The 57,671-nt window shown below is 34.2% G+C and carries 50 protein-coding genes and 3 pseudogenes (2 of these 53 cut by a window edge); 16 read left to right on the top strand and 37 right to left on the bottom strand.

Annotated elements, in window-relative coordinates; genetic code table 11:
* The 10 genes and pseudogenes from CAI20_RS01300 to priA form a co-directional block, all read right to left on the bottom strand.
* Positions 1–451: the 5' portion of an ankyrin repeat domain-containing protein gene (locus tag CAI20_RS01300; RefSeq protein WP_149168705.1), read on the bottom strand. Its footprint begins 2,726 nt before the window's first position; the window shows 451 of its 3,177 coding nt (coding positions 1–451); the start codon lies at positions 449–451; its stop codon lies beyond the left edge, outside the window.
* Between the two features lie 38 nt (positions 452–489).
* Complete coding sequence (gene htpG / locus CAI20_RS01295) at positions 490–2,394, bottom strand: molecular chaperone HtpG (RefSeq protein ID WP_007302187.1); 1,905 nt, start codon at positions 2,392–2,394, stop codon at positions 490–492.
* A 158-nt stretch (positions 2,395–2,552) separates the two neighbouring features.
* Positions 2,553–3,773, bottom strand: a complete 1,221-nt coding sequence (locus CAI20_RS01290; protein WP_007302186.1) for a KAP family P-loop NTPase fold protein — start codon at positions 3,771–3,773, stop codon at positions 2,553–2,555.
* 55 nt (positions 3,774–3,828) lie between these two features.
* On the bottom strand, positions 3,829–4,911 hold the full coding sequence (locus tag CAI20_RS01285) for a hypothetical protein (protein WP_007302185.1): 1,083 nt from the start codon (positions 4,909–4,911) through the stop codon (positions 3,829–3,831).
* Between the two features lie 118 nt (positions 4,912–5,029).
* Positions 5,030–5,134: pseudogene (locus CAI20_RS01280) on the bottom strand (recombination mediator RecR); the annotation flags it as partial.
* 137 nt (positions 5,135–5,271) lie between these two features.
* The gene (ltrA, locus tag CAI20_RS01275; protein WP_149168704.1) at positions 5,272–6,819 is read right to left on the bottom strand and encodes a group II intron reverse transcriptase/maturase; all 1,548 of its coding nucleotides are present in this window, start codon (positions 6,817–6,819) and stop codon (positions 5,272–5,274) included.
* Between the two features lie 612 nt (positions 6,820–7,431).
* A pseudogene (locus tag CAI20_RS01265) lies at positions 7,432–7,923 on the bottom strand (recombination mediator RecR); the annotation flags it as partial.
* Positions 7,924–8,049: 126 nt separating this feature from the next.
* Positions 8,050–9,438: an ankyrin repeat domain-containing protein gene (locus CAI20_RS01260; protein WP_007302183.1), complete on the bottom strand. Its 1,389-nt coding sequence runs from the start codon at positions 9,436–9,438 to the stop codon at positions 8,050–8,052.
* Positions 9,439–9,996: 558 nt separating this feature from the next.
* A complete protein-coding gene (locus CAI20_RS01250; protein ID WP_149168702.1) occupies positions 9,997–10,779 on the bottom strand; it encodes an ankyrin repeat domain-containing protein in 783 nt (260 codons plus the stop codon).
* Positions 10,780–10,889: 110 nt separating this feature from the next.
* Positions 10,890–12,866, bottom strand: coding sequence for a replication restart helicase PriA (gene priA / locus CAI20_RS01245; protein ID WP_149168701.1), 1,977 nt, complete (start codon positions 12,864–12,866; stop codon positions 10,890–10,892).
* Positions 12,867–12,964: 98 nt separating this feature from the next.
* Between priA and CAI20_RS01240 the strand changes: the two genes are divergently transcribed.
* The 3 genes from CAI20_RS01240 (at position 12,965) to CAI20_RS01230 (ending at position 18,778) form a co-directional block, all read left to right on the top strand.
* Positions 12,965–13,933: a hypothetical protein gene (locus CAI20_RS01240; protein WP_149168700.1), complete on the top strand. Its 969-nt coding sequence runs from the start codon at positions 12,965–12,967 to the stop codon at positions 13,931–13,933.
* A gap of 9 nt (positions 13,934–13,942) precedes the next feature.
* Complete coding sequence (locus CAI20_RS01235; protein ID WP_149168699.1) at positions 13,943–17,281, top strand: ankyrin repeat domain-containing protein; 3,339 nt, start codon at positions 13,943–13,945, stop codon at positions 17,279–17,281.
* Positions 17,282–17,608: 327 nt separating this feature from the next.
* Entirely contained in the window at positions 17,609–18,778 is a 1,170-nt protein-coding gene (locus CAI20_RS01230) for a hypothetical protein (RefSeq protein WP_149169003.1), read from the top strand.
* Positions 18,779–18,802: 24 nt separating this feature from the next.
* Here the strand turns inward: CAI20_RS01230 and thyX are convergent, their stop codons facing one another.
* The 5 genes from thyX to acpP all read right to left on the bottom strand — a co-directional run bounded on the left by thyX (position 18,803) and on the right by acpP (position 23,016).
* A complete protein-coding gene (thyX, locus tag CAI20_RS01225) occupies positions 18,803–19,645 on the bottom strand; it encodes an FAD-dependent thymidylate synthase (protein ID WP_149168698.1) in 843 nt (280 codons plus the stop codon).
* 9 nt (positions 19,646–19,654) lie between these two features.
* Positions 19,655–20,932, bottom strand: a complete 1,278-nt coding sequence (gene murA, locus CAI20_RS01220; RefSeq protein WP_012481905.1) for a UDP-N-acetylglucosamine 1-carboxyvinyltransferase — start codon at positions 20,930–20,932, stop codon at positions 19,655–19,657.
* Positions 20,933–20,936: 4 nt separating this feature from the next.
* A complete protein-coding gene (locus tag CAI20_RS06530) occupies positions 20,937–21,074 on the bottom strand; it encodes a hypothetical protein (RefSeq protein ID WP_158307661.1) in 138 nt (45 codons plus the stop codon).
* Positions 21,075–21,486: 412 nt separating this feature from the next.
* Positions 21,487–22,749 carry a beta-ketoacyl-ACP synthase II gene (gene fabF / locus CAI20_RS01215; RefSeq protein ID WP_019236756.1) on the bottom strand — a complete coding sequence of 421 codons (1,263 nt, stop codon included), beginning with the start codon at positions 22,747–22,749 and terminating at the stop codon, positions 21,487–21,489.
* Positions 22,750–22,755: 6 nt separating this feature from the next.
* Positions 22,756–23,016, bottom strand: a complete 261-nt coding sequence (gene acpP, locus CAI20_RS01210) for an acyl carrier protein (protein WP_007302173.1) — start codon at positions 23,014–23,016, stop codon at positions 22,756–22,758.
* Between the two features lie 127 nt (positions 23,017–23,143).
* Between acpP and CAI20_RS01205 the strand changes: the two genes are divergently transcribed.
* From CAI20_RS01205 to CAI20_RS01195, 4 genes and pseudogenes are all read left to right on the top strand, one after another.
* Positions 23,144–23,926, top strand: coding sequence for a polyprenyl synthetase family protein (locus tag CAI20_RS01205; RefSeq protein ID WP_019236755.1), 783 nt, complete (start codon positions 23,144–23,146; stop codon positions 23,924–23,926).
* Entirely contained in the window at positions 23,919–24,800 is an 882-nt protein-coding gene (locus CAI20_RS01200; protein ID WP_019236754.1) for an FKBP-type peptidyl-prolyl cis-trans isomerase, read from the top strand. The genes CAI20_RS01205 and CAI20_RS01200 overlap by 8 nt, the downstream gene beginning before the upstream one ends.
* Before the next feature lie 253 nt (positions 24,801–25,053).
* Positions 25,054–25,181, top strand: a pseudogene (locus tag CAI20_RS06615) (IS982 family transposase); the annotation flags it as partial.
* A gap of 11 nt (positions 25,182–25,192) precedes the next feature.
* The gene (locus CAI20_RS01195) at positions 25,193–25,708 is read left to right on the top strand and encodes a hypothetical protein (protein ID WP_149168697.1); all 516 of its coding nucleotides are present in this window, start codon (positions 25,193–25,195) and stop codon (positions 25,706–25,708) included.
* Positions 25,709–26,138: 430 nt separating this feature from the next.
* Here the strand turns inward: CAI20_RS01195 and hslU are convergent, their stop codons facing one another.
* The gene (gene hslU / locus CAI20_RS01190; protein ID WP_007302171.1) at positions 26,139–27,590 is read right to left on the bottom strand and encodes an ATP-dependent protease ATPase subunit HslU; all 1,452 of its coding nucleotides are present in this window, start codon (positions 27,588–27,590) and stop codon (positions 26,139–26,141) included.
* A gap of 1 nt (position 27,591) precedes the next feature.
* The gene (gene hslV / locus CAI20_RS01185) at positions 27,592–28,146 is read right to left on the bottom strand and encodes an ATP-dependent protease subunit HslV (protein WP_010406442.1); all 555 of its coding nucleotides are present in this window, start codon (positions 28,144–28,146) and stop codon (positions 27,592–27,594) included.
* 82 nt (positions 28,147–28,228) lie between these two features.
* Here hslV and gshA point away from each other — a divergent pair, with 82 nt between their 5' ends.
* On the top strand, positions 28,229–29,386 hold the full coding sequence (gshA, locus tag CAI20_RS01180; protein ID WP_149168696.1) for a glutamate--cysteine ligase: 1,158 nt from the start codon (positions 28,229–28,231) through the stop codon (positions 29,384–29,386).
* On the opposite strand, the gene CAI20_RS01175 is transcribed toward gshA, so the two are convergent.
* From CAI20_RS01175 to CAI20_RS01165, 3 genes are all read right to left on the bottom strand, one after another.
* The gene (locus CAI20_RS01175; RefSeq protein ID WP_007302168.1) at positions 29,374–30,237 is read right to left on the bottom strand and encodes a hypothetical protein; all 864 of its coding nucleotides are present in this window, start codon (positions 30,235–30,237) and stop codon (positions 29,374–29,376) included. The two genes, gshA and CAI20_RS01175, sit on opposite strands and share 13 nt — an antisense overlap.
* Before the next feature lie 61 nt (positions 30,238–30,298).
* On the bottom strand, positions 30,299–31,252 hold the full coding sequence (gene hemH, locus CAI20_RS01170) for a ferrochelatase (protein WP_007302167.1): 954 nt from the start codon (positions 31,250–31,252) through the stop codon (positions 30,299–30,301).
* Positions 31,249–32,010, bottom strand: coding sequence for a hypothetical protein (locus tag CAI20_RS01165; protein WP_012481903.1), 762 nt, complete (start codon positions 32,008–32,010; stop codon positions 31,249–31,251). The genes hemH and CAI20_RS01165 overlap by 4 nt, the downstream gene beginning before the upstream one ends.
* A 105-nt stretch (positions 32,011–32,115) precedes the next feature.
* Here CAI20_RS01165 and ndk point away from each other — a divergent pair, with 105 nt between their 5' ends.
* The 6 genes from ndk to folD all read left to right on the top strand — a co-directional run bounded on the left by ndk (position 32,116) and on the right by folD (position 36,888).
* On the top strand, positions 32,116–32,535 hold the full coding sequence (gene ndk / locus CAI20_RS01160; RefSeq protein ID WP_149168695.1) for a nucleoside-diphosphate kinase: 420 nt from the start codon (positions 32,116–32,118) through the stop codon (positions 32,533–32,535).
* Between the two features lie 122 nt (positions 32,536–32,657).
* Positions 32,658–33,836: an aspartate aminotransferase family protein gene (locus CAI20_RS01155; protein WP_149168694.1), complete on the top strand. Its 1,179-nt coding sequence runs from the start codon at positions 32,658–32,660 to the stop codon at positions 33,834–33,836.
* Between the two features lie 68 nt (positions 33,837–33,904).
* Positions 33,905–35,182 carry an HlyC/CorC family transporter gene (locus CAI20_RS01150; protein WP_149168693.1) on the top strand — a complete coding sequence of 426 codons (1,278 nt, stop codon included), beginning with the start codon at positions 33,905–33,907 and terminating at the stop codon, positions 35,180–35,182.
* A gap of 9 nt (positions 35,183–35,191) precedes the next feature.
* Positions 35,192–35,449: a DUF2312 domain-containing protein gene (locus CAI20_RS01145; RefSeq protein WP_007302162.1), complete on the top strand. Its 258-nt coding sequence runs from the start codon at positions 35,192–35,194 to the stop codon at positions 35,447–35,449.
* Positions 35,442–36,017 carry a UbiX family flavin prenyltransferase gene (locus CAI20_RS01140; RefSeq protein ID WP_007302161.1) on the top strand — a complete coding sequence of 192 codons (576 nt, stop codon included), beginning with the start codon at positions 35,442–35,444 and terminating at the stop codon, positions 36,015–36,017. Before CAI20_RS01145 ends, CAI20_RS01140 begins: the two co-directional genes overlap by 8 nt.
* On the top strand, positions 36,001–36,888 hold the full coding sequence (gene folD, locus CAI20_RS01135; protein ID WP_007302160.1) for a bifunctional methylenetetrahydrofolate dehydrogenase/methenyltetrahydrofolate cyclohydrolase FolD: 888 nt from the start codon (positions 36,001–36,003) through the stop codon (positions 36,886–36,888). The genes CAI20_RS01140 and folD overlap by 17 nt, the downstream gene beginning before the upstream one ends.
* Before the next feature lie 99 nt (positions 36,889–36,987).
* Here folD and CAI20_RS01130 read toward each other — a convergent pair whose 3' ends face one another.
* The 15 genes from CAI20_RS01130 to CAI20_RS01060 form a co-directional block, all read right to left on the bottom strand.
* On the bottom strand, positions 36,988–37,725 hold the full coding sequence (locus CAI20_RS01130) for a hypothetical protein (RefSeq protein WP_012481902.1): 738 nt from the start codon (positions 37,723–37,725) through the stop codon (positions 36,988–36,990).
* Between the two features lie 110 nt (positions 37,726–37,835).
* Positions 37,836–38,414, bottom strand: coding sequence for an outer membrane beta-barrel protein (locus CAI20_RS01125; RefSeq protein WP_026097243.1), 579 nt, complete (start codon positions 38,412–38,414; stop codon positions 37,836–37,838).
* A gap of 120 nt (positions 38,415–38,534) precedes the next feature.
* Positions 38,535–40,994: a leucine--tRNA ligase gene (gene leuS / locus CAI20_RS01120; RefSeq protein WP_149168692.1), complete on the bottom strand. Its 2,460-nt coding sequence runs from the start codon at positions 40,992–40,994 to the stop codon at positions 38,535–38,537.
* A 4-nt stretch (positions 40,995–40,998) separates the two neighbouring features.
* Positions 40,999–41,589 carry a murein hydrolase activator EnvC family protein gene (locus CAI20_RS01115; RefSeq protein ID WP_007302156.1) on the bottom strand — a complete coding sequence of 197 codons (591 nt, stop codon included), beginning with the start codon at positions 41,587–41,589 and terminating at the stop codon, positions 40,999–41,001.
* 52 nt (positions 41,590–41,641) lie between these two features.
* Positions 41,642–41,968, bottom strand: a complete 327-nt coding sequence (locus CAI20_RS01110) for a MerR family transcriptional regulator (RefSeq protein ID WP_012481900.1) — start codon at positions 41,966–41,968, stop codon at positions 41,642–41,644.
* Complete coding sequence (locus tag CAI20_RS01105) at positions 41,965–42,264, bottom strand: integration host factor subunit alpha (protein ID WP_007302154.1); 300 nt, start codon at positions 42,262–42,264, stop codon at positions 41,965–41,967. Before CAI20_RS01105 ends, CAI20_RS01110 begins: the two co-directional genes overlap by 4 nt.
* 38 nt (positions 42,265–42,302) lie before the next feature.
* Complete coding sequence (locus CAI20_RS01100; protein WP_007302153.1) at positions 42,303–43,499, bottom strand: MFS transporter; 1,197 nt, start codon at positions 43,497–43,499, stop codon at positions 42,303–42,305.
* Between the two features lie 306 nt (positions 43,500–43,805).
* Complete coding sequence (gene uvrB / locus CAI20_RS01095; RefSeq protein WP_007302152.1) at positions 43,806–45,740, bottom strand: excinuclease ABC subunit UvrB; 1,935 nt, start codon at positions 45,738–45,740, stop codon at positions 43,806–43,808.
* An 85-nt stretch (positions 45,741–45,825) separates the two neighbouring features.
* On the bottom strand, positions 45,826–46,587 hold the full coding sequence (locus CAI20_RS01090) for a cytochrome c1 (RefSeq protein WP_052264708.1): 762 nt from the start codon (positions 46,585–46,587) through the stop codon (positions 45,826–45,828).
* A complete protein-coding gene (locus CAI20_RS01085) occupies positions 46,587–47,813 on the bottom strand; it encodes a cytochrome b (RefSeq protein ID WP_052264707.1) in 1,227 nt (408 codons plus the stop codon). The genes CAI20_RS01090 and CAI20_RS01085 overlap by 1 nt, the downstream gene beginning before the upstream one ends.
* Before the next feature lie 122 nt (positions 47,814–47,935).
* Positions 47,936–49,117: an ankyrin repeat domain-containing protein gene (locus CAI20_RS01080; protein WP_019236738.1), complete on the bottom strand. Its 1,182-nt coding sequence runs from the start codon at positions 49,115–49,117 to the stop codon at positions 47,936–47,938.
* 266 nt (positions 49,118–49,383) lie between these two features.
* On the bottom strand, positions 49,384–50,544 hold the full coding sequence (locus CAI20_RS01075) for an ankyrin repeat domain-containing protein (protein ID WP_149168691.1): 1,161 nt from the start codon (positions 50,542–50,544) through the stop codon (positions 49,384–49,386).
* A gap of 257 nt (positions 50,545–50,801) precedes the next feature.
* On the bottom strand, positions 50,802–51,857 hold the full coding sequence (locus CAI20_RS01070; RefSeq protein ID WP_149168690.1) for an ankyrin repeat domain-containing protein: 1,056 nt from the start codon (positions 51,855–51,857) through the stop codon (positions 50,802–50,804).
* A 247-nt stretch (positions 51,858–52,104) separates the two neighbouring features.
* A complete protein-coding gene (locus CAI20_RS01065) occupies positions 52,105–53,103 on the bottom strand; it encodes an ankyrin repeat domain-containing protein (protein WP_149168689.1) in 999 nt (332 codons plus the stop codon).
* Positions 53,104–53,193: 90 nt separating this feature from the next.
* Complete coding sequence (locus CAI20_RS01060) at positions 53,194–53,445, bottom strand: J domain-containing protein (RefSeq protein WP_230440382.1); 252 nt, start codon at positions 53,443–53,445, stop codon at positions 53,194–53,196.
* A gap of 169 nt (positions 53,446–53,614) precedes the next feature.
* On the opposite strand from CAI20_RS01060, the gene CAI20_RS01055 reads away from it, so the two are divergent.
* Together CAI20_RS01055 and hisS are read left to right on the top strand one after the other, a co-directional pair.
* Positions 53,615–54,187 carry a NifU family protein gene (locus CAI20_RS01055; protein ID WP_006015115.1) on the top strand — a complete coding sequence of 191 codons (573 nt, stop codon included), beginning with the start codon at positions 53,615–53,617 and terminating at the stop codon, positions 54,185–54,187.
* Complete coding sequence (gene hisS / locus CAI20_RS01050; RefSeq protein WP_149168688.1) at positions 54,184–55,407, top strand: histidine--tRNA ligase; 1,224 nt, start codon at positions 54,184–54,186, stop codon at positions 55,405–55,407. The genes CAI20_RS01055 and hisS overlap by 4 nt, the downstream gene beginning before the upstream one ends.
* Here the strand turns inward: hisS and surE are convergent.
* Positions 55,404–56,174: a 5'/3'-nucleotidase SurE gene (gene surE / locus CAI20_RS01045; RefSeq protein WP_149168687.1), complete on the bottom strand. Its 771-nt coding sequence runs from the start codon at positions 56,172–56,174 to the stop codon at positions 55,404–55,406. The two genes, hisS and surE, sit on opposite strands and share 4 nt — an antisense overlap.
* A 198-nt stretch (positions 56,175–56,372) precedes the next feature.
* Positions 56,373–57,671: the 3' portion of a hypothetical protein gene (locus CAI20_RS01040; protein WP_149168686.1), read on the bottom strand. The gene runs 141 nt beyond the window's last position; only the last 1,299 of its 1,440 coding nucleotides appear in the window; its start codon lies off the right edge, out of view — the gene reads right to left on this strand; the stop codon is at positions 56,373–56,375.

The following is a 57,671-nucleotide window of genomic DNA, read 5'->3' as shown; positions in this document are numbered from 1 at the left end:
TAGCATATTTAAACATTTCTGTGAAAACTTGCTTAGCAAACAGGCGGTAATTTGCATTTTCACTCGAAATTAAGTGATTGTGCTGGCAATATAACTCGTGAACATACGCTTTGCTTATTGTTTGCCCATTAATTACAAAATCCATTCTTTCCAAATCAAGTTGTGCTTGCTTGCCAGAATTTGCATTCCTATTATTCTCACCTGCCTTTACTTGACTTAGCAAAGATTGTGTTAGCTGAAATTCCAATTCAATTGCTCTGTTAGTATTTTGTCCTTCCTCAACCTCTGAACAATTGCCTGAATCTCCAGAATGACGATGCTCCTTAATTTCTTCTTGTTCTAAAACTTCAAATTCTTCTTCAGCACCTGAATCTCTGGAATGGCGACGCTCCCTTTCTTCTGCAGTATCTACTGCTGGCGGCATGAGCCCACCAAGTAAATTCCACCCCATGTTTTACCCCCTAATTATTAGCTAAACTAAGTATAGCATTAAATAGAAATTTTGCCAAGCAAGTTATTGAGCCTTTTAGCAAATAGACTTACGTCTTCCATCTCTTCACCTTCCACTATACAAGCTTGATAGAACAATAAGTAAATCATATCTCCAAGTGTTGGATTTTCACCATTTTTAGCGTGAGATTCCATTATGTTTCTTATCAAAGGATGCTTAATGTTAATTTCAAGTACTTTTGGCGTGCGGTAATTTAGCTGCTTCTGTTCACGTAAAAAACGCTCCATACGGAGATCCATAGTTCCTTCATCAACTGCTAGACACACAGGACTATCGGTTAATTTCTTAGAGATCTTTACACTTTTTACTAAGCTTCCAAGAACCTTGGTGAAGTATTCGAGTATAGAATCCGCGTTTTCTTCGCTTTTGTTTTCATCTGATTTATTTTCTTCATCTTTCTTGCCTTCTTCTGAAGAAAATTTTTCTAAATCAACATCAGCGCGGGTCACAGACTTAAATTTTTGATCTTTATATTCATGAATCACGCTAGTCCAGAAATCATCAACTGGATCAACAAATAGAAGCACTTCCAATCCTTTGCTGACGAATCCTTCAAGTTGTGGACTGTTTTTTACTGAATCGAGACTATTACCTGTGAGATAGTAGATATGTTCCTGTTCAGGCTTCATTCTGCTTATATAATCATCAATGCTAACTAGCTTACCATCACTGGTGCTATGAAATCTGCAAATGGAAAGCAATGCTTCTCTTTCATCAGTTGGCATAGCTTCGCAAAGACCTTCTTTTAACACCGCACCAAAATTGCCCCAGAATTTTGTATATTCCTCTAAATTCTCTTTTGCTTTTTTGCCGAGCTCTGATATTATGCGCTTAGTTAAAGATTTCCTAATCTGCTCAACAACGCGATTGTTCTGCAGTGTTTCTCTGCTGATATTGAGAGGCAAATCCGGTGAATCAACCACACCTTTCAAAAAACGCAAGTACTGCGGTATAATCTGCACATTATCTTCAGTGATAAACACTTTATTTACATACAATTTTACAGAGCAGCGTCTATCTGGATGAAATAAATCAAAAGGCTTGATAGAAGGAACATAAAGCAAGTTCGTATACTCTATTGCACCTTCATTTTTATTATGAAATATCATCCAAGGCTCACCGCCCACATGTGCAACACCACGGAAGAAGTCGTTGTGCTCTTCTGGAGTAACGTCATTTTTTGGCTTAGTCCAAATTGCAGCTTTGCTATTTAATTTTTCACTTTTTCCTTCTTCATTTACAAACTCAACGGGAAAATTTATGTGGTCAGAGTAAGTAGTAACGATGTTTTCAATACGGAATTTGTCTAAAAATTCGCTTTCTTCAGGACGCATGATGAGCGTAATTTTTGTGCCACGAGAGATTTGACCATCTAATTTGCTGATTGAATACTCTCCATCTCCTTTAGATTTCCACACCCAAGACTCTTCTTCTCCGGCTTTCCTTGATTCTACTATAACTTCTGAAGCAACCATGAAGCTTGAATAAAAACCAACACCAAACTTTCCAATCAGCTCTACAGCTTGGCTCGAATCTTTATTATTCTTAATTGCATCCAAGAATTTTTGCGTACCAGAACTTGCAATCGTGCCAAGATTATCTATTAAATCTTGCCTGTTCATGCCAATTCCATTGTCGGTTATATACAGCTCATTCTTATCTTTACTGGAGCTAATAGTAATCTTCAACTCATCACTTGAATCTAATAAATCAGCATTTAATTGTGATTCATAGCGCAATTTATCACATGCATCTGATGCATTTGATATTAACTCACGCAAGAAAATATCCTTATTAGTATAAAGTGAATGAATTACTATATTTAGTACTTTGCCTACTTCAGCGTCAAATTTTAAACTTTCAGTTTCTTGTATGTTGTGCATTTTGAGCTCCATTATTAGCCTACTACTCTAATAATTTAAGTATTGCACTGCGATCTTTCAAGGTCACACATGCTAAAATTTATGTGGGCCAACTTATGGTTCCAATGCTAAACTGGAATAAGTACAACCATTGTGTCATGCAAATTAAGAAGAAAGTGCTAGAATATAATATCTCTTATTTGCTTCAAAGATTTGTTAGTCTTTGATTCTTTTTTTTTAAAAGTAGTCTCAAGAGAGATTTTAAGCTTTTTCCATTCTTCTTGACCATTTGGCATTAAATCACTCTCAATCTTCTCCAGTACTTTCTGAGGTGATGAATATAATTCCTCGTACAAATCAGTGTTTACTGACTGTAGTATTACTAAAAATGTAAATAAATTCGGATCAAGTAATTCTTCTTTTGCATGGTTCAAAAAACATAGCTTTATTCTTCTTATACAGTATTGTATTGCCTGCAGTGATAATGAGAAGCTTTCTGCATAAAATATAAAGCTATCTATAATTAAGCTCTTTGATTTTTTCGGTAATTCAGAACTTTCAAACAGTTTTCTTATAAACTGCTCTGTTGGCTGTTTTGGCAAATGCAAAGAGAGATCAGTAAAAGATTTTAGGCTAAAATTTGGTCCAAGTATTGTGCTAATTGCTCTTTGCACATTACTCTTATCTTGGCTAACAGAGATAATGAAAACCAGTCCCTCAACATCAAGCATGTACTTTATGGATTCTAAAAAATCGACAATGAATTTAGGGCGACATATATCAAGATCATCCACCATTATATAAATGTTTTTGTCTTTCCTGATTTTATTAACCACATCTGCTAGTTGTATTTTAAAATCTCTAATGTTCTCTTTTCTCCTTTGGAGAAGATTTAACTCACCCAAGACAAAACCAATGTCTTTCTTATCAGCCTCTTTTGCAGCATCGAGAAATACTGAAAGCATAGCAAGTGGAGATTTACTGATCAGCTTTCCTAATGTATTGAGAGAAAATAGTTCTTGGTTTATGTTTTTGAACTGCTGTATAACACTCCTTTTTACTTTGTATGATGCGAATAGATCCTCAAACAGGAAATGCAAAAAAGAAGGCAATGGTTGATCTAGCGCACTAATATCCCATGCGCTGTAATAAGCTGCAATTTCATTTTGCTGCTCTAGATCCTTTACCCATTCTTTCAAAAAAAACGTCTTACCCCATTTATCATATCCTTCTAAGGATACAATAGAAAAAGACTTACCAATTGTCTTGATTATAGAACTAAATTTACTTGCAACTTGTTTATAGCCTAAGCAATCATTCTCCCAAGTTATTACCTTAGGTAATTGCTCGTCTTCTTTTTTTCTGAATCTTACTAATGATATAAGTTTTTTAAAGCACATAAGATCCTTATGCTATATTTTACTATAGTATCTTATAAGTTAAGGGTCCAGACAATCATTTGCTTAGTAATCCATGTTTTTCTAACACATTAATAGAAATGTTTTTCAAGCTACTTACAGGATCAAGCACACCACATGGATCATATGTGATAGTTTTTATTCCTGTTTTTTCTTCTATGCATCTTTCCATGTATTGCACGTAATTTTGTGTAAGATCGTCTATTACTTCCTGTGTTTCCTTTAAACTTTTACAATCTTTGAATTCAGTTACTAGTTGCTCAATTCCACTTTCATAGAGTCCAGAATAGTTTTGAATTATAAAACTCCTGTTTTTAATAGCTTTTTGTATTAAAGGAAACATCCCGTTTATATAAGCTAAGCTTCCTGCATCCAAACTGATATCTATTGTTAACTTTCCTTTTTCCTTCCATAAGTCTATTTTTTCCTCCATGATTTTCCTACTATCACAAGTTTTTATTAATTCTATTAGTGCAGAATTACCATACTTATCAGATACCCAGTCACTATGCACAAAGTTTTTATACACCAGCATTAATGGAAATATAAAGCTTAGGTTATCAATATATCGAACATATTCGTCTTGATTTAATTTTCTTATTATTTTGCTGAAATTAGGTTTAATAATAATATCCTTATATCGAGCATATTCGTATTCGTCTAGATTGAATTTTCTTGTTATTTCGCTGAAATTGAAATAAGGCTTAATAATAATATCCTCATATCGAGCATATTCGTCTTGATTTAATTCTCTTATTATTTTGCTGAAATCAGGATCCTTATATCGAGCATATTCGTCTTGATTTAATTCTCTTATTATTTTGCTGAAATCAGGTTTAATAATAATATCCTTTAATAAATCTGTATTGTGAAAATTAATATCGCTTTTTGTTAAGAGTAGATCATTTGATTTAAAATCAAACTCTTTTAATTTTTTCACTTCTAAATTAGGCACTTGTAGTCCTAAGTCAATCTTTATATCCTTTAATATGTATCCAATTCGTTTACTATCTGCGTATTCTTTGTTAAATAGCGCAATGAAATCAAGAGCGATTGATCTTGATTTTTTGATTAACCAACTATAAGTATCACGTACTCCATCTAGTACAAAAGTTAACATAACCCCTCATTTTTAAATACCATATTTAAATGTATAATATTTTCAATTAGCAAGCAAGTTTCTAGGCTGAAGTATGTTACAGTATTTTTAAAGTATGTTGCTCAGAAGAAATGGAATATTATTTAATATCCTGTCTTGAAGTAAGCGCTATCTTCAGAGTCCCTTCATCTAGGTAGTCAATTTCTCCACCTATCGGTATACCACAAGCAAGGCGCGATATTTTTACATTCGAATTCTTTAGGTCAGGTAAGGAAGCAGTATTACTACTACCCCCTCCCTTAGAAACGCAGCATGCAGGTTTCCCCACACTACGCTTGAGCCCCTTATCTAAGTTCTTCTTTTCTAGAACCGGCTTGTCCTTCATGATTCCTCAGGAAACATCATTCTTAATGGTGACACCAACAGTAGAGAACCTTCTCTTGAGAAAGAGCTTGCTAACATTCTTGTTCGTTTCACTCTCTCATCAAAATACTTTTTCCATTTTAAGTCAAGGGGATTTGCATCCGCTCTGATTTTAACATGTCGTCTGATAGGTATATCAATCAGCTTAAGCAGTCTTAAATACCGTATCTCTTTTGGTTTGTTCTTGCATATGGGTGCAGCAAAAACCCATTGGCGTTGACCCATTACTTTGAAGTAACGATTCTTTATCCAACGTAATCCTTTACGAGGATGTCTTTTCTTTGCCCATTTCCATAAACTATGCCAAATTTCATTGTCGATCTTTCTAAACGCTTTTTTAGCACACACATGGTGATAGTAATTTCCCCATCCTCTCAGTAGAGAGTTGAGTGACTTAATTACTATAGCCTGAGTGTTCGCTATATTTGCTTTTATCAATGTACGTGCTTTATTAAGAAGTCTTTTAATACTTTCTTTCGAAGGTTTAATAATTAACTTCTTATTATATCTACGTACATTACAACCAAGAAAGTCAAACCCTGTTGTGATAGATGTAATCTTTGTCTTCTCTTCTGACAGAATTAAACCTCGCTCATGAAGAAAAGATGATACTAAAGGCTTAACTTCCTTTTCCAGTACTTCATGTGTGAAACCTGAAATAATAAAGTCGTCTGCGTATCTGATTACATTCACTCCACTTCTGATTTTGTTTCTTTTTCTACTGCCGAGTTTACCAAATCGACTTTCCAATAACTTTTCAAGTCCGTTTAAGGCTAAATTGGCTAGTATTGGAGAAATTATACCACCTTGCGGGGTACCTGCAGTTGTGGGATACAGAGTTTTTGATTCTAGGAAGCCAGCTTTTAACCAACTATGCAGAATTTTTTTCTCCATAGGAATATGCTTCATAAGCCATTCATGATTAATGTTGTCAAAGCATCCTTTGATATCACCTTCAAGTATCCATTGTAGTTGATTACGACTTGCCAGTAACAAATGACAAGCTACTGTAGCATCTGCACAGGATCTTTTAGGTCTAAAGCCATAGGAGTGACGATCACTGATCGTTTCAGCTATCGGTTCCAGAGCAAACAGATATAATGCTTGCATGGCTCTATCTTTTATCGTGGGTATTCCAAGAGGTCTTCTTTTGCCATTAGATTTACTGATATAAATCCGTTTTAGCGGAGAAGGTTTATATCCTCTTTGCTTTAACTGCTTTATTCCTTGAAATTTAGCATTGCAAGTTGACCATAGTTGACGATCTACACCTGCTGTGGTTTTTCCTTGGTTTTCAGTTACTCTCTTAACAGCCAAAGCTTTTCCGCTAAAAGAGCGTGTGAGAAGATGTTGTAAAGCTTTTACCTTACCCCATCTTCCTTCTTGGACAGCCTTAACAATACGTCTTTGTAGCCTCACAATAACTTTCTGGCATTTCTTCCATGGCAATTGCTTCCATGCTTCAAAGCTTTCGGTAGATGCACTTACGGGTTTACTTGTAATCATCTGCTTTCCTACCTTAAGTGGTTAACAAAGTTTCTTGTCACGAGGGACCAAATGGAAGTCTGCTCGTTTTCACGCGAATTAATGTTACAAATTCTATCCATTTCGTTACAAAATGGCATTCGCTTTCTCCATTCTCCTTTACCTGCACTTCCATCAGCATTCCTTGCGGTTTGCTTGCCATGTAGGCGAAAATACAGGCTTACCCTGTTTCTCCAGTCATACAACAGTGGGTTAGGTGGCTTCTCTATACCGGTGGAGTTATTATTTGCGTACATCTAGAAATGAAAAATGTAACTTATCCACATTACCTTTTGGTCAGAGCTTATCAGCATCTTTAGCTCTTTCATCGTATCGGTACTTATAAAGCTTCACTTACGTTCACCATACCACTAGCCTAGCCCTCCAACCACATGATGCTTGCAGTTTATGCCCCTCTCACGATTGAGCATCTTCTTTTTCAAGAGGAGGTTCATTGTCCGCATCGCTTGGCACCAACCGGTTGCCCGATTCGCACTGATGCGTAGACTCAGACGGCAAAACATCTGGTTTAATAAGTTTTAGAATCCTTTCAGTTTCTTTCTGAATGAATTCCTCTCCTTTTAAACAATATGACCGAAGACTTTCAGGTCGCACCAATTCAATTATATATTGCGCAGTAACTTGGCCTTCTAATGTCGGATTGATTGCAATAATGACCTCTTCAATTTTAAATTCTGTAACTCTTTTGGGAATGTTATCAAGATTCAGTTCTTTTGGACCTATGCCATTTATTGCTGATAGCCTTCCACCCAAAACATGATACATACCTGAATATATATTCCCTTTTTCAAATGCCCATAGATCACCCAATTCTTCTACTACACACATTAACTTGGTGTCACGCTTTGGGTTAGTACAAATAGAACACGGCGATTTAGTATCTAGGTTTCCACAAATTTTGCACTCTATTATAAGATCCGCTAGCTCTCTAATCAAAGATGCAAGCGGTAGCATGACTTTCTCTTTATTTTGGAGCAAATGTATAACTAATCTTCGTGATGATGATGGACCTAAACTTGGCAATTTAGAAAAAGCATGAACTAAATTCTTTATATTAATGTTCATTTAACAAATTCAGGATATAGTTTATAAAATGATAACATCAAACCTTTCGTAAAGAAAGCTTAGTTTGATTGGCTATGAAAAAGATTTCCCACTTTTTTTAGAACTGTCTTGAAAAAATTAATGTAATCACAATCTACTGTAACCTAACTCTGATTCAGGTATAACTGAAATTATCTCACACATTTGCGTAGTTACTACGGTACTTCTTTTTTGAAAATGACGTAATTTATTTTTCAACATATTTCTTTCTTCTACATAACTGTCTGACTCTTTATTCAAACTAGAATTTTTTTCTTCATACTTGGAAAGTATTGTATCGATCAAATAATTAAAAAATAATATTAGACCTGTAGTGTTGGCAAGCAATGCAAGAGAATAATATAACATATCTTCACTCACTTCTTCATTTATTATGTCATGGGAATTTCTATACATTCTAAAACAAGAGCCGAAGGCTGCTAAGCATACACAAGTAAGTTTTGTTTTGTTTAGGACGCACTTAATTCGTGCTAGTTTTTTATTATTATCTTCTAATTTTATACGCAACTCACTAATTTTACTACTATAGTGCTGAATAAACAATTCTATGGCCTCTTTGTTATTAGCATAATTATATGCTTTGTAAGATTCCTTATCTATGAGTTCAGTATCTATATCCTTTGATTTGAGAAGCTCTTTGATTGCTTCATTTTTGTTAAGAAGCATAGCTTCGTGTAGAGGTGTGTACTCATTTTCAACATCTTTTCTTCTGTTAATATTTTCACGAGTTAAGTAGTTAAAAAGAGCTGAAATGCATTCTGAATTATTGCTTTCAATAGCCAGAGTAATTGCATCTTTTCCATCCTTGTTATTAGTATTAATAACTTTGAAAAGCGGCTTTTCATTCTCTTGCTTATGTTCAAAATATTTGCGTTTGTAAAACTCACTTGAACAGTATGGTTCCTTAAGAATACACAAAAGTTTTTCTACAAAACAAGTACGATTTCTTTTTATAGCTACATGTAAAGGTGTGTCATGATTCTCCTCGTCTTGCAACAATAAGACATCATACAAATAACCCTCTTTATATAAAAAATTAATCTCTTGATCAAAAGAGATATCTTCTTCTCCTTTACAGATATTTAGTAGCCGTAACCCTATACTTTCTGTAGTACTGTAATCAATTGCAGAGCTACGTTGCACTTTAGATTGATAAAGGGTTACGTCCATACTATTCCTACCTTTAAACAACCCAGCTATACCTCTAAATATTACAGCTATACCTGATTCACTCCGAGCAGCACAAGGTGTTTCATCTGGAATGTTAATCTCAACATTTTCACTAGAAAAAAGTTCTAAAACATGCGAGTTGCTTTTTCTACTGGAAAAAGGCACATCGTTCCTTTTATCTTTAATCTCAGCACTCTTTGCATTCAAAGAATTTAGAGAGTTAGCTAAACAATCAAGATCTGTAGCATTTTTAGACTCAAGGTCTTCTGCTTGAAAATTTGCTGCAGTGTTTATTTCACCTTTCATATTTCTTTTTTTACAGAAGTTGCATTTCAGGTAGGGTATCTCATCTTTAAAATTTTTCAACTCTATTTAAATTTTTTTAAAATAGTTTTTGATAAAAATACTTATGAAACTAACTTCTGTGTTAATTTTTTAGAAGATTTTATAGCTAAAAAATTACTTCCGCATATTTTAAATCTGATTACAATTACAGTTAGAGATATTTATTGAGCTCAAAAATCTATCTCCGTCTGCAGACTTTTTTATTAAACTCATTAAAAAATGTAGCGTATCCTCTTCAGAGCATATCTGTCGTATGTTCACTGCATTTTTTCTAATCTTTTTTATACAGTGGGATCTTATGTTCAGAATTCCAGATACTTGACCTTTAATTTAGCTAATAAAAACCAACTGGTACCTGCGGTTTTTATAGCTACGTTTTCTCAAATAAGTTTTAAATGAATAGATTTCTTGCATAATAAGATGTCATCCCAGTGCTTGACACTGGGATCCAATAAGAAAAATGCGCTGGAACTTTCGAATTCCAGTTATGCAAGAAATCTAATGTTAAAAAACTCACAGTTATCCTAGTACTGCTTTATTATCTACAGTCTTTTCATGCTTGACAAAAGAGAGTTGAGGATTAACAGCTTCTTCTATTGATTTAGCCTGTTTATAGTCTTGACTTAGGAAATATATAGCCACTCCAACTGCTATTCCAGCAACAAGAGCAGATACTGCGAGTGTGCATAATATAATAGTCATTGAAGGGACTAAAGCACTACCAACACCGAGTCCAATGCCAAGAAAAACTCCAGGTATAATGCCAATCAAACCATTACATCTAGCACTTTCTTTTTTCGATTGAGCTTGGTCTTTCATAGATTTAATGAGTGCTTCTCTTGTTTTTTCTTCTTGATCTAAATCTAATGGGATTTTCTCTTCTTTATTCTTTATCAAAGGGCTTGCACCATATTTCAAAAGGGCTTCTATTGCATCAGTGTTATTGTTTATAACAGCTTGGTGTAATAATGTATTTCCACTTTGATCTCGAAAATTGATCAATCTGTAGAAATACTGAGGAGTAACAAATTTATTCACTGCTTCATCTAAAATCTTCATCACGTTTTTAAATGACAATATCTCTTCTTTCTTAGACCTTGTACTATCGTATACAATGCAGTGTTGCAAAATAAGATACACCATCTCTTTTCTTATATCTACAATATCCTTTGTAAATAAAGCTGATTTAAATAACTCCTTGTCAATAGGTATTTCGATATTTTTATTAAGGAATTCCTGCAATTCTCTAATTTTTTCGTTATGCTTTATCCCTTTCCTACAGATGATTTTAAGTAAAGTCATATTATCTACCTATTATAATAATAATATAATAAATTCTAATAAAAGTCAAATTTTTAATTAAAAAGTTAATACATTAATTCTGTGAATGTCAAATAAATTCCGTAATTTTGTTAAAAAAAACTCACGGGATCAACATCTATTGTTACTGCAATGTTTGAACTTAAGTTATAGTTATTTTTAATCCAATGTTTCAGCTTTTTCTTTATGAATAGATTATGGTTATTGTGTATTTTCAGTAACACTCTATAACGATATTTATTATTTAAGAAATTTATTGCTGCTGGTGATGGGCCAAAAATTTCAAATTCTTTCAGCGTCAAGTGCTGAAAGGTAGTTGAATATTGATTATGTAAAAAGCTTGTTATCTCACTTGCTGCTTTCTGCGTGGCAAATTGATCCTTACCGCAAACTATAAGCGCTATTAATCTACTAAATGGTGGCATTTTAGCTTTGCGTCTTGACTCAAGTTCAATTTCATAAAACAAATCCCTTTTTTGCTGCTGCAATGCTTTTATTATCAAACTTTCAGGATTATTGGTTTGCACTATTACCGTTCCTTTTTCGTTGAACCTTCCAGATCTACCCGCAACTTGATGCAATAATTGATACGTCTTTTCTGCTGCCCTAAGGTCAGAATTTTCAAGGCCTAAATCTGCATTTATCACTCCAACCAAAGTTAACTTAGGGAAATTATGCCCTTTGGCAATCACTTGTGTACCGATTATAATATTCACCTCTTCCTTGAGCACTGAGTCAATGACGCTACCAAGCGACTTCTGATCGCTGCTGGTAATCGCAGTTTTTGCATTTGGTATTAATTTCACTATTTCTTCAACTAACCTTTCAATTCCCACACCATAAAGGAACAATGACTTTTCGCTTTGACAATTAGAGCATTTTTCTGGAAGTTTTGATTGATAAGAACAATGGTGACACAAAAGGACGTTCTTTTTCTTGTGGTAAGTAAGCCATACAGTGCAATTTGAGCAGGAAATTTTATATCCACATTTTTTACAAACTGCAAGTTGCGCATACCCCCGGCGGTTTAGAAAGAGCATAACTTGCTGTTTTTTCTCTATGGTTTGTTTTATTCCTTCGAAAAGTTCATTGGAAATCCATTGCTTATTATTTACTACTTTTATGTGCGGCAACTCTGCACCACCGAATCGTTCGGTTAGCTTTACATGGTTGTAATTCCCTTTTTTAACATGATAAATTGTTTCAAGCAGCGGAGTAGCGGATGATAAAATAATCGGAATATTTTCGAGTTTGGCTAAGATAATTGCCATATCTCGAGCATTATATATAATTCCTTGTTCCTGTTTAAAGGATGAGTCATGCTCTTCATCAACGATGATCAATTTTAGGTTCTTATAAGGCAAAAAAAGTGATGACCTTGCCCCAATAATTATCTGCGCACTTCCATTTGCTATATTAAGCCAATTATTTCGTCGAGCTTTGGGAGTAAGTCCTGAATGCCACTCAGCTATATTTCCAGATATCTGACTGTGAACACGATTTACTAATTGTGAAGTTAGGACAATTTCTGGCAGAAGGATCAGGACTTGTGCATCGTTTACGATTTCAATTAACCTTGCAATCACAGAGAGATAAACTTCCGTTTTTCCAGACCCGGTTTCACCGTCAAGCAAAGTCACTGAATACTCATTCAAATTACTTATTATCTTATTGCGAGCTGCTTGCTGCTCAGGGCTTAATTGGCAATCTATTTCACTTATTTCCTGCTTTTGCTTAGTGAAAACTAACTTATCTATCTGATTTACCTTTAATACTCCTCCCATTATTACTTTGGCAAGCATACCGATAGGTATTACATTATACTGCGCAACCCACTCTGCAAATTCGATCAGTTTTGGTCTGATACTCGGTAACTCGATCTTTTGTTCAATGCATTTTAATTCTCGATCACTCTTGCCGCTATATTTCCAAACTATTCCAATCAAACGCTTTCTGCCAAATGGTACCACTACGTAATCTCCAATTGAAGTTTCAGTATCTTTCTCAATTGCATATGAAAATAACTGATCAATTGGAAGCGGTAGTAATACGTCAACTGTTTTTGTCATAAGTTAGCGCTGTTTTTAGATACATAGAGAAGCCTTAATGCTTTTTTCATAGTACACAATTTATAATCATAAATATTAGAAATGTGAGGAAATTCTGTATGTTTAGCGATAAAATAGTCCTAGACTTTGAAATAGAAAAAGGTGACCGAATAGATCGGTGTTACTTCTCTACACGCATCAAACTTACAGATAAGAGCAAGAGTCTTCTATGTGAAAAGCTCGATAAACTTAACAATTTAGATGATTACTTTAATCTTAATCCTGAAAATTTTTACATTTATTACAATAAATATTTTGGGCACTATGGTAGAGATGAGCTATATGTCAGAGATAATAATGGTAGATATTTAGCTACTAAACTTCCACTTGATCAGAGCGGATTTTCGATAGAGTTATCATTCGACGAGGTGAATTATGGTTTTTATCCTATGTATGCAATCTATAACCCCACTCAATATGACAAAAAGCAGGAAAAGAGCTTTGAAGATAATGGTGAATTGCAGCCGTTTGTGTCAATTGTATTGGATTACTTTCTAAATGGCTTAACCGTTCAAGATATGTTTTTGCAAATACAAAATGAGCTTGTTGAAAAAGAAACAAAATTAGAAGAAGACAGAAGAAAAGCAGAGGAAGAATTAAATAAAAAGAATGAAAAGTTAAGGGAACTCATAGAAAATGATGAGATTAAAGTACTTAAAGTAATAAAAGGCCATAGTATTGGGAATGGACGTTCAGCGGCAATTTTGCAGCTTGATGGTGATCTTGATGCAAGTAAGTACTACATAGCAGAGTATGAAGGCAATGAATACTTACATTGCACGAGCTCTGGTTATGACATACTGCTTGACCAGAGCGATTTATTTTTTGTTCTCAATAGCAGCTCTTATCTTGAACTTGAAAGCGGTTTCTACTCAATACCTGCTGGCAACTATGCTAAATATCTCGATACTAAGAATCTGCTTTTTCGCGATGATCAACTATCTAAGCAGTTATGCAAAAACAAGGTAAAGGCTGAATCTACAGTTAACGCATTTTTCTCAAGACTTATTTATAGTGAAAATTTTTAAGAGGTGAATATGAAATTTAAAACAAATTCTGAATATGATAAATCAAAAAATTTAGATTTAGATGCTAAAGACTCTGCAGGCTATGCTGCTCTACATAAAGCTGTTTTTAGTAGGCGTTTCGATGAGGTCAAACTGTTAATAGATAAAGGCGCTAGAGTGGACGTGGAAGATAAACATAAGCTCACTCCACTTTTTTATGCTGTTATGAATAATGATGAGAAAATGATAAAATTTCTAGTCGAAATAGGTAATGCCGATGTTAACCTGGGTAAATATAATAATCCTCTTGGCATGGCTATTTCACTTGGACGTATGGAATTAGCAGAATATTTGATAGACAAAGGTGCAGATATAAACCGACAAGACAGTATCGGCAGAACCTTTCTGCATAAAGCTGCTGAAGATGGAAATTTAGCTGCAGTGAAATTTTTAGTAGAAAAAGGTGCTAGGCTTGATGTTTTAGATAAATGGAATGATACTCCTCTTCATGTTGCTGCAAATGTAAAAGTCAATAAAGGTCATACAGAAGTAGTAGATTATTTAATAAAAAACGGTGCAGATATAAATCTTACTCATAACTACACTCCGATACACCTAGCTATTACACGTGGAAATTTAGATATGGTGAAATGTCTGATAGATAATGGTGCTGATCTTTATATTAAAAGAGCATGCGATGGTACACCTCTTACTTATGCTAAACAGCAAGGGCAAGTGGAAATAGTAAATTACATGGATGGTGTAATGTCAAACCTTTCACGTAGCAAAACTGTATCCCTTGATAACACTAATATAAATATCAAGTATGACTTAGCTGCCAATAAGCTAGATACAATAGAAAAAAGCATTAAAGATGCTGTACGAGACTTTAAGGGTGCTTTTAATACCTCTGACCATGATATAAGGATCAATACTTATGTATTCAACACTCAAAATGAGTTTAAAGAGTACTTGAAAAAAGTTGGATTCGATGCTGGCGACGGTGTTAATGGCTACACAAGAATGATCGATCTAAATAAGGGAAATGCTGCTGACGTTTATGTCTACCTAGATAGTAAAGGGAATTTAAATCAACATACGTTAGAGCACGAGATAGGGCATGCAATGCACTTTGCAAATCTTGGTCTAAGCTATATCTTGCCAAAAGCAATGCACGAAGCTATTGCTAACTATGTTGCTGGTTTAGAAAATGGCAAACACATTAATGATCACGGAGATAAAGAAGCTTTAATTGCAATAAAAAATAAGAATCTTAAACTAGATGAGATATTACGTAATGATTATCAAGGAAATCACTACTATTCAGAAGCAGAGCAAGTAGTAAAGTTTCTTGAAAATAAACACCCGGACTTAATTGATAATTTACTAAAGAGCCTCTCCACTTATAAGAGATATCATGATAGGGATCAAGGTAAGAAATTAGTTGAGGATTTTTTGACTGAGCTGAAAGGTTATGATCAAGAATTTAAACAATGGGTTAAGGCTGAGCTGAGTGGTGAACAACATATGGAATATAATGTTGTTGAATCTAACAGTGTTGAAAGTTCAACAAGCCAACAAAGTGCAGGCAAGGGTCTATATGGTTATAGCCCAGTACATAATGTAAGTGGTGATAAAACCAAGATAGAAAGTGTCAGTAGAGAAGATTCTATGCAACCTGCTAAAAAAGTGAGTGAAGACGAACAACGAAAAGCTGTTACAACAAAAGTTATGAAGTATAATAAACAGCCTTTCTTAAAGGTGAATATTGATGACAATAATGTAGAAAACACTATAGGAAAAGTAAACGAGATAAATAAGGTAACAGGTGCGACGAGTTTACATTTTGCTGCTTCATTGGGAGATTTAAGCAAAGTAGCAATGCTACTAAAACACAATTCATATACTGATACAAGAGACCATAATGGACAAACGCCACTACATTATGCCATTCAGTCAGGAAATACGGAAGTAGCAAAATATCTTATTGATCATGGAGCAAATCTTAATGTTCATGACAATTATTATCAGAAAACTAATACTAAATATGTGTATTATAAGACACCTTTACACTATGCTATTGAGTCTGGAAATATAGAGATAGCTAAATACTTAATAGATCGTGGTGCAAATCCTAATATTCAAGATGCTTATTCCAAAACGCCATTATACAGTGCTATTTATTCAGGTAATACAGAAATAGTGAAGTATCTATTAGATCATAACGCAGATCCTAATAGTAAAAGTTATTATACTTTTCCGTTACTTGCTGCTATTAAGCTAGGGAATGCGGAAATAGTTAAGAGTTTAATTGAGCATGGCGCAGATCTTGGTATCAAAAACACGTCAGCTCAAACACTGCTGCACTATGCAATTGAGCTAAAACATACGGAAATTGCTAAATACTTAATAGATCGTGGTATAGATGTTGATACCCGTGATATTAGCTCTGGTAAATCTCCACTACATTTTGCCATGTACATGAAAAATATGGAAGTAGTTAAATATCTCATAGAGCATAATGCGGATATTGATATTCAGGATAGCTACGGCTTAACACCTTTGCATCTTGCTGTTGATCTTGGGAATAAGAAGATGATAGAGCAGTTAGTTGAAAAAGGTGCGAATATTAATGCTCAGGATAATGATGGTTGGACACCTTTAGTTCATGCAGTGAGGCATGGAAAGTTAGATACAATAGAATATCTAATAAAAAACAAAGCTGACGTTGACGTTGTAGGCAAAGATGGCAGGACACTTGTTGAACATGCTGAGTTATGGGCAGAAGAGAAAGGACTAGCAAGAGATGTAATAGATAGCAAAGGCGGTAATGATTCTTATTATCGTGAGCTTTCAAAAGAAGCTGCAACTTGGGAAAAAGCTGGAAAGGATATGCTTAGCTATCTCAAAAAAATTACTATGCAAGAAGAAGAATCTAACGATATAGACCAAATGCCAGCAGATCAACCTGCGAGTGAAGAAAGGAGTAAAAGATCGATAAGAGGAGACGAAGAGAAGCAAGAGGAAACAATTGTTATAGATAATGTGAAACAACATCCTTTAAAAATCAAAGTGGGTGAGGCTGTTGAAATAGGGAAATATAAGGTAGAACTGCAAGTTACGTATGATGATGTAAGAAATTTTTATGACACTATACGTGGTAAATATCATGATGGTAGTGGATACAATTATGAGCAAGTAATGGTTTTGTACAATGAAATTGTTAGGCCAGCATCACAGCATCATGATGAACCATTTACTCTTGCTGAGTCCTATATTGCAGATGGGCATCTATTTATTAAAAATCAAGATTTTGGAATTTTGAATGATTTTAATGAGATGTTCTATAAAAGTGATGAGTTTATGTAATGTAAAAGGTGGATGAGAATTAATTGATATAAGGAATTAGATCTTTCACTGTCATCCCAGTGTTTCTTTCCCCTGCCATTCCGGCGTTTCCTTCTCCTGTCATCCCAGTCTGGGATCCAGTTTTTCATATAATCTCATCACAAACATTTATTTTAATTTTAGACCAATACCCAATTTAGAATCAAAATTCCTAGATTCCAGTGTCAAGCACTGGAATCTACTATGCAATTTACTTTTTTATATAACAAATAATATTAATTTATTAATTGACAGGTGGCGTGGGTTATACTATTATTAAGATATATAGTTAATATCTTAATAATTAATGTGCCAAAATATGTTAATCGCATTGCTGAATCTATTGTATTAAAAGTCTATACTGACAAGAAAAACGCTAAAATTAGAGTGTTTTATAAAACTGAAGATAGAGAAGATGGACAAGTTGAAGAAATACTTTCAAAGCATCAAATTGCGGAGTTTTTAAATCAATTTGCCAACAGAGGGAAGCATAAAACTGCTATCAGTAAAAATGTAGAACAAGGTATAATTAAAGATATAGAAGGTATACATAGAGAAAATGGTAGATATGTATACAAAGCACCGGATTTATCAGCTGAAGAACAATATAATAAATTATTTGAAAGTGAGAAAGCTATTCAATTTAATTTGAATACTTTTATGTCAGATAGTATATCTAAAATTGTACAATTAAAAGATAGATTTGAAGAAATTTTAGGTTTTTCTCTCGAAAGAGGGTTATGTCACTCATTAAATTACTTTGTTACTTTTCTAAAATTAGAGAATAGGCAAGATTTTGTTGGATTTCTCGAGTCTGATAATATTATATCTGAACAAGATTTTATGAATTATATTGATGGAAGAAAAGAACAAACGATTAAGTTATTGATGATGAAGTTTTTATCGCAATTTTTACCTATTCTTGATGTTCAGAGCATTAAAAAGCGAGAAGGAGATACATTTTATTCTGATGAAACAATATATGAGCAATTATGTGATGATTTATCTTCAACAAAAGTATGGATCGATACTGAGCAAGAACAAATCAAACATGTCTTAAATAATGTGGAGATAGGATGCTACTTAGAATTTAATTCTTTTTGTTTTACTCATAATAGAGCAGATGTCAAGGGTGCTGGACATTCTATGTTGGTGTATAAAGCAGAGAATGATAAATACATATTTTTTGACTCTAATAAAGGAGCGGTTGGCTTTTGTCCTGATACAGGAGCTGCCAATTTTACATTAGAGGAAGTTTGTAGGGTAATGGAACTTGCTGTAAACCGTTATTCATATGATATGTATATTGAAAATTTTGCAGATTATTGCCAAGTTTATATTATGCTTAGAAATGCAACACTAATGTTAAAGAAAGCCGAAAAGCTTTACGAAACAATGGAAAGAATAAATTCAAAAATAATTGATATATCAGTTGATAAAGGTATGAATAAATTGTTGCTCACACCTGCAAGTCTGTGAAAGGACATAACTCGATCTTTTTGGCTATTTACCAAGTATAGACATCAGCTCATTCCATTCTCTTTTACCCATGCCACTTTCTTCTCTCGTAACATTTTCTCCTTTTATTAGCTTGCGAATTATTTCAAGACCAGTTTTTGAAATACAGGCTGATTTTAAGGAGTATTCAATGAAAGCATTATAGGCCAGCGGGACCCATTTCTTTACTATGTCCAACATAACTTCTGCATAGACTCTAATTTCATATTGGGCGTGCTGATCAGCTCTAAGCCTTAAAAAGTGAAGAAGGTTGTGTAAATCTATTTTCCAATAAAACTGAGTATAGTAATTAAGTGTTAGATTAGTTCGGGCAATTTCCCTTGCAAGGCCCTGTTCAATAAATTTCTCATAATGAGAATATACTAAATTAGAATCATTTATTAGAGAATCTATTATTTCTTTTGAAGTACTTGAGTCAAAAGCTTCACCGCTGCCTTGTTTATTATTATCAGATTGTTTTGCAACCTGTTCTGGTATATAAAATTCATTATCAAGTATCGAATACCTTCCGGAATATTCATTCACATTTGCAGTTCTGTGTCTTATCCACTGTCTTGCAATAAAAATTGGAAGTTTCACGTGAAACTTAATTTCACACATTTCAAATGGAGTTGTATGATGATGCCTCATCAAATACTTTATAAGCGCTTCATCTTGATTTATCTGTTTCGTTCCTTTTCCATAAGAAACGCGAGCAGCTTGAACTATGGCGCTATCAGAGCCCATATAATCAATTACTCGAACAAATCCATGATCTAATACCTTATGTTCTTCGTATAGAATGTCATCTATTTCTTTTACTGTAGTTCGCTTAGTTGTCTCATTCATAATATATCCTCAAGATGAAACGAAAATATCAGCCCCGCATGAATTGAGTTTTTCGTGCATTGCCTCATATCCTCTCCATAAATGATGTGAGTTATTTATTGTAGTTTCTCCTTTAGCTACCAAAGAAGCGAGAATTAAAGCTGCTGTTGACCTTAAGTCATTAGCATGCAGATTAGCTCCAGATAAGCTCTTTATTCCACTTATAGTAGCTTTATTTTTTTCGATGCTGATATTAGCACCTAATTTTCTTAGCTCATTTGCATGTGCAAATCTACTTTCAAAAACGTTCTCTTCAATGATTGATATTCCACCTGCAATTGACATAGCAGACATTAGTTGTGGTTGCATATCACTGGGAAAGTTGGGATATGGATTTGTTGCAACGTGAGCAGATTTAATAGAGCCATTTTTTCTAGAAATAATAATACCATCATCATGTAACTCAACTCTGGCTCCTATAGTCTTCAATTCATTTGCAATACATTCTATATCAGACAAACTTACTCCTTCTAACTTTAGCTCGCCGTCGGTAATGATAGCAGCCAAAGCATAAGTACCGGCCTCTATGCGATCTGGTATTATTTTATGCTCACACCCATTTAATGCTTCAACACCTTCTATTGTGATTTTTGTATTATTAACTTCAATATTGGCACCCATAATCTTCAGAAACTCTATTAAATCAAGAACTTCCGGCTCCGTTGCGGCATTGTTTATTGTTGTTACTCCTTCTGCAAGTGTTGCTGACATGATTATGTTTTCTGTTGCGCCAACACTTACTTTTTCAAATGTTATTTCTTTGCCTTGCAATTTTCCCTTTGTTGTTGCAGTTATATTACAGCTATCAATTTCAATTTTAGCTCCCATTGCTTCAAGTGCCTTGATATGAATGTCAACAGGACGTTTTCCAATATTACATCCACCAGGAAATACTGTTGAAACTCTACCAAATCTGCTGAGCATTGGACCTAGCATTAAAAAAGATGCTCGCAGTCTGCTTGCAATTTCATGTGATATTAAATGGTTATTGATATTGCTACAGTCAATTTCCAAAGTATGATTTGCTTTATAGTCTTTATTGCATATAAAATTTACTTCTGCACCAAGACTCTTAAGCAGCTCAGACATCAAATGCACGTCAATTAAATCAGGTACGTTATGCAAAGTTATTGAAGAATTACTAAACAAGCTTGCCGCCATTATTGGCAAGACTGCATTCTTTGAACCATTAATCTTGATTTTTCCAATCAAGGGCTTATGGTTACTTCTTACTAATATTTTATGCATTTAATCAAGCGATAGAACTTATCAAGTAAGTATAATAGGTTAGCGGTAAAAGGCAAAATTTTGCTTTTTCTTCTTCAGTCATTCGAGTAGCTGACACTGGGATCCATTTCTTCATCATCATCAAAATGTTATATTTCAACATTACTTTTATGCTGACCAATTTAACTGGATTCCAGTTGGCTTTGTTGCATCGCTATCTACGGCGGATTAAAGATAAAAAAGATGAAGAATATCAGTAGCTTATTATTCTAGCATTTATAGTAAGGACGGTCAGTGAATATCTAAATTTGAGTAAAAGAAATTTTACTACCATTCACTAATCTAGCTAAAATTCAAGAATTTCAATGCTTTAGCTATTTTAAGTAGAATTAAATTTACTAATACAAACAATAAATTACTATTCTTAAATTTGATCAGATTGACTGCAAAAAAAATAAGATTTTCAATAAGTTGCTTGTATAGTTAGCCTTTCATAGGTAGCGATGCAACAAAGCCATTCCAGTTTCAGCTACTCGAATGACATTTTCGTAGTCGATTCAAAATAGCATAATTAACTACACCTTTCCAAAGATGAGAGACGCGTTGGTACCACCAAAACCAAATGAATTAGAAAGCGCATATTGAATTTTATGCTCTTGAGCTTTAAGTGGTACAAAATTTAAATCACACCCTTCTGAAGGTTTGTGTAGGTTTAAAGTTGGTGGAACAATTCCATTGTTTAATGCAAGGATACTAAATATTGCTTCAACACTTCCTGCGGCACCAAGTAAATGTCCTATAGAAGATTTAGTCGAGGAAACAGGTATTTTATAGGCATAGTCACCGAATAACTGCTTCATTGCTATTACTTCAACTTTATCCCCAAGTTTTGTTGAAGTTCCATGTGCATTGATATACCCAATTTGACTTGGGCTTACTTGTGCACTCCTTAAAGCAAGTTCCATTGCCTTAAGTGCGCCTCTTCCTTCTGGATGTGGTGCTGTAATGTGGTGCGCATCTCCTGTGAGTCCATATCCAGTGAGTTCTGCATATATTTTTGCTTCCCTTTTTTTTGCATGTTCATATTCTTCCAGAACTAATATACCGGCCCCTTCGCCCATGACAAATCCATCGCGTTCTTCGTCCCATGGCCTTGAGGCCTCTTCAGGCTTATCATTGAATTTAGTTGATAGCGCCTTCATCGATGCAAAACCTGCAATTCCAACTCTGCATAACGCGCTTTCTGCTCCGCCTGCAATCATAATGTCAGCTTCACCGAGTTTTATAGCTCTTGCTGAGTTTATAATCGCATGCGCACCTGTTGCACATGCAGTTACCGCTGAGTCATTTGGACCTATAAATTCGTATTTAATAGAAATATGACCAGATATCAAATTTATTAGACTTGCAGGAACAAAAAATGGGCTAACACGTCTAGGCCCCTTCTCCTGCATGGTAATTACATTTTCCTGAATTGATGGAAGACCACCTATACCAGAACCAATAGCTACACCTATTCGCTCTTTATTAATATTTTTATTTTCCAAAATTAGTGAATCTTCTACTGCCTGAACAGCTGCTGCAATTCCGTAGTGAATAAAACGATCTGTTCTTTTTAGGTCTTTTTCAGAAATATAATCTAGCGGATTAAAACAGCTTTCAGCGTTGTAGGATACCTGTCCTGCAACCCTGCAAGCAAGATCAGAAGAGTTGAACCTATCTGTACTGATTGCTTTTATGCCAGATTTACCTTCTTTCAGCTTTAACCAGGTGTTATTAACATCTGCTGCTAGTGGAGTAATTAAGCCAACACCGGTAACTACTACTCTTTTGCTCATTCAACATCAATTGTTTGCTTTGTTTACTACATATTCAACTATCTGTTCCATAGTTTCCATTTTTTGCGCATCTTCATCAGGAATCTCTATACCAAATTCTTCTTCAGCTGCCATGATTATTTCAACTGCATCTAAACTATCTGTGCCATGGTCTGAAAGCTTTGAAGAACTACTAAATCCCTCTACATCCTTACTGATGTGCTCTAGTATAATCTTCTTTACTTTTTCTTCTATATCTTCTCTAGTGCTTTTTGCCAATTCGTTCATTTCTTACTAAAAAATAACCTATTCTCTGATGTTATAAGAAATTTTGATGTTTGCAATAGCTTTTATGATTATATAAACTATTAAAAACTTCCTATCTCTTAGCACTCGATAGTTAATAAATTTAAAAATGCTAGACGAAACAACAAAAAATTTGCTTGTTGTAGAAGTGAATAAGCTCTTACCTGAAAATAGCGAGAATAAACTTATATCAGCTATGCGTTATGTACTTCTTGCTCCTGCAAAACATATACGTTCTTTTTTAGTTATAGCATCTTCGTCGATATTCAACATAAAGGTTGAAAAAGCAATAACAGCAGCAGCAGCAATTGAATTTATTCATGCTTACTCCCTCATTCACGATGATCTGCCATGTATGGATAACAGTGACACCCGCAGAGGCCAGCCAAGCTGCCACAAAAAATTTGGTGAAGCAACAGCAGTACTGGCCGGAGATGCATTACTTACCCTGGCTTTTGAGGTATTATCTTTGTTAAATTGTGAGATCATAAAAGTGCTCTCTCAAGCAATAGGAATGAAGGGAATGGTGGGAGGGCAGATTTTAGATATAGGTGCAGATTTTGACAAAATAAAAGAAATTCATTTGATGAAAACTGCAAAACTATTTGCAGCTTCATGTGAAATAGGGGCTATAATAGGAGGCGCTACAGACAAGGAGCGGGAAGCATTATATAACTATGGAATAAATCTAGGGCTTATTTTTCAAGCCAAGGATGATATCGAAGATTATGAGCAAGATAAAACAAACAATTTAATGTCCGTGCTTGGAAAAAATGAAATGGAAAACTATATAGATAGTCTCTTTAAACAGGCCTCAGATAATTTAATTACGCTTTCAGGGAATACTAGTGACTTATATGATTTATTGAATCAAGTAAAAAAAGATGGTTAGAAAAATTATATTACAAATGTTTATCTCTGTAGTAATGATTCTCACTTTAGCTTCTGTTTTTATAATCACTATTGTTTATATAAATAAAGATAAACCGGAAAAAGAGGACAAGCTTTACGAGATAAATGCCACACATGATGGTTTAACACAGACGATAGCACGTTATCTAGTAAAGCCCATACTTGAATCAGCACTTGATCGCTATATTGAAAAGCATGGGCTAGCAGAATATTTAGAAGAAATAACACAGCAAAAGGAAGAAGAGACGATAAAATTTTATGAAATTACTGAAGGCAGCGGCAGTAAGGCTTTCTGTGGCCAAGAAGTCCTGCTACAAATGTACAAAGTCTCCAACAACCTAGCAACGCTACTTCCGACTGATGTCAATTTGAAAATAGGTCAGGATTACTTAAAAGAAGTGAGTTTAGGGGTAATAGGTATGAAAGAAGGTGGAGAGCGTGTAGTTACTATTGCTGCTGATGACAACAAAATGAGTTTTAACTCTTATTACATCAAACTGATTGAAGTAAAAGATAAATATCCTGATTCAGTAAATAACCTAATGATTTTTAATGACTTAATTAACAAAACTAGAAAACAAGTAAAGTGTGGTGATGAGATATCGGCTCAATATAGCATAAAGAGATATAATGGTGAGTATATAGTCAAAGATCAAACAGTGCAGTTTAAAGTTGGTGACAGAAAAATGCCGCTTGCTATAGAACTTGGAGTTGTGGGAATGAGGGCTGGTAATAAAAGAACAGTTCTTTCTCCACCTGATCTTTTAACTGGTATATTAATAAAAGAAATAGATTTTGATGAAGAAAATATCTCAATAATTGATTTAAGCTTAGATTTTGCCATTAAGGAATAGCTTAACTATGATTGGCAAAGATAGCAAATTAAGAGAGAAGAGAACATAAGATAGACAAAATAGTATAGAGTAAAAATATTACACTGAAGTTCAAAAAATTTCGCTTGTACAAGTAAGCTAGTGTAAAATCTTAATTCAGAAAACCAGACTCTGATGAGATTACTTAAATAGTATTTTATTAAAACTTTACTTTTGTATGCTAATATATACGCAAGGAAAAAATAGAGTGTGAAAAATGCATTAATTTTTCTGAAGGAAATTTATGATTGAAACAGTTTTTGACTACCTGAAGAACAAATTTGAACTTGAGCATACTTATCATAGATTCTCAGTAAATTTCTTAGTGTATATTTCTCTACTCCCATTTCCTATTCAATGTAATTAAAAAAGCCATGTGTTTCTTAACTTTATTTTGTGGGTTAATCTTTTTCTTGAGTTATGAAGGTCTGATAAAGGAAAAAAAAGAGGACTATGAAAAGCACTGTATAGTAGAGGCAACAGAGTCTGGTTGCAAATTAGATTGTGAGATTTTTAAGACATTCAGAGATAAACCGATAGTGAAATCAATAAAAACTGGTGAAGAAGTTGGCGGTGTAAACGAGTCAGCTTGGTATTTTCAACTTAAAGGAGGTAGAGAACAGCTTGTTTTTGATGTGCTAGGCGATGGGAATTACCCAAGTGTAACGGGAAAAAATGCAAATTATTTAAAAGTGTTGCCTTGCGGGAAAGGACAGTTTCATAGGCTGGAGCTTTGTGATAAAGATGGTACTATATTCAAAAAAACTGAGGATGGAGCACGAATAAGTATAAGTAAATGTAATCTTGTAGGGGGGGGGAGATATAGAACTGAACAAGTATGTAAGGAAAGACTGGCTCCCATCATTCATTATCAAGCCATCAACATCTAAAGAATTTGGGGAGGCTATAGGTGAGAAATCTAGAGCAGAAGTATATACATACGATCCAATTAATGGCAAAGTTGGAGACAAGGTAGCAAAGCTCAATACTACTATTTTACACGGAGACGCAATCTGTAGCTATTTACTTGCTCTAGGTACTTCTTACGGCAAGAATGACTATGATGATAGATACTTCCCTATTAATTCAAAAAAAATTATAGTCCAGAAAGAAGAAAATGGCTCTTATGAGATAGAAATAGACAACCCACTTCTTAATATCCGTGAAAAAAGTACTAAAGCTAGCAAAGAAATGATAAATTTGTTTCTAGATGATTTACTGTGTTTATGTGATGAAAGCGTATTGTCAGATGGTTATGGTGTGGAAATTTCTGGGTGGTAAGAATGTGTCTCTTTAGAGAAGCAATTTGAACTGCTTCTATTAAAGTATAAACTTAGATAAATCAAGCTGCTTTGAAATTGACTCTAGTTTATCTCTTACATATTTGCTATCTATAACAAATTTTTCACTATTTTTTTCAGAAGCGATAAAACTTATTTCATCCAAAAGCTTCTCCATGACAGTATGAAGTCTTCTTGCACCTATATTTTCCACTTCTCTATTAACTGTAAATGCTATTTCAGCTATAGTCTCTATACCATCATCAGTAAACTCAAGTGTTACATTTTCCGTTTTCATTAACGCTATATACTGTTTTAACAAACTAGATTCTGGTTCCTTTAATATTTTTATTAGATCCTCTTGAGTAAGCGCCTTAAGTTCCACTCTAATTGGCAATCTACCCTGTAATTCTGGTAAAAGATCAGATGGCTTAGATAAATGAAAAGCACCAGATGCAATAAATAATATATAGTCTGTTTTTACGGGGCCATACTTAGTTGAAACAGTTGTTCCCTCAAGTAATGGTAACAGATCGCGCTGCACTCCTTCTCTGTTGACTTCACCTTTTATTTCTGTACGTGCTGCAATTTTATCTATTTCATCTAAAAACACTATGCCTTCATTGCTAACAAGATCAATCGCTTCTTTGATTATCTTGTCTTCATCCATTAACCTTTCGCTTTCTTCATTAATCAATATTTCACGTGCTTCTTTCACTTTAACTGTAATAGTTTTTGTTTTTTTGTTCCCATTAAACATCTTACCCACTATTTCTGTTACGTTCATCACGCCAATTTGCCCACCTGGCATACCAGGTATATCAAAAGTGGGTAGCATACCCTTGCTCTCCCTGACGTTAATAGAAACTTCTCCATCTTCAAATTCCTTATTTCTCAGTCTTTCTCTGAAAACTTTTTTGCTTTCCTCGGTTGCATCTTCACCAACCATGGAGTTGACTATTATCTTTTCAGCCAAACCTAAAGCTTTTTTAGTTAAGGCTTTACGTGCTTTTTCCTTAACTAAAACTATTGCTGCGTCAACTAAATCACGTATTATCGAGTCAACATCACGTCCAACATATCCTATTTCAGTAAATTTCGTTGCTTCAACTTTTATAAAAGGTGCACCAGCAAGCTTTGCTAAACGGCGAGCTATTTCAGTTTTACCAACTCCCGTATGGCCTATCATGAGTATATTCTTAGGTATAATCTCTTCACGTAGTGGAAGTGGGACTTTATTTCGACGCCAACGATTTCTGAGTGCAATAGCAACAGCGCGCTTTGCATCATTCTGCCCGATTATAAATCTGTCTAATTCTTTAACTATCTTCTGTGGTGGTAGATCATCTAATAAAGCTTGTGAGCTTTGAATGCTGCTACTTCCTGTACCTTCATTTTCATAGAGGCTATTTTTCTCATTATAGTCATCATTATTATCAAATTGACCTACTACAGATTGACTAGAAAAATTATCACACAAAGTTCTTGACATATTACTCCTCTATTTTTTCGATAATTAGATTATGGTTTGTATAAACACATATATCGGCAGCTATCTTCATAGCCTTTTTTGCAATCTCCTCTATTGATATTCCTTCAACGTCAATCAAAGCTTTTGCTGCAGATAAAGCAAAATTTCCTCCAGAGCCAATGGCTGCAATGCCATCTTCAGGTTCAAGAACATCACCCGTTCCTGTAATGACCAATGAAATGGACTTGTCTGCCACGATCATCATAGCTTCTAATTTTCTTAGATATTTATCCATTCTCCAGTCTTTTGCAAGTTCAACACATGCCCTCATTAACTGTCCTGGGTGCTTATCAAGTTTAGATTCTAGCCTTTCGAAGAGAGTAAATGCATCAGCTGTTGCTCCAGCAAAACCGGCAATTACGGAATCACCAGAAAGACGCCTAACTTTTTTTGCTCCAGATTTTATAACGGTATGGCCTAGCGAGACTTGCCCATCACCTATTACTACTACATTTTTGTCTCTTCTAATTGACAGTATAGTAGTACCATACATTTTACTGCTGTCATGATGAATCATTTTTTTGTTATTTTAATTCGTTATATTATATTAAGATTATAACTTATAATATAGTACTTTTCTTATAACATTTAAAGTGTAGATGCAAAACATAATTCATCCAAATCTGGAAAAAGATATAAATAATTGGTTCAAAACAAAATTTAATGGTTTTACATTACCATTTTATAGCTCCATAGATCTTAGGAATTCAGGCTACAAAATTGCTCCAGTAGACGCCAATTTATTTCCTGCAGGGTTTAATAACCTAAGTGAAGTATCAAAAGCGATAGCAGCAAAATTGATAAAAAGCTACTTCGAAACAAAACAATATAAAAAGGCCCTTATAATACCGGAGAATTACACACGAAATAAAATGTATATAGAAAATGTATTTGCTATAGAAAAGGTACTGCAACTCGCAGGTTTTGAAACTAGAATTGGCCTCTTTCATAATGAAACGTACAATTTAATAGAACAGTATGAAACTGTTGTGAAAGAAAACTCTTTGCTGAAGACAACTTCAGGATTTGTGCCTGATGTGATTATACTGAACCGTGATATGACTAGCCACATTCCAGACACGCTAGAAAACGTAAAACAAGAGATAGTGCCAAGTCCATTATATGGCTGGCACAGTAGGCAGAAATTTCAATATTTTGAAATCTATCAAAAATTAGTGTCCGAATTTTGTGGCGAATTTAAAATGGACCCATGGCTTATTTCTGTGCTTACAGAAAGCTGTAATGGAGTTGACTTTAATGATGATTCATCACTAGGAGCAGTAGCGACTAAAGTTGACCAAATATTATCTCTAGTGCAAAAAAAATATGAGGAATATGAAATAAAAACACAACCTTACGTTTTTATCAAAGCAAGCAATGGCACATATGGAATGGGCATTATAACAGCAACAAGTGGAAAGGAAATATTAAATCTCAATAAAAAAAAGCGTCATAAAATGAAAAAGATAAAAGAAGGAATAGCAATCAATAGTGTTATTATACAAGAAGGTGTACCAACTATTGACATATTTAAAAGTAGTTCTGCAGAACCGCTAATATACTATATAGGAGATACTCCAACATGTTACTTATACCGATGTAATAGCAGGAAAGATGTATATTCTAGCTTGAATTCCACTGACTGTGAATTTTATGATATCAGCCAAGAAAATAAAACTTTGCCACTTTGGAATATTGTTAGCAAATTAGCAGTGCTAGCATTGGCAGTAGAAATTAAGTCTTTTCATCTCGAATAATTAATTTCTACAATGCTGCCATTATGCTGAATATGGTGAGCGTCATCAAGTCCAGTAGAAGGATCAGTACCATTATTAGGTTGATTGACAAACTTATCGATGTTTGATACTAGATATGCTATACTTAGTATCAAACTAACCGTAACAGTTAAGTTGAAATTATAGATTATGCCACCACCCAAGTCTATCGGTATAGTTGCAATTTCCATTCTTTTTAATATGAAGCTTAACAAGCCCAATGACAAAGTGAATGTGCTAAACATAACATTCTTCTTGCATTTAGCAAGCTCAGCTTCACATTTCGTAAGTTCGTCATCACCCTTTTTGTATTTTTTACATGCTTCTTGATATTTTTTATGCACTTCCTTATATTCTTCGCACTTATAATAACAGCTTACGAATTCTGAAAATAGAAATAGAACTGCTGATGTTAAGCTAATATAACTTATTACATCCTTGTTGTTTCTAGCTAAGAAATGAATGATTTTTGCCTGCATCAATATTCCTATGATACAGCTTGCCAAGTACGCTGAGTTACCTACAACCTGTATTGGTTTTTCAGGTTTATTTTCCTCTTCACCATTCGCAGGTTTCTTAGATTTATATCCAGCTAAATTGAGACCAAAATGAAGAGCAAATATTATTGATGTTGGTAGTTTTATGAACTTAGAAATATCTAATATAGTACAAATATTGGATCTGTTGTTATCAATAAACTCGCAACAGAATTGCAATGAAATTTTACACAATATGCCTGTTAAACCTACTGCAATACAATACATCTTTCTAATATCATGATTGTGAACATCATGTATACTTTCTATAAATGTATTTGGCTTACCTTTTGGCATAAGTAGATAATAAAATAATAACTTTTTAATATTATACTATAAAAATCTAAAAAGAAAAGTGCTATAAATCAGTACTTTGAGAGTGATCTAAACATAAATCGGCCAAGCACTTGATAAATAAGAGATCAGTACTGAGAGTTGGTACGCGAAAGTAATATCCGTCTTTGATAATTGCTTTATACTCTATATCAAGTTCAACCAGTGTTTCAGAATGCTCAGAAACAAAAGATATAGGTGATAAAACTACAGGTATATTATCGTCTTTCGCGCGTGATAGCTCACTTTCAGTGCTAGGCTCCAACCATTTTACAGGGCCAACCTTACTCTGATAACATATTCCCCAATCAAGATCTTCAATATTCAATTTTTTTACTATTAATTTTACTGTTTTTTCTATCTGTGAAGCGTAAGGGTCGCCTTTTTTAATGATACTAAGAGGTAAGCTATGAGCCGAGAATAGGACTCTTGGCTTACCGATTTTGCTAGCTAATTTATAATATTTAGACGTCAGATTAACATGAGCTTCAATAAAGTCTTCATTGTCATAATAATGGTGAATTGTTTTTGTGTTACATTCCAGTTTGGCATTTTTTTGCCAATTCTCGATGGATGATAGAGTTGTGGTGGTTGAATATTGCGGATATAGTGGTAACAGAATGATTTCGTCAGGGTCGAATTGCTTTACGCTTTTAACAACTTCATCAGCAAATGGATGCCAATAACGCATGCAGATGAATATCTTATATACATGGTTTCCATTTTCATTTAATTTTAGTTCTAAAGCATCAGCTTGTGCTTTCGTATTCTCCAAGATTGGCGATTTACCTCCAATGTGCTCGTATATTTCTTGTGCAGTACTTTCTCGCCTTTTGGAGATAAACTTTGCTAAAAGGAAGCGAAAAGGATTTGGTAGATTTATTATTCTTTTATCGTAAAAAAGATTAAATAAGAAAGGACGGACCGCACTTAGTGAATCAGGTCCGCCTAGGTTAAATAAGATTACTGCCTTCTTCACTGACAGCACCTTTCTTCAGGTTTGCCTATAAAATCAGCTACACACTCATCAAGTTTAGTTACAGGCACTAAATTTCTTACACTGGCATACAATAGATGAGCAGATCTCTTCATGTTACTCTGTGTAGATGCAAAGCCTCTATCGAAAACCACATCAACACAAAAACTTGGCACTGCTTCAAGAAGTTCAACAGCAGCCAAAGATATCATTATGCAGCTTTGTAGAGCCTTCAGAAAAATCGTAAGGGGGAAAAGTAAAACCTTAACAAAAAGAGAGGGAGGACTTTCATTCATTAGTTGTCCTGGATTAGGAGAATTATATTCAATATGCTGTCTGTTTTTATCAAAGATAGGAAATTTTATAGTGTCTTTCTTAAATTCCTGCTCTATTTGTTCCTCGGTATAATTTTCATTATTAGTCATTTTTTTCAATAACTTTTCACGCAAGTAAAAGGTTCTCACAACAAAACATGTTGCAACCATCAGTGCAGCACATATAAGTGCGCACTCGATAAGGCTTATGTTGCCTACCATAGCTGGTAATACAAAGCAAAAAAACAGCGGTATGGCAATCATTTCACCAAATGGAACAACGTTCCTTTTCATCCCAAAAGCGGCACCTTCTTTTAATTTTGTATTATTGTGTAAGCTATACTCTAAATAACTTAAAAATGCCAAATTAAAGGTTAAAAAACCTTTTGTTCCGCAGAAAATTGATGATTTAAGATTATTCACTAGTTTCTTACGACAGTAAACCATAAACTACCCCTTGATGTTTTATTCTTGACTATAAATAAAAAATCTCTTTGATGGAACAAAAATTCACAATAAAGTAAATATACGATCTTAATATAAGGGAATGATATGGCAATTGAGAGAACACTTTCGATATTAAAACCTGATGCAGTAAAAAATAATATTACAGGCAGTATAAATTCTTATATTGAAAAATCTGGACTAAAAATTATAGCACAAAGAATGATGATGCTGACAAAAAAACAAGCAGAGCTGTTTTATGAAATTCATAAGGATAGGCCTTTTTTTGGAGAGTTGGTGGAATTTATGACTTCTGGGTCTGTGATAGTTCAAGTTTTAATCGGTGAAAATGCAGTCAGTAAATACAGGCAAATCATGGGTGCTACAGATCCAAAGCAGGCAGATAAAGGTACAATTAGGGGTGATTTTGCTGATGATATTAGTGAAAATAGAGTGCATGGTTCTGATAGTCTAGAGAATGCTCATAGAGAAATAGCTTTCTTTTTTGCTGAATGTGAATTGGTGTAGTTTTACTTTTTTACATATTAAATTTCTGAATTTTATGTTGAACTGTATAATATTAGCCCAATTTTTAGTTTAAGCAATATTAAGGGAAAGCTTTTTCATGCACAGTATAGATAATATTTAAAATGGATCATGTTGTTAACGCTTATAATAGATCTGAAGCTTCTATAGTTAGAGGAGAAGGAGTATATCTCTTCGATAAGGATGGTAAAAAATATTTAGACTTTGCTGCAGGAATTTCTACAACCTCCCTAGGCCATTGTCATCCATACATTACAGACAAACTGAAAGAGCAATTAAGCTCATTGTGGCACTGCTCTAATATTTTCACTATCCCTGAGCAGGAAAGGCTTGCTCAGCGTTTAACAGAACTTACCTTTGCCGATAAAGTTTTTTTCTGCTCAAGTGGACTTGAAGCAACAGAAGCTGCAATTAAATTTATTCGCCGCTATTTCTACTTAAATGGACAAGAAAAGCGCAGTCACATCATTACAATTGAAGGAGGTTTTCATGGCCGCAGTATTGCTGCAATTTCAGCTGGGGGAAATGAAAAATCACGCGAAGGTTTTGCTCCACTCCTTTCTGGTTTTGATAAAGTTCCAAGAAATAACATTGAAGCATTAGAAAAGAAAATCAATAGCGAAACAGCTGCCATATTTTTAGAGCCCATACAAAGTGAAGGCGGAGTACATCCATTGGACGTAGAGTATCTTAAAAAAGTAAGAGAGATAACAAAAGCTCAAGGAATAATTTTATGCTTTGATGAAGTGCAATGCGGATATGGACGAATTGGCTCTCTATTTTACTATCAAAATATAGGAGTTGAACCTGATATGCTCACTTGTGCGAAGGCTATGGGTAATGGATTTCCTCTGGCTGCATGTTTAGTAAAAGATTATATAGCAGAAGCAATCACTCCAGGAACTCATGGGTCAACTTATGGAGGTAATCCACTTGCTATGACTGTTGGTAATGCAGTACTCGATATAATGCTAAAGGAAGGCTTTTTTGACCATGTTAAGAAGGTCAGTAAATATTTAAAAGAAAAGTTGTTGCCTTTGACTGAAGAATTTCCGAAGATCATTTCAGAAGTTCGTGGGGAGGGTTTATTGATAGGGATAGAGCTTAGAGTACCTTTGGCTGATAAAATTGTTAAACAATCTCTTGACAAAGGCTTAATAATGACTAATATTTTAAATAATAAGGTAATAAGAATAACTCCTCCACTTGTTGTTGAGAGTATGCATGTGAATGCAGTGTGTGATGTATTTCATGATTTATTTTTTTATATTAAAGATATATAGACTTGCAAATGCTTCTTACAACATATAAAATCAACTCTGTTTCTATATCGCAATAACATCATACTTTAATGGATTGGTTATTGATTTCAGTATTGTCAGCAATTTTCTTCTTGTTGATCTTATCGTTTTTGTTTTCAGGAGCAGAAATAGGGTTAACCTCAATTAGCCGCTCCCGAGTTAATAAACTAAAGCTAGATGGCAATAAAAGAGCTAAGATAATAGACCGCTTGTTGAATACAAAAGAATTAACAATAGGAACAATATTACTGTGCAATACAATTATTAACATTACTTGTTCCGCTTTATTTACAGCAATATTTATACATTTCTTTGAAAGTGAAGGCATCTTTCTTTCAACATTCATGATGACGTTTTGTATTTTGCTATTTTGTGAAGTTTTACCAAAAACTTACGCCATGCAAAATCCTGAAAAATTTACATTGCTTTCTTCTTATTTTATGCTGTTTTTTGTCAAGATTCTTTCTCCATTGACATTAGGCATTCAGTTTATTGTCAATCTCATTCTGAAGTTATGTGGGCTTCATAAGAATAGGGAGGTAATATCTGCAGCAGATGCAATGCGTAACATGATTACTCTTCATCGCAGTGAAGGAACTATGTTACAACAGGATTTAGATATGCTAAGTAGTATACTTGATTTGGCTGAGACAGAAATATCACAGATTATGACTCACAGGAGAAGCTTATTTTCTCTTGATATAGATCGAAACAAAGAGGATTTAATAAGAGAGATTTTAACCAGTAGCCATAGCAGAGTACCTTTATGGCAAAAAGAACCAGATAATATTGTTGGAGTGGTTCACGTGAAAAATCTAATAAATGTCTTGCGTGAAAAGGATAATAAAATAGAGATTGCCAAAGTTATGTCAAAGCCTTGGTTTATACCAGAAAGTACGCCACTCAGTGTACAACTTCACAACTTCCGTAAAAACAGGAAACACCTTGCATTTGTTATTGATGAGTATGGAGCACTACAGGGAATCGTAACTCTTGAGGATATACTGGAAGAAATAGTTGGAGAAATTTCAGATGAACATGATTTGATCACAGAGAATTTTATAAAAAAGATATCCGATAATATGTATCACATAGAAGGAAAATCTACTATTAGGGATATTAATAGACAGTTACATTGGGATCTTCCTGATGAAGAAGCTACAACTCTAGCAGGTATGATTGTAAACGAGATAGAGCGCATTCCTGAAGAAAATGAAGAGTTTTCCATGTACGGTTTTTACTTTAAGATTTTAAAAAAAGATAAAAATATTATTACTATGATTGAAGTACAAGTAAAAACTGATAATACTGTAGTAGCAATTAATTAGTTGGGTTCTATGGAAGATACATTAAAAATAACGGCTGAAGATTTGAAGAACTATATAGAGAGAATAGAAAAACTTGAACAAGAAAAGAGGGATGTGCAAGATCACATTCGTGATGTATATGCAAAAGCTGCAGATGAAGGTTGGGATATAAAAGTGATGAAACAGATTATTAGGCTAAGAAAGATGGATGATGATGACAGGGAGGAACAGGAAATATTACTTGATACCTACAAACGTGCATTGGGAATGAATTACGAAGGTGAATAGTAGGATTGTAATTGGAATAAGTGGAGCATCTGGTTCTATTTACGGTGTACGGATTCTAGAGGCACTAAAAAATACCAATCATGAAACTCATTTAGTGATCAGCAGTGCTGGAAAAATAACTATAGCTCATGAGATTAAAGAAAAACTTGAAGATATTATGTCGCTTGCAGATTTTTACTATTCTGAAGAAAAAATAGGAGAAAAAATAGCAAGCGGCTCATTTAAAACCTCAGGTATGGTTATTGCTCCATGTTCTATGAAAACAATGTCTGAAATAGCATCGGGGGTGACTTCCAATCTATTAACAAGGGCTGCAGATGTAACTCTAAAAGAAAGAAGAAAATTAGTTCTTATGGTGCGAGAATCTCCACTACATCTTGGACATCTACGAAATATCTTAAAACTAACGGAGATGGGAGCAATTATTGCTCCGCCGATGCCTGCTTTTTATATTAAACCAAAATCTTTGGATGATATTGTAAATCATTCTGTTGGTAAAGTATTGAATTTATTTGATATCGCATTACCTGACTTCGAGGAGTGGCAAGGAAATGTCAATTATTATTAACGGTAAAAAAACAGCAAATGATCTCTGTGAGGAGCTATCAAAAAAAATTGATATTTTAAAGAAAGAGTATAATGTTTTTCCTTGTCTTAAAGTAATTCTCGTGGGTAGCAATCCAGCAAGTCAGGTCTACGTTCGTAATAAACAAAGAAAAGCAGAATCAATAGGCATAAGTTCTGAAACTATTGTTTTGCCTGATAGTATCTCAGAAGATGAATTGATTGAAAAAGTTAATACATTAAATGAAGATTCATCTGTGCATGGAATTTTAGTTCAGTTACCTTTACCAAAGCACATCAGTGCAAGCAGAATAATTAATACAGTAAGTGTTGAAAAAGATGTAGATGGCTTTCATGATGAGAATGTTGGCAGGTTAGTTAAAGGTGAAAAAAATTGTCTGATACCTTGTACTCCCAAAGGTTCTTTGCATTTAATTAAGTCAGTTGAAAATAATCTGTCCGGTAAAAATGCGGTAATCATTGGCAGATCAAATATTGTGGGTAAGCCAATGTTTCACCTATTGTTGCAAGAAAATTGCACTGTTACCATCTTGCATTCACAAAGTAGGGATTTAGCTGATTATTGCTCTAAGGCGGATATAGTAGTTGCAGCAGTTGGAAAGCCAAATTTTGTTCAACCAGATTGGATAAAAAAAGGTGCAATAGTGATTGATGTTGGCATAAATAGCATTAACATAGGAAATCAAAGTAAGCTTGTGGGTGATGTTGACTTTGAGGGAGTAAAAGAAAAAGTCAAAGCTATTACTCCAGTGCCTGGTGGAGTTGGCCCGATGACAATAGCATTTCTTATGATCAACACTTTAGTTGCTGCTTGCTTACAGAAGGGAGTTGATCCTTCTGATTTTATTGCTTAAGGTTTAGCTTAATGTTAGCATAAACAGAATACCTTTGCAAATAGCACATATATAGCACCAAGCATACAACTGTGTATAGGGATTCAAAGTGTTCATAGCTTAAAAATTATAACGTATACCTACTTCTATGATTGCATCTGGTTTTTTCATCGGTGGTTTAAAGCCACTTAATTGACCGCTTGCAGCAATAGCAACTGTGCCAACTATCTGCGGAATAATTTCACAATCAACACCTAACTTTACTTTATAGGAAATAGCACCCAGTATTTTATCTAGTGTTTCATTTTGACCTGCGGCTGCAGCTACAGTTGCAGCCGAATTTGGAGTGTTAACTGCATTTGTATCCTCACCAAGACCAAAAGATGGCAATATTCGAATATATCCACCCAGTCCTATACTAGCATATAATTTAATAGGATCAATTTCAAGATCAGGATAGTAAAGGTAATTTGCCAACAAACTAGCTCCTACTTTCCTTTTTTGTTTATCAGTTATATCACTTATGTTAGCAAGAACCTCAAGTTCAAACTTAGAATTTTTGTTATGATGATAACCAAAGACAACGTTAGGGTTCAATTTAAAGCTTTCACCCCATCGAGTCCCAAAGTTTAAACCTACATAACCTACATAGTAATGATCTTCGTACTGGTCTTCATATCGATCTTCGTATTGATCTTCACAATGATCTTTGTGTTGATCTTCATACTGATCTTTGTACTGGTCTTCATACCGATCTTTGTACTGATCTTCTAACTCACTTGTACCATTACTAGCTGTACTTGCTAAAGCAATCAACACAGCGAACACTTTCATCGTTCTCATATAATTCATACACATTACTTCCTTAAAACAGACTGGAATAAGTGTTCAAACATGCTAGCAGCAAGTTTTGAGCATTGCTTATGGTTACACCTAACCATTAAACATGTACACAATGCCATCCAGCATTAAAAACTATAACGTACTCCTACTTCCAGCATCGCATCTGGTATTTGTTTTGCTTTTAAACCACTCAGTTGCCCGCCTACGGTTAAAGCAGCTGTACCAACTATCTGTGGAGCAACTTCATAATCAACACCAACCTTCAGTTTGTACGAAATAGCACCCAGTATTTTATCTAGTGTTTCAGTGCCAACAATGTCAAAAGGATATACTTGTAGATGTCCTCCTAAACCTCCACTGACATATAGTTTCACAGGATCAATGTCAACGTCAGGATAATAACGGTAATGTGCTAATAAACTAGCTCCCATTTTCTTGTTTTTGTCCTTTCCTTCTGCATCCTTACCTCCAAACATATCACTTACGTCAGTGAGAATCTCAAGTTCAAACTTAGAGCTTTTATCATAATTATAACCAAAAACTAAGCCAGGTTTTATTTTTAATCCAGTGCCCCATCCACCACCAAAGTTTAAACCTGCGTAGTACTGCTCTTTTGCACTATTACTAGCTGCTTTATTACTAGCTGCACCTGCTAGAGATGAAGTGAGCAAAACAGCTAAAACACACAATCCTTTTATTTTCATATAACTACCCATACAAAAAAATATATAATGCACAAGTATATATCCTTTATATTAAAAAAGATATAACCTCATATCAAAAAAAGTATACCTACGAAATTAGGGACATGCTACTCAAAATTTTTATATAACTATGTTTACTACCTTATTTGGTACAGCATATATAGTGCGAATTTTGCTTTGATCGATTTTGTTAGATACAGAACCTGTTGCTATTTTCTTCAATTCTTCTTGAGGTAAATCAGTTTCTACTTTGATAGTCGCACGCAACTTTCCATTAATCTGTACTGCCACAGTTACCATATTATCAATTAGTAGTGATTCATCAGCTTTTGGCCAAGGTTGCATATATAGCATGCCTTCGCCTCCTATTTTTTGCCATAAATTTTCAGCCAGGTGTGGCATGAATGGCTCAATTACTCTGATTAGTATGCATATACTTTCATCAATAAGAGATTTTCCAGTTTTTACGTCTATTTCAGCTATTAAATTTGTCATTTCACGAAACTTTGCTACCACACAGTTTAATCTGCAGTTTTCCAAGTCATCTGTAAGCACTTGCAATAGTTTATGGATTTTTTTTCTGTACTCTAGGAGTTTACCTACAATGTTTTCATTATCATAGTGTATGTTTACGGGCCTAAGTTGCACTACCATACGCCACAATTTATTTATGTAGCGAAAACAACCTTCCACGCCATCATCAGACCATTCCATATCTTTTTCTGGGGGGGTATCGGATAATACAAACAAACGAGCAGTATCAGCACCGTATTTTTCTATGATAAAGTTTGGGTCAACTGTATTCTTCTTTGACTTACTCATCTTTTCGACTTTTCCAACTTGGATCTTAGCACCCTTCGCAATCAACTCTTTTGCTTCTTCGGGAAAGAGCCATTTGCCATTCTCATCTTTATAAGTTATATGGCAGACCATTCCTTGAGTGATTAAAGTAGAGAAAGGCTCTTTAACATCAAAATAGCCACATTTAGTTAAAGCACGGCAGAAAAACCTTGAGTAAAGCAAATGTAGAATTGCATGTTCTATTCCACCTATGTAATAATCAACAGGCATAAAACGATTACAAGTATCTTTATTAATCGATTTATTTTCACTGCAAAATGCAGCAAAATACCAAGAAGATTCAAAAAAAGTGTCAAATGTATCAGTTTCACGTTCTGCTTGCTTTCCGCACTTTGGACAATCAACAAATTTCCAGGTTGGGTGCTTATACAGGGGATTACCACCACTTGTAAATTCTACATCCGTTGGTAGAACAACAGGGAGGTCTTTTTCTGGAACTGGAACAATTCCACAATCTTTACAATGTATAATAGGTATAGGACATCCCCAATAACGTTGCCTTGAAATTCCCCAATCGTGTAGACGATAGTTTATTGTTTTCTTACCTATTCCTTTTTCTTCAAGTTTTTTTATGATTACTTTTTTTGCCTCATTAATCATTAGTCCGTTTAAGAATTCAGAATTGAACATCACTCCATCACCGAAGTACGGTTCTTTTAAGATCTCTGTGCTCTCTTCACAAACTACAGGAATAATCGGTAAACCATACTTCTGTGCAAATTCAAAATCACGCTGATCATGTGCAGGGCAACCAAAAATCGCACCTTCTCCATACTCCATCAACACAAAATTCGCTATATAAAGTGGTAATTCTTTATCAAGAAATGGGTGTTTTACGTTTAATCCAGTGTAAATTCCTATTTTTTCATCATTCTCCCCCTTTGCCTTCATATTACCAATAAAGTCTCTTATTTCTTTGTCCTTAAGGTCTTGTACAATAGGGTGCTCTGCTCCTACTGCAAGAAAAGAAGCTCCAAATAAAGCATGAGGAGAAGTTGTAAAAATCTTTAACTTCTTATTCAAGCCAAATATTTCAAAATCTATAGTTGCCCCTTCAGATTTTCCTATCCAGCGCTCTTGCATAGTTTTGACTTTTTCTGGCCAATTTTTTAAACTTTGCAAACAATGAAGCAAATCTTCAGCAAAATCAGTAATCTTTAAAAACCATTGGAATAACTTACGTTTTTCAACAACTGCACCTGATCGCCATCCTTTTCCATCAACCACTTGCTCATTTGCAAGCACTGTTTGGTCCACTGGATCCCAATTAACCCACGACTCTTTTCGATAGGCAAGACCATGCTTTAAAAAATCCAGAAAAAATTTCTGTTCGTGTTTGTAATAATCAGGCTCACATGTGGAGAGCTCACGATCCCAATTGTATGAAAGACCTATAGATTTTAGCTGCGTGCGCATATTATCTATATTATCTTGTGTCCATGCTGCAGGGTTAATGTTATTGTCCCTTGCTGCATTTTCAGCTGGTAATCCAAACGCATCCCAGCCAATTGGGTGCAAAACCTCAAATCCACGAGCTCTCTTGTAACGTGCTATAACATCTCCTATTGCATAGTTACGCAGGTGCCCCATATGAATCTTACCAGATGGATATGGAAACATTTCCAACACGTAACATTTCTTCTTTTTACTATCTTTGCTTACAGAAAAATCCCACTTATTTTGGTAGAATTTTTCAACGTTTTTAAAATCATATTTCATAAATTCAATCACAGTTTATATGTACTAAAGGATCGACTGCTTGACCATTATGTCTTATTGTGAAACACATCTGCGGATCTTTATCTTGTGTGCTTGATTTACCTGCAGATCCAATTACTTGACCTTGTTTTACTTTATCACCAATTTCAACTTGTATGTTTTTTAAATAGGAGTACATAGTCATGTAATTATCTTTATGTTCCACTATAATTAAATTTCCGTACCACCTCAGGCCTTTGCCTACGTATATTACTTTGCCAGGTGCAGAAGCAATAACCTTTGTTCCACTTTGAGCAGTAATTTTTATGCCATCTTGACATATTTTATCAGAAGAGGTAACTGCACCTTTAACCGGTATTACAAATTTACACATGCTTTGTGCATTATTGTTATATACCTTATCTACAAAGGCTTTTCTACTTTCTTTTCGCAGCGAAGAATCAACATTTTCTTTAATCAAATGATACTCCCTTGTGTACTCTAGGTCTCTTTTCCCATAAAATTCTTCGCCTTTAAGTAGTACAGGTGCAGGTTTTTGCAGGCCACAGCTTATCAGTATTGCTGATAATATAAAGAACAAGGCTATACGACACATACACTTATCTCTAGATATATCAACTTTCACAAAACTTTATAGTGTTTTTCGTCTATTTATTACTTTCTTCATTTATTTTATCAGTCAAATAGTCTCTTAAATCGGTAAGTTCTTTCAACAAATTTCTTGAATAATGATCAATTCTTACATCGTTCCCAAATTCCTTTTGTACTCCTTTTATTGTATATCCTTTGTCATATAGCATATATTTTATTTTCTTTATTGCCTCTATACACTTATGATCATATAGTCTTCTTCCCTTCCGTTTTATGGGTTTAATTTGATGGAATTGACTTTCCCAGAATCTTAAAACATGCTGCTCCAAATGTAGTTCTTCAGCTACTTCTCCAATTGTGTAAAATAATTTTTCCTTATTCATCGGTTGTTTATTAATTTCTTCATCATTTTTGAAGGTCTAAAAGAAATTGATTTTCTCGCTTTAATTACTACCCTTTCCGATGTCTTTGGTATATTTCCTGGTCTTTCTTTCTTGTTTTTAACCAAAAATGTTCCAAATGAAGATATTTTTACTATTCCATCCTTTGCTAAGCTCGTTTTTATCTCATCCAATATGTCATCTATTATTGCAATAGAGTCTTCTTTCGATAATCCAATTTCCTGGTTTATACATTCAGCTATTGTTGCCTTAGTTACTGTTGTGTCTTTTGTTGTCATAATTTATTACAGTATGTTAATATAATATAACAATCGACTCAAGATTCAGCTACTTTATTTTTATAGTATGTTTCTTTTGTAGCATAATTAAAAATACTAGCAAATGTTAACATTGCAAATATTGTGAAAAGCGCCATTTGATGATCTGAAAAAAGTGCTAAAATTGACACTAAAATTCCACTCATAACAAACATAAATCCATTGATAATGGATGATGATGTGCTAATATACTTCTGCTCAACAATCTCACTACCAACAGTAAAATTAAGCATATGTCCTCCTGCAAAAAAACCAAACATTAACATACAAAAGTATATAATATGAACTGTTAAATTACCGCATAGTAAAATAATAGCTGAAATACTTTGCAATGTGGCAAAAGCAGAGATTACGTGCCTTCTATTTTTAAATAGATTTGAGATTAGATCTGCAATTGGAGCACCAACTGCAAGACCAAGCCACAATATTGCAGTTGCCACACCTAACTCCATTGTATTGAGTTCTAAGTTGCTTAGTAACCTTGGTGCCCACAGCATATTAAGCGCTAAAAATGTTCCAAAAGTAATAGCACCCACTATTGAGGTTATCCAGATATCTCTTAATTTTAGCACTGTTAGTACAGAACATATTACTGTTTTTATAGAGCTCTTTATTGTGTATTCCCCCAAATTTTTTTTTGAAAGTCCTTTCGGATAAAAAAACATAAGTACGAATATCGATACGCCAAATAATATTACGCATACAATAAGATTTTTCCAATCTGCACCTTCGGCAAGCAAGCTAGAGAAGCACATTTGAATCATCAAAGCAGAAAGACTTGAAATTGTCTGCACTAGTGAGAACATCAGTCCAAATTGAGTAAGGGGAAAATATGTGCTACTTACATGAGCAGCGCCAACAAAACCAAACGATGCTCCAATTGCGATCAAAAATTGAGATAAAATTAAATGGGCAAAATTGTCACTCTTGATAAGGACAAAAAAACCAAAGAGCATGATTGACAACGAGAAAAAATAAATTTTTTTGCTGGAAAAAACATTAAACATTGCCCCACTAAAAAATTGTGAGATAGCAAAAGTCCAAGTATATGCTGAATTAGCTAGTGCAACTTGCGCAATCGTGAGCCCAAGTTCTTTTTCAAGATTCACACTTATAAAGGTGTAGATTATCTGCATATTGCTGAATATAACAATTAAGTTGCTGATCAGCCAAATGAACCAAGCTTTATTTTCCATAAGATTTTTTATAAATAGTCCATTGATAATAAACCTCTTTTAGGCTCTGATTATTGTTAAAACAGTTGCAATTATAGTATGATATAAAAGCTATGAAACAACAAATTTGTTGTGAGATTTAATTTGTTAGAGTCTGTACATAATCTCAAGAAAGAAATAAGTTCAACAATCATTACCTATAAGATAAAAGGTGAAAATTTGAAATTATCATGAACTGGCTCATTTTTCTGCCACTTAGATGATGTTTTTTCAAATTGTTGATAAATCAAAGTCAGTTTAGCTATTAATTATTCATCTTTTTTCTAATTATGCAGTGGATCTATTATTAAACCTTTCAATAATACTTTTTATTTTTGCTGCCTCTTCAAACTCTAAATTTTCAGCATGCTTCAACATTTGCTTTTTCAAACTATTTAGATCATCCTTGCTAAAATTCTCAATCACCACTTTTTCCTGTAAAGTATTTGATATAGGCTTTATTATAGTTTTTGGTACAATATTATGCAGTGTATTATGCTCTGTCTGTTTCTTTCTTCTCCTTTCAGTTTCTTTCAGTGCACGATCCATAGAATTAGTAATTTTGTCTGCATATAAAATTACTCTGCCTTCAACATTTCGTGCAGCACGACCTATCGTTTGAATGAGCGAAGTCTCTGATCGTAAAAACCCTTCTTTGTCAGCATCTAAAATTGCAACCAATCCACACTCGGGAATATCAAGACCTTCCCGCAACAAGTTAACGCCAACAAGAACATCTATTTCTTTAGATCTTAATTTGCATATAATTTCAATTCTTTCCAGTGCACCAATATCTGAATGTAGGTAAGTTACTTTCATACTGAGCTCACTCATATGCTCAGCTAGCTTTTCAGCCATTTTTTTTGTCAATGTGGTAATTAGAATACAAAATCCTTTTTTTATTGTTACTTGCGCCTCGTGAATCACATCATCAACCTGACTCTCTGTTGGTTTTATGGTGCAGATGGGATCTGTCAGTCCTGTTGGGCGGATAACTTGCTCTATAAATGCGTGATTAGTCTTTTCTAATTCATATTTTCCTGGAGTAGCCGAAACGTAAATAGTCTGTGGCCGTATTGCCTCCCACTCTTCCAATTTTAATGGACGGTTATCAAAAGCAGAAGGTAGCCTAAAACCATAATCTATCAATTTCTTTTTACGTGCTTCATTACCGCTATACATTGCACCTATCTGGGGAACGGTTACATGGCTTTCATCAACAAATAAAATTACATCTTTAGGTAAATACTCAAACAATGTAGGCGGTGGATCTCCGGCTTTCATTCCGTAAAGATAACGCGAATAATTTTCAATACCTTTACACACTCCCGTTGCCATCATCATTTCAATATCAAAATTAGTACGCTGCTCAAGGCGTTTTGCTTCAACAATTTTGTTCTGTGAATAGTAATAATCCAGGCGTTCATGTAGTTCTTTTTTAATCAATTGAACTGCTTGCAAAAGAGTCTCACGTGATGTAGTGTAATAGCTATTTGGAAAAATGGTGACTGTATCTATGCATCTGATAATATTGCTGTTCATGGCATCAATCTCAGAAATTTCCTCTATTTCATCACCAAACAATGATAAACGCCAAGCTTTATTTTCATAATAGGCAGGAAATATATCAATAATATCGCCGCGCACTCTGAAATATCCTCGCTCAAATCTGACATCAGAACGTTTATATTGGAGATTAACTAAATTATTCAGAAAGTCATTAACATGAATCTTATCTCCAGCACTTAAAGTCAAGGTCATGCTGAGATAGCTCTCAGGCGAACCAAGACCATATATACAAGAAACACTCGCAACTACAATCGTGTCCCTACGCTCCAAAAGAGAGCATATAGCAGAATAGCGTAGCATATCAATTCTTTCATTTATTAAAGAGTCTTTTTCAATATAAGTGTCTGTTTGTGGCGAATAAGCCTCAGGCTGATAATAATCATAATAAGAAATGAAGTATCCAACAGCATTGTGAGGGAAAAATCCTCTCATCTCCTCGTAAAGCTGCGCCGCTAAAGTTTTATTATGTGCCATAATTAATGCAGGCCTGTTTGTTCTTGCAATAACATTTGCCATAGTGAAGGTTTTTCCAGAACCAGTAACTCCAAGCAAAACCTGATCTCTTTTATTACTATTTAACCCTGCAACTAAGTTGTCTATTGCCTGTGGTTGATCTCCAGCTGGCTGAAAATGTGTAACTATTTGAAATTCCATACCTTTATATTTTCATAATGTATTTATTACTATACAATACATTTGCTAGTGTAAATAAGGTATGAAAGAATGAACATAAAAAACTCTATTTTTTCTTTTTATAGAGCCTGCTCCAAATCCTGTTGTTGGTTAATACAAAAAACACCGTCAAAATTATAAAATATGTCACTATTTTTAGCCCAAGTTTATGTCGGCGCTCCAGTTCTGGCTCTGCTGCCCATTGTAAGAAATTTACCACATCATATGCCATATTTTCAACTGTGGCTTGCCTTGTACCATCATATTCTACCATTCCTTCAGAGAGTGGTGGTGCCATAGCTAACCTGCCTGTTGAAAAATATGGATTAAAATATAAACCGTTCTCATCATGTTCACCGTTTTGATAACCAATTAGTAGTGAATAGACATAATTTGCACCATCATGTCTTGCTTTGACAATTAATGATAAGTCCGGTGGAATTGCTCCATTGTTGCTTGCTGCAGCTGCTTCTTTTGTATCAAAAGGTGCAATAAAATAATCCGAAGACACTCCCGGCCTATCAAACATTTCACCCAAATCATTCGGACCATCTTTAACTTGGTAAGAGGCTGCAATTTGTTTTACATCCTCTTCAGAAAAACCAACATCTTGCAAATTACGAAACGCTATTCTATTCATTGAATGGCAAGCAGCACAGACTTCCTTGTATACTTTATAGCCACGCTGAATTGACTCTCTATCGAAAGATCCAGTAATTCCATCAAAACTCCAGTCGATTTTCTTATTTGGTAAAGGTTTAAACTCCTCTGCAGACAAAGAATTAGCGAAAAATAATACACAAAACACAGCAACTTTAACCAATAGCATCACTTCATCTCCGGCACGGAATCGCTTATTGTTTTTGGTAATTTTTTTGGTTTCTCATACTTACTAAGTAAAGGTAAAATTATCACAAAATATGAAAAATAATAAAGAGTTGAGAGCCTACTTAAAGTAATGTAAGGCTCCTTAATTTCTTGTCCCCCAAGCCAGGCAAGAAATGCAAAATTTATTGCAAAAACCCAAAAAAATTTCTTAAATAATGGGCGATAAGCACCACTTTTAACCTTTGATTTATCAAGCCAAGGCAAAAGAAACCACACTAAAATAGATCCAAACATGGTAAGTACACCAATAAGTTTATTTGGAATTGAACGCAGCATCGCATAAAAAGGTAAGAAATACCACTCTGGCACTATATGTACTGGAGTTACCATAGGATCAGCCTCTATATAATTATCAGGATGCCCAAGATAATTAGGGGCATAAAAAACAAATGCAAATAAAATTATAAAAAATAAACCAAAAGTTATGCAGTCCTTTGCTATATAGTAAGGGTAAAAAGGAATGGTATCCTTATCTGACCTGACTTCTATTCCACTTGGATTATTAGAGCCAAACCTATGCAGAGCAACAACATGCAACATAGCTAAAGCGATAATAATGAAAGGCATAAGATAATGCAGCGCAAAAAAACGATTGAGCGTTGGATTATCAACAGAGAAACTTCCCCATAGCCATATAACTATTTTATCACCAATTAAAGGTATAGCCGAGAATAAAGTAGTTATAACTGTTGCACCCCAAAAACTCATTTGTCCCCATGGAAGAACATATCCCATAAAGGCAGTTGCCATCATTGCAAAAAATATAAATATGCCAATAAACCATACCATTTCTCGCGGTCTCTTATAAGATCCGTAATATAATCCACGCATGATATGAACATAGACCACCATAAAGAAGAGTGACGCCCCAACAGCATGAGTATAGCGTATTAACCATCCGTAACTTACGTCACGCATTATACGCTCCACGCTATTAAACGCGTAATCAACATGCGGAGTATAGTGCATAGCAAGAAATATACCTGTTATTATTTGTAAAATCAGCGCTATACCAGCCAAAGAACCAAAATTCCAAGCATAATTTAAATTTTTTGGTACTTGATAAGAAGCAATATGTTTTAGAAAAGAAAATATAGGCAGTCTATATTCTATCCAACCTAATATACCTTTTTCTTCTATTATTTCTTTTTTGCTATCATCTTCCATAACTTAAAGCTTTGTCATCTTAACTCATTGTATTGTAACAATTTAACGCTAATAAACAATAAAAAGTTTAAGTTTAAAGAGTAGATTTCACAAAAACAAGCACTCAAATTTGAGTGCTTGTTTTAAAGGGACTTTTGATGATATACACCTTTAGATATTGTTGAATTGCTTAATGAACTTCGAGGACATTGATAAAGTTTTTCACAATTACTAAGTGCCATCTTGACATTTCTTTCTATAGCACTAACCTTTCTTTCTTTAATTTGCTCCAATGTCAAAAGCGAATTATCCAGTGGCATTGAATATCTTTCCCCTGTGAATTTACTGATTGCTATAGCAGTTAGCAGAATTGCTCCATTACAATCAACTTGTGAAGAACCAATTGAGCTTCCAGTTGAATGTGCAATAGATTGCTGTGCAGGAGGTAAAGCAGGGGCACTCTGAAATAAGCTACTGAGTGCAGCAGTTGTTGAAGTTCCCATCCAACTAAATACACTATTAATAAAAGAAGAAGGTCTTACTGCACTACTTGGTGCAAGAGTAGTATCACCTGGGTTTACATTGGCACTCTCTGCTTCTGCAACAATCTCTTTTATCGTTTTACCGGGATAAAATAACTTAACATAATCTGATGGTGTCTCGTTCCTTATATCCTTAACATTATCAATATCAGCACCACTATCGTATAACAGCTTCATTATTTTTGGACGTTTTAAACTAATAGCCAAATATATAGGTGTTTGTCCCTGTTCGTTTTGAACATTGACATCAGCACGATATTCAATAAGAAGCTCAACTATTCTTGAGTAGTTTTTTTCAATAGCAGCATGTAGGCATGAATTTTGTGAATAAGCAAGAAGATCAAATTTGCCGTTTGGGCTAGCACCATGTTTAAGTAAGACCTCCACTTTTTCCGGACTATTCTTGTCTATAGCCCAACCTACAAGAGTGCGTTTTTTATCAGCATATGAAAAATAACCACTAATGCTTGCTCCTTTATCGATTAGAAGCTCTATCATTTCTGTGGTGCCCTTCGTAACAGCATAGTATATAGGAGGCACATGAAAATAATCCTCAATATTAACATCTGCGCCATTCTCAATTAAAAACCTCATCATTTCTAAATCTTGTTTACTAACAGCAATCGATAAAGGTGAGTTACCATTTCTATCTTTAGAGTTAATAACATTAGTAGTATGTGTCTTTCCTTCGCTAATATACTCCTCAGCTTTTTGAAAATCACGTTCCTTTACTGCAGAACGTAGCCCATCTCTCCATTTTTCAACTTCTGTTTTTGTAACCATAACCCTCCTAAAAGATAAAATCTTTGCCCTTATACCACATAATTCGGGCATATGCTAGTGAAATTTATATGTAAAATTAAAAAAAATTTACAACGTAAGAGATTGTTATTTCATCATGTGCTACATTTAGTTTTTGTACAAAACACCATAAACCTCCTTAATTTACTTAAATTTCGTAGCAGATTATTCCCAACATATAAGAGCTTTAACTTAAAGAGGATTATACGAAAATAAGCACTCAGACTTGAGTGCTTATTTTAACTGATTTAGAGGGACTGTGATGATGAAAACCTAGATATTGTTGAATCGCTAAGTGAACTTTCAGGACATTGATAAAGTTTTTTACACTTACTAAGTGCTATCTCGAAGTTTTTTTCTATAGTGTTAAGCTTTCTTTCTCTAATTTCTTGTATTGTGAGAAGTGAATCTTCTAGTGGCCTTGAGTATTTTTTCTCTGTGAACTTTCTGATCATTACATCAGTTAGTAGAGCTGTTCCATTAAAATCAACTTGTGAAGAACCAATTGGGCCACCATCTAAGTGGTCAACAGATTGCTGTGCAGGAAGTAAAGTAGGAGCACTGCTGAATAAGCCATTGAGTGTGGCAGTGGTTACCCAACTAAATATACTATTAATAGAAGAAGAAGGTTTTACTGCACCGCTTGTGATGCTGCTAGCTTCTTTAAAATCTGCTCTGGTAGGAGTGGAGGAAGAGTTCACTGTGCTACTTGCCAAGTTTTTGGTATTACTAACTTCCAATTCTATCTTAATTGCTTTGGTAGGGGATAATTGAAGACTCGCTGCACTACTTACAAAATCTGTGCTGTCGTTAGCGTCTTTAATACCTGCTTTTATAGAAGTTAATTTTGCTTCACAGTCAGCTTCAGTAGAACTGCTCAATACAGATTCTATTTTTTGAATTTCACTACTACTACATTCATCTTTTCTAGCATTTCCAACAACATCTAATGCTGTTTTGCCATACTGACTTTGAATACTAGCATCAGCACCCTTGCAGAGTAGGAGTTTTACCATATTTAAATGACAGTGGTCAGATGCTAAGTACAGAGGTGTAAAGCCTTTATAATTTGTAGCATTGATGTTAGCATCACGATCAAGTAAAAATTTTGCTATTTCTAGTTTATCATGTCTAGCAGCAATGTGCAAGGGAGTACTCAAATATCGATTACTAATAGTAGTATTAACATCAGCACCGCTGTTACATAAAAACTCTAATATCTTTAAATTACCCAAGAGAGTAGCATGATGTATAGGTTTCATATAGTATCTTTCATAATTCAAAACTTCATTTTTTATTTGTTCATACTCTATCTCTTTAATACATTCTTTAACTTTCTGAAAATCACCTCTGCTTATAGCAGAAACTAATTTTCTTCCTAAAATCTCAATTATTTTTTGTTTTTCCATCAAATACCTCCTAAAAGAGAATCTCCCGGGTTTATATCATGCAACTTAATATGTGCAAGCAAAATTTACAGAGAAAAATTTCAATAGTTAAAAATTAGGTCTTCAGCAACCTACCACGTTAACTTTTGTACAAAATATGCTGAGCTTCATTATTCAAATTTTTTTGCTCTTAATAAGAAGCAATCTGCTTTAGAAAAGGAAATAAGGGATAAGTTTTGTAAATAAGCACTCGAATTAGAGTGCTTAGTTTAACTGATTTAGAGGTGCTTTTGATGATGCACGCCTTTAGATATTGTGAAGTTGCTCAGTGAGCTTTCAGGATGCTGATGAAGCTTGTCACACTTGCTAAGTGCCATCTTGACATCTCTTTCTAGAGAATTAAGTTTTCTTTCTTTAACCTGTCTTATCGTTAAAAGTGAATCATCCAGTGGCATTGAATATCTTTTCCCTGTGAACTTACTTATTGCTACAGCAGTTAGCAGAATTGCTCCATTACAATCAACTTGTGAAGAACCAATTGAGCTTCCAGTTGAATGTGCAATAGATTGCTGTGCAGGAGGTAAAGCAGGGGTACTTTGAAATAGGCTACTGAGTACAGCAGTAATTGAAGTTCTCACATAACTAAACATACTATTAATAAAAGAAGAAGGTTTTACTGCGCTGCTTAACGCATTTGTACTATTATCATGATAGCTAAAGTAATTCCTAGCTTCTATTACCTTAGGATTTGCTCTAGAAGCTAATGTCTGACAATTAACTTCTTTATCAGCACATTTTAATGTAGATATTATTTTTTGCCTTGTATTACTAGTACATATAGATTTTGGATCATCTCCAACAACATCTAGTGGTATTCTACCACCCGCATCTCTTATATAAATATTAGCATCATGCTTGATAAGAAGTTCCACCATTGCCACTTGGCAATGGAAAGACGCTAAGTGCAAAGGCACCTTACCCGTTATATCTTGCAAATTGATCTTAGCATAACGACTAAGTAGAAGCTGTCCTGCATCTTCTCTGCCATATTCAGCAGCAACGTGCAATGCAACTCTCAAGCTTTCACTACTAGCAGCATTAACATTGGCGCCGTTATTAACCAAAAACCTCAATATCTTTAAGCTATTTTCTTTCACAGCAAAACTTATAGGTTTCATACCGTATTTTTCACCAATAAAAATCTGCTTTCTTAGGTTCATGTACACTGCACTTCTGATACATATGTTAGCTTTTAGAAGACTATGCTCTTTTATGGCAATAAATAACTCATTTACAAAGTTCTCAGTTTTTATCTGTTTTTGCATCCCTTGCATCAAATATCTCCTAAAAGACAACGTTCCCGATTTTGTATCACACAATTTGATATATACAAGCAAAATTTACAGAGAAAAATTTCAATAGTTAAAAATTAGGTCTTCAGCAATCTATCACGTAACTTTTTTGCAAAATATTTTAAGCCCCTAATTCATAATTTTTATTACTTGATAATAAGCAATCTGCTTTAGAAGAGGAAATAAGGGATAAGTTTTGTAAATAAGCACTCGAATTAGAGAGCTTATTTTAACTGATTTGAAGGGACTTTTGATGCATACTTTTAGATATCGTTAAATTGCTTAATGAACTTTCAGGACATTGATAAAGTTTTTCACAACTACTAATTGCCGTCTCGAGTTTTTTTTCTATAATATCAAGTTTTGTCAGAGGTGGATTGTCCAGTAGTCTTGAATACTTTTTCCCTGTGAACTTTTTGACCACTACATCAACTAGTAGAGCTGTTGCATTAAAATCAACTTGTGAAGAACCAATTGGGCTACCAGCTAAGTGATCAACAAATTGCTGTGCAGGAAGTAAAGTAGGAGCACTGCTGAATAAGCCATTGAGTGTGGCAGTGGTTACCCAACTAAATATACTATTAATAAAAGAAAAAGGTTTTACTGCACTGCTTGGTGGAGGATTTGGAGTATCACCAGCTTCTAACTCTAATTTAGTATTTATTCTAGCAGAAAGTAATAGTTCTGTACAATTATTTTTATGAAATCTTAACACAGCTAAGAATATTTTTTCTATGTCACAGCCATCACTGCAAAGACTTTCATAACCAGGGATAACCTCAAATGCCGTTTTGCCATTTGCATTTTTAATATTAATAGTGTTATTATTGAGCAGAAGATTCGCGATATCTAATCGACAATAAAAAAAGGCTAAGTGTAAAGCTGTAAAACCTTGCATTACTTGGGAAGTGGTACTACTAGTACAATGATATATCATTTCTTTTATTTCTGCTTTTCTATTCATGGCAGTAACGTACGAGTAAGGAACAAGACATCCATCACTAACAGCATTAATATTAGCATTATTTTTAAGCAAAAACCGCACTATCTCTAAGCTACCTCTATAAACAGCAAGATGTATAGGTGCCATACCATCTTTTTTACCATTAATAATCTCTTTTTCTTTATTTATATATCTTGCCTTTTTAACATATCTTTTAACTTTATTAATATTAAGCTCATCTATAGCCGCAAATAAATTCTTTCTCAATCTCTCAAGTTTTTTCATCAAATACCTCCTAAAGAATAATGTTTCCGGTTTTATATCATGCAACTTAATATGTACAAGCAAAATTTACAGAGAAAACAATAGTTAAAATTAGGTCTTCATCAACCTATCACGTGCTGCGTTTAACTTTTGTGCAAAATATTCCGAGCCTCCCTTGTCTGGATGGACCAGTTTCATTAAATTTTGGTATGCCTTATTGATTTCATTTTGGCTTGCCTCGGAATTCAGCCCCAGTATTTTTAATGCTTCATCTTTGGACATATTATCACCAGTGTAATTTTTGGTGTAACTTTTACTGCTGTTAAATTCGTTCAAAAACTTACTTAATATAGAGTGCATCATAAAACTTATGTTATTTCTCTTTGCCAAAAAGAGAAAAAATACAACAACGCTAGGTAAAACAAACGTGATTATTGTGAATATCAAAAAAAGGAAGAAGATGAATGACATGTATATTTTTTTATCATTTTATGATTAAATAGTAACAATTATAATTGTCATGGTAAATAACATGTTTATCCAGATTGAAGAAACACCAAACCCAAACACGCTGAAATTTCTTCCTGGTTTTGAAATTCTGAGCGAAGGAGAAACAGCTGATTTTTCAAATGCAGATGAAATAAAGAACTCCAAACTAGCAGTAAATCTTTTTCAAATAGAACATGTTGTAAGAGTATTTTTTGGTCATGATTTTATTTCGGTAACAAAATCAGATAGAATGAATTGGGATATAGTAAAGGTGGAAATTTTAACTACAATTATGGATCACTTTACTTCTGGTGGAAAAGCATTTGATAAAGAAGGAGTAAGTGATAATAAAATGCTAGAGGAAGAATTCTTTAATGAAAATGATATAGAAATTGTAAATAGAATAAAAGAATTGATGGAAAGTTATATTAAACCTGCAGTTGCTCAAGATGGTGGTGATATCAAGTTCCGTGGCTATAAAGACGGAATAGTTTACGTTGAACTGCAAGGAGCTTGCTCTGGGTGCCCAAGTGCTGCAATTACCTTAAAACAAGGAGTGCAGAATATGCTAAGCTATCACATACCAGAAGTTTCAGGTATAGAGACTATGCTATGACTAATCAAACAGTTAGAGGAACAAAAGATCTCCTGTTTGATGAATGGTACAAGTTTAAACACATAGAGCAAACAGCAAGCAGAATCTCAAGTTTATACGGCTTTTTACCTGTTCAAACTCCGATATTTGAATACACAGAAGTCTTTACAAAGACTTTAGGTGATAGCTCAGATATTATCACTAAAGAGATGTATACTTTTATTGATAAAGGGGGAAAGAGCATAACTCTGCGTCCTGAGTTCACTGCAGCTATTGTTAGGTTACTCATTGAAAAAAAACTACAAGCGCCGATAAAATTATTTTCAATAGGGCCTGCATTTCGCTATGAAAGACCGCAAAAGGGAAGACAAAGGCAATTTCATCAGATAAATTTTGAGGTTTTTGGCATAGAAGATCCAAAAGCTGATATTGAATTGATATCACTCGCTCAGCACTTACTAACTGAATTTAGCATCAATAAAAATGTAAAGCTGGAAATCAACTCTCTGGGTGATAGTGAAACAATAACTCAGTATAGAGAAGCTTTGATATCGTATTTAAAAAAGTTTCAAAATGACCTATCAGAAGATAGTCAAAATAGATTGATTAAAAACCCACTCAGAATATTAGACTCTAAGGATAAGACAGATAAAGAAATAATCTCTGACGCACCAAAAATCAGTGATTATTATACAAAAGAATCTTCATATTTCTTTGACCAGGTGTTAAATGGACTGCAAGCTCTTGGCATACCTTACACTGTAAATAGCAAATTAGTTCGAGGTCTAGACTATTATTGTCACACAGTATTTGAATTTGTCACAGAAGATTTAGGTGCACAAGGAGCAGTTTTTGCCGGTGGAAGATACGATAATCTAGTATCTTCAGTAGGTGGAAAACACACTCCAGCAATAGGATTTGCAGGGGGGATTGAGCGTATAATGGAATTAATCAACTATGCTGAAAAAAAAGAGAGGCCTATTTATATAATTCCAATCGGTGGAGAAGCTGAAGAACATGCTCTAACACTTGCAAGTGAATTACGCAGAAATGGTTTATATGTGATTTACGAATATAGTGGAACTCTAAAAACCCGAATGAAAAAAGCAAATCAAGCAAATGCAAAAGTTGTATTAATCTTTGGTGATGAAGAGCTAAGCAGTAAAACTTTAAAAATTAAAAATATGGACACGGGTGAAGAAAAAATGATTGCTCGCGATAAAACCGTAGAAAATATCTAATCAGAAGCAATAGGAGTGTTAGCTATAGAAGAAAATTCCTCTGCACAAGAATTTTTCATAGCATTTAATATATCATAATCTGTAAAATCTAATTTTATCGGTGTAATAGTAATAAAACCTCCTTTTATTTTATCTACACTACCACTGCCTGAGTGTTCCCGAGACCAATTTAAGCTCAAAGAACCATTTAAATTTTCAGTAAAAGTTAAATCACCATCAATGTTATATTCACCTTGTTCAGCAAATTCTACTCCTTTCACTTTTTCTGTAGCAGGAAAATTTATACTCATCACTATATTTTTAGGCCAACCAACTTTAACTAGCTTGTCGATAATCTTTGATGCAAAAATCCTTGTATTGTACCAGTTTATTTCGTTACGATAAGCTTGGCTTAGTGCAATAGAAGGTATAAATCTTGCAGCACCTTCCATTGCAGCACCGATTGTGCCTGAATAACAAATATCATCGCCGACATTTGATCCAATATTTACTCCAGATAATATTAAGTCTGGTTTTTTATTCATAATTTTATTTAACGCGATAATGACACAATCTGTGGGAGTACCAGACACACTAAACTCCCTTTCACTATGTTGACTTATTTTAATAAATTGCTTTACTGGATAGTCAAGAGACCTTGCAGCTCCACTCCTATTAGTATCTGGTGCTACTATCCATACTTCCGATGCAAAATTGTGTGCAATTTCTTTAAGTAATCTTATTCCTTCACTCTCAAAACCATCATCATTTGTTATCAATATTATCATATATAATACTCACCTATCAAAGTATACTGATGAGGTTTCTTTTCATAACCATAGCAAAGAACCTGCTACGAATCAATAAGGAAAAATTAGAGGGTGACCAGGTTGCCATCGTTTAGTTTGCTGTGAGTTAATCGTAAATACCAATTTTTAGCTTCACACCTAACTCACAATCAAAGTTTAGTAAACTCTAGAGGCGTGCTAAGCAGGAGAAAACCTTGCTATATTTCCCAAAAATGCTTTCACTCTTTCAAGGCAAGTGGATGGTTCTGCAGGTATTGCTACTTCATCTATCTTACCATATATTGCTGCATCTACGACTTCACCTGTTATTAATTCCCTTAGCTTTTGTTTTATCTGTCCTCTACGAATATGTTCTCCATAGTCATTATAAAACTTCACATATAACTCTTTAAATACAAATTCTTTTATAGCACTTCTCATATGAGAAATTCCATCCTTTACTTCATCATTTGCATTGCTCAAATCCACTTCAGAACCTAGCGAATATAAGTCATCAAAATTTTCTTTTAAAATTTTTATTTTAAAGTAGTGCTTATCTACAGATCTCTCAAGAAATCTTTTAGTAGCATTACCGGCCAATTCTCCTATTATCTGAGGCTCTAGTTGAGCTGCAAAATTATTTTCTGCTTCAAGGCCACTTAATGCATAAATGATACGATTAAGCATTCCAGGACCACATTGGCGATTACTTTCCTCAAAACGAACCAGCAATATGGATTTCAACAGCCCTACATCTGCATTTTGCTTTGTTGCTGCAATTAAAACTAGATTTATTGCCTGTGTTAATGTCAGTCCGGTTTTGGAATCTACCCACCTTACCCATTCTCCTTCTCTATAATTATCTACCTTCAAATAAGGCTCTATCAGTTCTTTCTGCTGATTTGTCAAACCGCCTATATAGTTTTTAAACTCTTCATCCAGCTCATGTGACGGAGTCCCATATTCTTCCTTTAATTTTTTGGCACACTCAATAACACTTTGCTCAAAACTTCTAGTATGAACATTCTGATTACCAGTACCTACATCACTTACATTAAACAAAAAGCTCATTTGCTTTACACTTAAACCCAGAGGCGAGAAGAGCTTTATTAATGGATACTTTATTAACTCAAGAAGTGCTACTGGGATCAATAATATAGTATTAATAAGCACTAAACATATTCTAAGACCCAACGCTCTACTATTTGATAATGTTCTGCTAAGCTCTGATATCTTCGATGAACAATACAAAAATGGTAATTGGATACAATATATTGAGTATATAGAAAAAAATAAAATCTTATCTTTCAACCCTATTGTCGGGTCATTATATACTTCAGAAAAAATGTTATCATCACTATTTTCATTTTTGAAAGATTGATAGCTACTTGTAATCTTTTCTGTAAAAATAGAACAGAGCTTATGCAGTCCGTAGCACAAAACACAAGTGGCAAGTAAAACTGCAAGTGTTCCAAAAACAGCTAACACCTCACTTGA

It is taken from the genome of Wolbachia endosymbiont of Chrysomya megacephala (assembly GCF_008245065.1).
Classification (GTDB): Bacteria; Pseudomonadota; Alphaproteobacteria; order Rickettsiales; family Anaplasmataceae; genus Wolbachia.
This window is presented reverse-complemented; position numbering and strand designations above follow the sequence as displayed.

Coding starts and splice junctions, on each gene's coding strand:
- htpG (WP_007302187.1), bottom strand. CDS start 2,394: ATGCACAACATACAAGAAACTGAAAGTTTAAAATTTGACGCTGAAGTA.
- CAI20_RS01290 (WP_007302186.1), bottom strand. CDS start 3,773: ATGTGCTTTAAAAAACTTATATCATTAGTAAGATTCAGAAAAAAAGAA.
- CAI20_RS01285 (WP_007302185.1), bottom strand. CDS start 4,911: ATGTTAACTTTTGTACTAGATGGAGTACGTGATACTTATAGTTGGTTA.
- ltrA (WP_149168704.1), bottom strand. CDS start 6,819: ATGATTACAAGTAAACCCGTAAGTGCATCTACCGAAAGCTTTGAAGCA.
- CAI20_RS01260 (WP_007302183.1), bottom strand. CDS start 9,438: ATGAAAGGTGAAATAAACACTGCAGCAAATTTTCAAGCAGAAGACCTT.
- CAI20_RS01250 (WP_149168702.1), bottom strand. CDS start 10,779: ATGACTTTACTTAAAATCATCTGTAGGAAAGGGATAAAGCATAACGAA.
- priA (WP_149168701.1), bottom strand. CDS start 12,866: ATGACAAAAACAGTTGACGTATTACTACCGCTTCCAATTGATCAGTTA.
- CAI20_RS01240 (WP_149168700.1), top strand. CDS start 12,965: ATGTTTAGCGATAAAATAGTCCTAGACTTTGAAATAGAAAAAGGTGAC.
- CAI20_RS01235 (WP_149168699.1), top strand. CDS start 13,943: ATGAAATTTAAAACAAATTCTGAATATGATAAATCAAAAAATTTAGAT.
- thyX (WP_149168698.1), bottom strand. CDS start 19,645: ATGAATGAGACAACTAAGCGAACTACAGTAAAAGAAATAGATGACATT.
- murA (WP_012481905.1), bottom strand. CDS start 20,932: ATGCATAAAATATTAGTAAGAAGTAACCATAAGCCCTTGATTGGAAAA.
- CAI20_RS06530 (WP_158307661.1), bottom strand. CDS start 21,074: ATGTTGAAATATAACATTTTGATGATGATGAAGAAATGGATCCCAGTG.
- fabF (WP_019236756.1), bottom strand. CDS start 22,749: ATGAGCAAAAGAGTAGTAGTTACCGGTGTTGGCTTAATTACTCCACTA.
- acpP (WP_007302173.1), bottom strand. CDS start 23,016: ATGAACGAATTGGCAAAAAGCACTAGAGAAGATATAGAAGAAAAAGTA.
- CAI20_RS01205 (WP_019236755.1), top strand. CDS start 23,144: ATGCTAGACGAAACAACAAAAAATTTGCTTGTTGTAGAAGTGAATAAG.
- CAI20_RS01200 (WP_019236754.1), top strand. CDS start 23,919: ATGGTTAGAAAAATTATATTACAAATGTTTATCTCTGTAGTAATGATT.
- CAI20_RS01195 (WP_149168697.1), top strand. CDS start 25,193: ATGTGTTTCTTAACTTTATTTTGTGGGTTAATCTTTTTCTTGAGTTAT.
- hslU (WP_007302171.1), bottom strand. CDS start 27,590: ATGTCAAGAACTTTGTGTGATAATTTTTCTAGTCAATCTGTAGTAGGT.
- hslV (WP_010406442.1), bottom strand. CDS start 28,146: ATGATTCATCATGACAGCAGTAAAATGTATGGTACTACTATACTGTCA.
- gshA (WP_149168696.1), top strand. CDS start 28,229: ATGCAAAACATAATTCATCCAAATCTGGAAAAAGATATAAATAATTGG.
- CAI20_RS01175 (WP_007302168.1), bottom strand. CDS start 30,237: ATGCCAAAAGGTAAGCCAAATACATTTATAGAAAGTATACATGATGTT.
- CAI20_RS01165 (WP_012481903.1), bottom strand. CDS start 32,010: ATGGTTTACTGTCGTAAGAAACTAGTGAATAATCTTAAATCATCAATT.
- ndk (WP_149168695.1), top strand. CDS start 32,116: ATGGCAATTGAGAGAACACTTTCGATATTAAAACCTGATGCAGTAAAA.
- CAI20_RS01155 (WP_149168694.1), top strand. CDS start 32,658: ATGGATCATGTTGTTAACGCTTATAATAGATCTGAAGCTTCTATAGTT.
- CAI20_RS01150 (WP_149168693.1), top strand. CDS start 33,905: ATGGATTGGTTATTGATTTCAGTATTGTCAGCAATTTTCTTCTTGTTG.
- CAI20_RS01145 (WP_007302162.1), top strand. CDS start 35,192: ATGGAAGATACATTAAAAATAACGGCTGAAGATTTGAAGAACTATATA.
- folD (WP_007302160.1), top strand. CDS start 36,001: ATGTCAATTATTATTAACGGTAAAAAAACAGCAAATGATCTCTGTGAG.
- CAI20_RS01130 (WP_012481902.1), bottom strand. CDS start 37,725: ATGTGTATGAATTATATGAGAACGATGAAAGTGTTCGCTGTGTTGATT.
- CAI20_RS01125 (WP_026097243.1), bottom strand. CDS start 38,414: ATGAAAATAAAAGGATTGTGTGTTTTAGCTGTTTTGCTCACTTCATCT.
- leuS (WP_149168692.1), bottom strand. CDS start 40,994: ATGAAATATGATTTTAAAAACGTTGAAAAATTCTACCAAAATAAGTGG.
- CAI20_RS01115 (WP_007302156.1), bottom strand. CDS start 41,589: ATGTGTCGTATAGCCTTGTTCTTTATATTATCAGCAATACTGATAAGC.
- CAI20_RS01110 (WP_012481900.1), bottom strand. CDS start 41,968: ATGAATAAGGAAAAATTATTTTACACAATTGGAGAAGTAGCTGAAGAA.
- CAI20_RS01105 (WP_007302154.1), bottom strand. CDS start 42,264: ATGACAACAAAAGACACAACAGTAACTAAGGCAACAATAGCTGAATGT.
- CAI20_RS01100 (WP_007302153.1), bottom strand. CDS start 43,499: ATGGAAAATAAAGCTTGGTTCATTTGGCTGATCAGCAACTTAATTGTT.
- uvrB (WP_007302152.1), bottom strand. CDS start 45,740: ATGGAATTTCAAATAGTTACACATTTTCAGCCAGCTGGAGATCAACCA.
- CAI20_RS01090 (WP_052264708.1), bottom strand. CDS start 46,587: ATGCTATTGGTTAAAGTTGCTGTGTTTTGTGTATTATTTTTCGCTAAT.
- CAI20_RS01085 (WP_052264707.1), bottom strand. CDS start 47,813: ATGGAAGATGATAGCAAAAAAGAAATAATAGAAGAAAAAGGTATATTA.
- CAI20_RS01080 (WP_019236738.1), bottom strand. CDS start 49,117: ATGGTTACAAAAACAGAAGTTGAAAAATGGAGAGATGGGCTACGTTCT.
- CAI20_RS01075 (WP_149168691.1), bottom strand. CDS start 50,544: ATGGAAAAACAAAAAATAATTGAGATTTTAGGAAGAAAATTAGTTTCT.
- CAI20_RS01070 (WP_149168690.1), bottom strand. CDS start 51,857: ATGCAAGGGATGCAAAAACAGATAAAAACTGAGAACTTTGTAAATGAG.
- CAI20_RS01065 (WP_149168689.1), bottom strand. CDS start 53,103: ATGAAAAAACTTGAGAGATTGAGAAAGAATTTATTTGCGGCTATAGAT.
- CAI20_RS01060 (WP_230440382.1), bottom strand. CDS start 53,445: ATGATGCACTCTATATTAAGTAAGTTTTTGAACGAATTTAACAGCAGT.
- CAI20_RS01055 (WP_006015115.1), top strand. CDS start 53,615: ATGTTTATCCAGATTGAAGAAACACCAAACCCAAACACGCTGAAATTT.
- hisS (WP_149168688.1), top strand. CDS start 54,184: ATGACTAATCAAACAGTTAGAGGAACAAAAGATCTCCTGTTTGATGAA.
- surE (WP_149168687.1), bottom strand. CDS start 56,174: ATGATAATATTGATAACAAATGATGATGGTTTTGAGAGTGAAGGAATA.